The 57303-nt window shown below is 69.4% G+C and carries 51 protein-coding genes and 2 pseudogenes (2 of these 53 cut by a window edge); 20 read left to right on the top strand and 33 right to left on the bottom strand.

The features are described from left to right. Both ACGFU7_RS18060 and ACGFU7_RS18055 read left to right on the top strand, forming a co-directional pair. A protein-coding gene (locus tag ACGFU7_RS18060; protein WP_393696906.1) for a nitrous oxide reductase family maturation protein NosD crosses the window boundary here: on the top strand, positions 1–257 show its 3' portion. 835 nt of this gene lie to the left of the window's left edge; 257 of the gene's 1092 nt are visible here — the last part of the coding sequence; its start codon lies off the left edge, out of view; it ends in the stop codon at positions 255–257. A gap of 35 nt (positions 258–292) precedes the next feature. Further along, a complete protein-coding gene (locus ACGFU7_RS18055; protein WP_393696904.1) occupies positions 293–1375 on the top strand; it encodes a methyltransferase in 1083 nt (360 codons plus the stop codon). A 96-nt stretch (positions 1376–1471) separates the two neighbouring features. Here the strand turns inward: ACGFU7_RS18055 and ACGFU7_RS18050 are convergent, their stop codons facing one another. From ACGFU7_RS18050 to ACGFU7_RS18020, 7 genes are all read right to left on the bottom strand, one after another. Continuing rightward, on the bottom strand, positions 1472–1804 hold the full coding sequence (locus ACGFU7_RS18050; RefSeq protein WP_393696902.1) for a TcmI family type II polyketide cyclase: 333 nt from the start codon (positions 1802–1804) through the stop codon (positions 1472–1474). Between the two features lie 75 nt (positions 1805–1879). After that, positions 1880–2359 carry an SRPBCC family protein gene (locus ACGFU7_RS18045; RefSeq protein ID WP_393696900.1) on the bottom strand — a complete coding sequence of 160 codons (480 nt, stop codon included), beginning with the start codon at positions 2357–2359 and terminating at the stop codon, positions 1880–1882. A gap of 1 nt (position 2360) precedes the next feature. Then, positions 2361–2618, bottom strand: a complete 258-nt coding sequence (locus ACGFU7_RS18040; RefSeq protein ID WP_393696899.1) for an acyl carrier protein — start codon at positions 2616–2618, stop codon at positions 2361–2363. Between the two features lie 16 nt (positions 2619–2634). Next, positions 2635–3885, bottom strand: a complete 1251-nt coding sequence (locus ACGFU7_RS18035) for a ketosynthase chain-length factor (protein ID WP_393696897.1) — start codon at positions 3883–3885, stop codon at positions 2635–2637. After that, complete coding sequence (locus ACGFU7_RS18030; RefSeq protein ID WP_393696895.1) at positions 3882–5150, bottom strand: beta-ketoacyl-[acyl-carrier-protein] synthase family protein; 1269 nt, start codon at positions 5148–5150, stop codon at positions 3882–3884. The genes ACGFU7_RS18035 and ACGFU7_RS18030 overlap by 4 nt, the downstream gene beginning before the upstream one ends. Beyond that, positions 5147–5581: a cupin domain-containing protein gene (locus ACGFU7_RS18025; RefSeq protein ID WP_393696894.1), complete on the bottom strand. Its 435-nt coding sequence runs from the start codon at positions 5579–5581 to the stop codon at positions 5147–5149. The genes ACGFU7_RS18030 and ACGFU7_RS18025 overlap by 4 nt, the downstream gene beginning before the upstream one ends. Positions 5582–5657: 76 nt before the next feature. Beyond that, entirely contained in the window at positions 5658–6779 is a 1122-nt protein-coding gene (locus tag ACGFU7_RS18020; protein WP_393696892.1) for a SchA/CurD-like domain-containing protein, read from the bottom strand. Between the two features lie 267 nt (positions 6780–7046). Between ACGFU7_RS18020 and ACGFU7_RS18015 the strand changes: the two genes are divergently transcribed. Continuing rightward, complete coding sequence (locus ACGFU7_RS18015; RefSeq protein ID WP_393696890.1) at positions 7047–8675, top strand: FAD-dependent oxidoreductase; 1629 nt, start codon at positions 7047–7049, stop codon at positions 8673–8675. Positions 8676–8702: 27 nt separating this feature from the next. Here the strand turns inward: ACGFU7_RS18015 and ACGFU7_RS18010 are convergent, their stop codons facing one another. Next, entirely contained in the window at positions 8703–10226 is a 1524-nt protein-coding gene (locus ACGFU7_RS18010; protein ID WP_393696888.1) for an alpha/beta fold hydrolase, read from the bottom strand. Between the two features lie 215 nt (positions 10227–10441). Here ACGFU7_RS18010 and paaK point away from each other — a divergent pair, with 215 nt between their 5' ends. Beyond that, on the top strand, positions 10442–11731 hold the full coding sequence (gene paaK, locus ACGFU7_RS18005; RefSeq protein ID WP_393696886.1) for a phenylacetate--CoA ligase PaaK: 1290 nt from the start codon (positions 10442–10444) through the stop codon (positions 11729–11731). Positions 11732–11952: 221 nt separating this feature from the next. Here paaK and ACGFU7_RS18000 read toward each other — a convergent pair whose 3' ends face one another. Continuing rightward, positions 11953–13452, bottom strand: a complete 1500-nt coding sequence (locus ACGFU7_RS18000) for an acyl-CoA synthetase (protein WP_393696884.1) — start codon at positions 13450–13452, stop codon at positions 11953–11955. Between the two features lie 150 nt (positions 13453–13602). Here ACGFU7_RS18000 and ACGFU7_RS17995 point away from each other — a divergent pair, with 150 nt between their 5' ends. Then, positions 13603–16017, top strand: a complete 2415-nt coding sequence (locus ACGFU7_RS17995; protein WP_393696882.1) for a penicillin acylase family protein — start codon at positions 13603–13605, stop codon at positions 16015–16017. A 40-nt stretch (positions 16018–16057) separates the two neighbouring features. On the opposite strand, the gene ACGFU7_RS17990 is transcribed toward ACGFU7_RS17995, so the two are convergent. Continuing rightward, positions 16058–17443, bottom strand: coding sequence for an MFS transporter (locus ACGFU7_RS17990; RefSeq protein ID WP_393696880.1), 1386 nt, complete (start codon positions 17441–17443; stop codon positions 16058–16060). Between ACGFU7_RS17990 and ACGFU7_RS17985 the strand changes: the two genes are divergently transcribed. Then, positions 17373–18215: a hypothetical protein gene (locus tag ACGFU7_RS17985; RefSeq protein WP_393696879.1), complete on the top strand. Its 843-nt coding sequence runs from the start codon at positions 17373–17375 to the stop codon at positions 18213–18215. The genes ACGFU7_RS17990 and ACGFU7_RS17985 overlap by 71 nt on opposite strands. A 48-nt stretch (positions 18216–18263) precedes the next feature. On the opposite strand, the gene ACGFU7_RS17980 is transcribed toward ACGFU7_RS17985, so the two are convergent. From ACGFU7_RS17980 to ACGFU7_RS17910, 15 genes are all read right to left on the bottom strand, one after another. After that, on the bottom strand, positions 18264–19274 hold the full coding sequence (locus ACGFU7_RS17980; RefSeq protein WP_393696877.1) for a hypothetical protein: 1011 nt from the start codon (positions 19272–19274) through the stop codon (positions 18264–18266). A 31-nt stretch (positions 19275–19305) separates the two neighbouring features. After that, positions 19306–19812, bottom strand: a complete 507-nt coding sequence (locus ACGFU7_RS17975) for an MOSC domain-containing protein (protein WP_393696875.1) — start codon at positions 19810–19812, stop codon at positions 19306–19308. A 33-nt stretch (positions 19813–19845) separates the two neighbouring features. Continuing rightward, complete coding sequence (locus ACGFU7_RS17970; RefSeq protein WP_393696873.1) at positions 19846–20109, bottom strand: acyl carrier protein; 264 nt, start codon at positions 20107–20109, stop codon at positions 19846–19848. Then, complete coding sequence (locus tag ACGFU7_RS17965) at positions 20085–21104, bottom strand: NAD(P)H-dependent flavin oxidoreductase (RefSeq protein WP_393696871.1); 1020 nt, start codon at positions 21102–21104, stop codon at positions 20085–20087. Before ACGFU7_RS17965 ends, ACGFU7_RS17970 begins: the two co-directional genes overlap by 25 nt. After that, positions 21101–21964, bottom strand: coding sequence for an aminoacyl--tRNA ligase-related protein (locus ACGFU7_RS17960; protein WP_393696869.1), 864 nt, complete (start codon positions 21962–21964; stop codon positions 21101–21103). Before ACGFU7_RS17960 ends, ACGFU7_RS17965 begins: the two co-directional genes overlap by 4 nt. Further along, positions 21951–22835 (bottom strand): diiron oxygenase, encoded by an 885-nt coding sequence (locus ACGFU7_RS17955; protein WP_393696867.1) that lies wholly within the window; start codon positions 22833–22835, stop codon positions 21951–21953. Before ACGFU7_RS17955 ends, ACGFU7_RS17960 begins: the two co-directional genes overlap by 14 nt. Before the next feature lie 17 nt (positions 22836–22852). After that, the gene (locus ACGFU7_RS17950) at positions 22853–23767 is read right to left on the bottom strand and encodes an inositol monophosphatase family protein (RefSeq protein ID WP_393696865.1); all 915 of its coding nucleotides are present in this window, start codon (positions 23765–23767) and stop codon (positions 22853–22855) included. Next, entirely contained in the window at positions 23764–25032 is a 1269-nt protein-coding gene (locus ACGFU7_RS17945) for an aspartate aminotransferase family protein (RefSeq protein ID WP_393696863.1), read from the bottom strand. The genes ACGFU7_RS17950 and ACGFU7_RS17945 overlap by 4 nt, the downstream gene beginning before the upstream one ends. 133 nt (positions 25033–25165) lie before the next feature. Next, positions 25166–25663 (bottom strand): hypothetical protein, encoded by a 498-nt coding sequence (locus ACGFU7_RS17940; protein ID WP_393696861.1) that lies wholly within the window; start codon positions 25661–25663, stop codon positions 25166–25168. 624 nt (positions 25664–26287) lie between these two features. Then, entirely contained in the window at positions 26288–27283 is a 996-nt protein-coding gene (locus ACGFU7_RS17935) for a phosphotransferase family protein (protein WP_393696859.1), read from the bottom strand. A 30-nt stretch (positions 27284–27313) separates the two neighbouring features. Then, a complete protein-coding gene (locus ACGFU7_RS17930) occupies positions 27314–28297 on the bottom strand; it encodes an ROK family protein (RefSeq protein WP_393696858.1) in 984 nt (327 codons plus the stop codon). Next, on the bottom strand, positions 28294–29367 hold the full coding sequence (locus ACGFU7_RS17925; protein WP_393696856.1) for a zinc-binding dehydrogenase: 1074 nt from the start codon (positions 29365–29367) through the stop codon (positions 28294–28296). The genes ACGFU7_RS17930 and ACGFU7_RS17925 overlap by 4 nt, the downstream gene beginning before the upstream one ends. Positions 29368–29643: 276 nt before the next feature. After that, entirely contained in the window at positions 29644–29889 is a 246-nt protein-coding gene (locus ACGFU7_RS17920) for a hypothetical protein (RefSeq protein WP_393696854.1), read from the bottom strand. A 334-nt stretch (positions 29890–30223) separates the two neighbouring features. After that, positions 30224–31774, bottom strand: a complete 1551-nt coding sequence (locus ACGFU7_RS17915; protein ID WP_393696852.1) for an acyl-CoA synthetase — start codon at positions 31772–31774, stop codon at positions 30224–30226. Further along, positions 31771–32880: an NAD(P)H-dependent flavin oxidoreductase gene (locus ACGFU7_RS17910; protein WP_393696850.1), complete on the bottom strand. Its 1110-nt coding sequence runs from the start codon at positions 32878–32880 to the stop codon at positions 31771–31773. The genes ACGFU7_RS17915 and ACGFU7_RS17910 overlap by 4 nt, the downstream gene beginning before the upstream one ends. A gap of 182 nt (positions 32881–33062) precedes the next feature. Between ACGFU7_RS17910 and ACGFU7_RS17905 the strand changes: the two genes are divergently transcribed. After that, entirely contained in the window at positions 33063–34913 is a 1851-nt protein-coding gene (locus ACGFU7_RS17905) for a serine hydrolase (RefSeq protein ID WP_393696848.1), read from the top strand. A gap of 124 nt (positions 34914–35037) precedes the next feature. On the opposite strand, the gene ACGFU7_RS17900 is transcribed toward ACGFU7_RS17905, so the two are convergent. Then, entirely contained in the window at positions 35038–35658 is a 621-nt protein-coding gene (locus ACGFU7_RS17900; protein WP_393696846.1) for a LysE/ArgO family amino acid transporter, read from the bottom strand. A 229-nt stretch (positions 35659–35887) separates the two neighbouring features. Between ACGFU7_RS17900 and ACGFU7_RS17895 the strand changes: the two genes are divergently transcribed. The 3 genes and pseudogenes from ACGFU7_RS17895 (at position 35888) to ACGFU7_RS17885 (ending at position 38232) form a co-directional block, all read left to right on the top strand. After that, positions 35888–36763 (top strand): phosphotransferase, encoded by an 876-nt coding sequence (locus ACGFU7_RS17895; RefSeq protein WP_393696844.1) that lies wholly within the window; start codon positions 35888–35890, stop codon positions 36761–36763. A gap of 249 nt (positions 36764–37012) precedes the next feature. Then, positions 37013–37240: pseudogene (locus tag ACGFU7_RS17890) on the top strand (MFS transporter); the annotation flags it as partial. Positions 37241–37320: 80 nt separating this feature from the next. Further along, on the top strand, positions 37321–38232 hold the full coding sequence (locus tag ACGFU7_RS17885; protein ID WP_393696843.1) for an MFS transporter: 912 nt from the start codon (positions 37321–37323) through the stop codon (positions 38230–38232). Positions 38233–38276: 44 nt separating this feature from the next. Here the strand turns inward: ACGFU7_RS17885 and ACGFU7_RS17880 are convergent, their stop codons facing one another. The 5 genes from ACGFU7_RS17880 to ACGFU7_RS17860 form a co-directional block, all read right to left on the bottom strand. After that, the gene (locus ACGFU7_RS17880; protein WP_393696841.1) at positions 38277–39176 is read right to left on the bottom strand and encodes a MurR/RpiR family transcriptional regulator; all 900 of its coding nucleotides are present in this window, start codon (positions 39174–39176) and stop codon (positions 38277–38279) included. Between the two features lie 63 nt (positions 39177–39239). Beyond that, positions 39240–40454 (bottom strand): M20/M25/M40 family metallo-hydrolase, encoded by a 1215-nt coding sequence (locus ACGFU7_RS17875; RefSeq protein ID WP_393696839.1) that lies wholly within the window; start codon positions 40452–40454, stop codon positions 39240–39242. Further along, positions 40454–41206 carry an amino acid ABC transporter ATP-binding protein gene (locus tag ACGFU7_RS17870; protein WP_393696837.1) on the bottom strand — a complete coding sequence of 251 codons (753 nt, stop codon included), beginning with the start codon at positions 41204–41206 and terminating at the stop codon, positions 40454–40456. Before ACGFU7_RS17870 ends, ACGFU7_RS17875 begins: the two co-directional genes overlap by 1 nt. A 14-nt stretch (positions 41207–41220) precedes the next feature. Beyond that, positions 41221–42207 (bottom strand): amino acid ABC transporter permease, encoded by a 987-nt coding sequence (locus tag ACGFU7_RS17865; RefSeq protein WP_393696835.1) that lies wholly within the window; start codon positions 42205–42207, stop codon positions 41221–41223. A 1-nt stretch (position 42208) separates the two neighbouring features. Further along, positions 42209–43120, bottom strand: a complete 912-nt coding sequence (locus ACGFU7_RS17860; protein ID WP_393696833.1) for an ABC transporter substrate-binding protein — start codon at positions 43118–43120, stop codon at positions 42209–42211. Positions 43121–44015: 895 nt separating this feature from the next. Here ACGFU7_RS17860 and ACGFU7_RS17855 point away from each other — a divergent pair. Then, a pseudogene (locus ACGFU7_RS17855) lies at positions 44016–45364 on the top strand (endo-1,4-beta-xylanase). 79 nt (positions 45365–45443) lie between these two features. Here ACGFU7_RS17855 and ACGFU7_RS17850 read toward each other — a convergent pair. Then, the gene (locus ACGFU7_RS17850) at positions 45444–45644 is read right to left on the bottom strand and encodes a hypothetical protein (protein WP_393696831.1); all 201 of its coding nucleotides are present in this window, start codon (positions 45642–45644) and stop codon (positions 45444–45446) included. Between the two features lie 68 nt (positions 45645–45712). Then, the gene (locus ACGFU7_RS17845) at positions 45713–46822 is read right to left on the bottom strand and encodes a LacI family DNA-binding transcriptional regulator (RefSeq protein ID WP_393696829.1); all 1110 of its coding nucleotides are present in this window, start codon (positions 46820–46822) and stop codon (positions 45713–45715) included. A 226-nt stretch (positions 46823–47048) separates the two neighbouring features. Here ACGFU7_RS17845 and ACGFU7_RS17840 point away from each other — a divergent pair, with 226 nt between their 5' ends. The 9 genes in view from ACGFU7_RS17840 to ACGFU7_RS17800 are tightly spaced (at most 45 nt apart) and all read left to right on the top strand, a layout consistent with a single transcriptional unit that may run on beyond the window. Beyond that, entirely contained in the window at positions 47049–48317 is a 1269-nt protein-coding gene (locus ACGFU7_RS17840; protein WP_393696827.1) for an ABC transporter substrate-binding protein, read from the top strand. Positions 48318–48329: 12 nt separating this feature from the next. Beyond that, positions 48330–49298: a carbohydrate ABC transporter permease gene (locus ACGFU7_RS17835; protein ID WP_393696825.1), complete on the top strand. Its 969-nt coding sequence runs from the start codon at positions 48330–48332 to the stop codon at positions 49296–49298. Continuing rightward, entirely contained in the window at positions 49285–50208 is a 924-nt protein-coding gene (locus tag ACGFU7_RS17830) for a carbohydrate ABC transporter permease (protein WP_393696823.1), read from the top strand. The genes ACGFU7_RS17835 and ACGFU7_RS17830 overlap by 14 nt, the downstream gene beginning before the upstream one ends. Before the next feature lie 45 nt (positions 50209–50253). Further along, on the top strand, positions 50254–51018 hold the full coding sequence (locus tag ACGFU7_RS17825; protein ID WP_393696821.1) for an SDR family NAD(P)-dependent oxidoreductase: 765 nt from the start codon (positions 50254–50256) through the stop codon (positions 51016–51018). Continuing rightward, positions 51006–52796 (top strand): heparinase II/III family protein, encoded by a 1791-nt coding sequence (locus ACGFU7_RS17820; RefSeq protein WP_393696819.1) that lies wholly within the window; start codon positions 51006–51008, stop codon positions 52794–52796. The genes ACGFU7_RS17825 and ACGFU7_RS17820 overlap by 13 nt, the downstream gene beginning before the upstream one ends. Before the next feature lie 3 nt (positions 52797–52799). Then, positions 52800–54785 carry a hypothetical protein gene (locus tag ACGFU7_RS17815; protein ID WP_393696817.1) on the top strand — a complete coding sequence of 662 codons (1986 nt, stop codon included), beginning with the start codon at positions 52800–52802 and terminating at the stop codon, positions 54783–54785. 2 nt (positions 54786–54787) lie between these two features. Beyond that, positions 54788–55390: a DUF624 domain-containing protein gene (locus ACGFU7_RS17810; protein WP_393696815.1), complete on the top strand. Its 603-nt coding sequence runs from the start codon at positions 54788–54790 to the stop codon at positions 55388–55390. Further along, entirely contained in the window at positions 55387–56466 is a 1080-nt protein-coding gene (locus tag ACGFU7_RS17805) for a DUF1565 domain-containing protein (protein WP_393696813.1), read from the top strand. The genes ACGFU7_RS17810 and ACGFU7_RS17805 overlap by 4 nt, the downstream gene beginning before the upstream one ends. Beyond that, a protein-coding gene (locus ACGFU7_RS17800) for an SGNH/GDSL hydrolase family protein (protein WP_393696811.1) crosses the window boundary here: on the top strand, positions 56463–57303 show its 5' portion. It continues 311 nt past the right edge of the window; the window shows 841 of its 1152 coding nt (coding positions 1–841); its start codon is at positions 56463–56465; its stop codon lies beyond the right edge, outside the window. The genes ACGFU7_RS17805 and ACGFU7_RS17800 overlap by 4 nt, the downstream gene beginning before the upstream one ends.

Genomic DNA, 57303 nt, shown 5'->3' with positions numbered 1-57303 from the left:
CCGGCATCGTGCTCACCGGCGCCGCGGACACCCAGGTGCGCTCGAACACGATCAGCAACAACGTGGGCGCCACGCCGCTCTCCGGCGGCGTCGTGCTGTTCAAGAGCTTCGTGGGCACGAAGAACACCGGCCACACCATCAGCGGCAACGTCGTGCTCGGCAACAAGCCTGCCGACCTGGCCAATGGGGACACCGGTAAGGGCAACACCTTCGTCGCCAACGTGTGCACGAAGTCCACACCGACCGGGATGTGCTGATCGGTGCACCCCCGCACGAGGAGAAGCGAAACAGCATGACCACTGTGAGTCCCACCCCCACTCCCACACCGACTCCCGTACACGCCGCCCTCCCGCACCCCGTCACGCCCCCTCAGCCGGCCATGCAGCTGCGCGAGATCGTCTTCGGGGCGGCCCGCGCAGCCGCCGTGCGCGCCGCGGCCCAGCTGGGCGTCGCCGACGCGCTGGGCGAGACACCCGCGACCGCACAGGAGCTCGCGGCGCTGGTGAAGGCCGAGCCGGTGCCCCTGCGCCGGCTGCTGCGCGCCCTGTCCTGCTACGGGATCTTCACCGAGACCCCGGACGGGTACTTCGCCCACACCGAGATGTCCCGCCTGCTGCGCGAGGACGACCCGAACAGCCTGCGCTACATCTCCCTGTGGTGCACCGAGCCCTGGACCTGGGAGGTCTGGCCGCACCTCGACGACGCGGTGCGTACCGGCAAGAGCGTCTTCGCGGACGTGCACGGCAAGGGGTTCTTCGACTACCTCCACCAGGACGCCCACGAGTCGGCCCAGATCTTCAACCGGGCCATGACCACCTCCAGCATGCAGTCCGCGCTGGATGTCGCCGAACTCCTCGACCTCACCGGGGTGTCCGCCGTCGCCGACATCGGCGGCGGCCAGGGGCACGTACTGGCGAGCCTGCTGGAGAAGCACCCGTCGCTCCGCGGCACCCTGATGGACCTGCCGGGTGTGGTGGCGCGGGCCGACGCCCGGCTGCGGGACGAGGGGCCGCTCGTCGACCGGACTCGTATCGTGGCCGGGGACTGCCGCGAGGCCATCCCCGTCGAGGCCGATCTCTACATCATCAAGAACATCCTGGAATGGGACGACGACAGCACACGCAGAACGTTGCGCAATGTTGTCGCGGCGGCCCGCCCGGGAGCCAGGGTCGTCGTCATCGAGAACCTCGTCGACGACACCCCGTCGATGCGGTTCACCACCGCGATGGACCTGCTGCTCCTCCTCAACGTCGGCGGTGCGAAGCACACCAGGGAAAGCCTGGTCAGCCGCATCTCGGATGCCGGGCTGCTGATCGGCAAGGTCGTCCCGGTCAACCCCTACCTCCACGCGTTCGAATGCGTGGTCCCTGACTGATTCCCCATCGCGGGAACTCCCCCGGGAACTCCCCCGGGGGCAACGGAAATCGCCCCGGGTCCGGCCAGTCGGCCGGACCCGGGGCGATCGTTCGCCTCAAGCGGTGGTGCCGCGCTCCCACCGGTAGAACTCGTGAGCCATGGCGTCCTTGGGGCTGCGCCAGGTCTTCGGGTCGTACGCGCTCACATAGGCGGTGAGCTTGTCGCTGATGTCCTTGAACGCCGGGTGCTCCGTCACCTTGGCAATCTCGGGGCCCGGCGGGCGCTCCGATTCGATCAGGTGCAGATAGACGTCGCCGAACTGGAAGAGCTTGCGCCTGGTGACGCCGACGAGGTGCGGCAGTTCGCTGCTGTCGGAGGCGGCGAACAGCTCGGCGATGTCCGGCGCCGAACCCGGCGCCATCCGGGCGACGATCAGAGCGTGGTGCATCGTGGGATGCCTTTCTGGTTCCCGGCCCGCCACCCGGCCGGGCGGCCGGGTGGCGGGCCGTGGGTGGACGGCGGGTCAGCCGGCGGTGACCGAGGCGGTACGACGCTCGCGGGCGCGCTGCTCGATCTTGTCCCGGATGAGCTCCATCTGGACCTTGGAGTTGCGGTTGATGTTGTCGGTCATCCACGCGTCGTCGACGGGTGCGTCGGGCCGCATCGCAAAGTCCTGGGCCCAGTGCAGTTTCGTACCGCCGGGGACCTCCGAGTACTCCCAGCGGATGTTCATGTGCTGGAACGGGCCCGGCTCGACACGGCGGGCGCGGACCGTGCGTCCGGCGCGGTCGACGGTCCGCTCGGATACCCAGCTCCAGACCTTGTCGTTCTCGTCGGGGTGCATGGTCAGGCGGAACGTCGTGCTGTCGCCGTCCCGTTCGATGACTTCGACCGCGGCGTACTCGCTGAACAGCCGCGGCCAGTTCTCCAGATCGTTCGTCACTTCCCAGACGAGGTCCAGGGGGGCGGCGATGGTGATCTCGTTCTCGGTGTGTCCGGACACTTCAGGCTCCAGTCATGAGGGTGTGGTTGACGAGGTCGAGGAACTCCTGGGGGGTCTTGCAGCGGTCGGCGTCGGCCGGCAGCGCCCTGCCGTGCCGGTTCTCCAGCACGCCGACGATGCCGAGAAGGCCGAGCGAGTCGAGGCCGAACTCGTCGAAGGCGGACCCGGGGCGCTTCTCCATGTCCAGCGGGTCGACGGTGAGCCCGGCGCCCTTCTTCATCAGGACGGCGAGTTCCGTGTAGGTCAGTCGATCGGTCATGAGGATTTCTCCTTACTCACGCTTGGATGTCGGTGGGGCGCCGCAGCACCATCGCCGCGTTCGAGCCCATGAGCCCGCGGCTGAGCACGAGCGCCGTCCGCAGTTCCGCGGGGCGCGCCTGGCCGGTGACCACGTCGAGGTCGTAGCACACGTCGTAGACGTTCGGGGTGGGCGGTATCAGCGCGTTCTCCATGGAGAGCACGGCGGCGGCCGCATCCAGCACCGGCGCACCGCAGTAGGCGCGTCCGATGCCGGTCTTGGGCGCCGTCACCGGTACCTGCCGGCCGTGCGCGCCGAGTGCGTCCGCGATCGCGAGCGCCTCGGCGCGGTCGGCCGCCGGTACGCCGAGGGCGTCCGCGAAGACGACGTCGATCTCGTCCGGCGCGCAGTCGGCCTCCCGCAGGGCGCCGATGATCGCCTGGGCGAGGCCCTCCCGGGACTCCTCCCACCGGGACGCTCCGGTGAACGTGGCGGCGTGCCCGGCGACTTCGGCCCGGACATGGGCCCCGCGCCGACGGGCCGACTGCTCCTCCTCGACCACCAGCATGGCGCCGCCCTCGGCCGGTACGAAGCCGCAGGCGTCGGAGGTGAACGGCCGGTAGGCGCGGGCGGGGTCGTCGCTGGTGCTCAGGTCCGCGTACCCGAGCTGGCAGACGACCGAGTAGGGCGCCAGCGGTGCCTCGGCCGCGCCCACCACCACCGCTTCGGTGCCGCGGCGGATCGAACGGGCGGCATGCGCCAGCGCGTCCAGACCGCCCGCCTCGTCGCTGGCCACGACCGCGCACGGCCCCTTGAAGCCGCCGCGGATCGAGATCTGGCCGGTGCTGGCGGCGTAGAACCAGGCGATGGACTGGTACGGGCCCACATAGGTGGATCCCTGTCCCCACAGCCGTTGGAGTTCACGCTGGCCGAATTCGCCGCCGCCGGACCCGGCAGCGGTCACCACGCCGACGTCGAAGGGCGAATTCTCGTAGTCGGCGCGGCCCAGCCGGGCGTCGTCCAGCGCGATGTCCGCGGCTGCCATCGCGAAGTGCGTGAACCGGTCGGTCTGGACGACGAAGCGCTCTTCGATCAGCTCGGCCGCCTCGAAGCCCCGCACCTCGCCCGCGACCCGCAGCGGAAGCTGCTCGCACCCCTCGCGGGTGACCCGGTCGAGGACACTGATCCCTTCGTGCGTCCTCTTCCAGAAGGCCTCGGTGTTGGTGCCGTTGGGGGCGACGACACCGATGCCCGTGACGACGGTGCGCCGGGCTTTTCGGGTTCTCATGGTGTCCTCCCACCTGTTCGCGTCAGGGCCACCGCGGACTGGAAGCCGCCGAACCCGCTGCCGACCGAGAGAACGCTGCGCAGCTTCCGGGGCCGTGCGGTGCGCGGCACGTAGTCGAGGTCGCACTCCGGGTCCGGGCTCTCGTAGTTCGCCGTCGGCGGCACCGTCTGGTGGACCAGGGCGAGTACGCAGGCGGCGATCTCTATGGCCCCGATCGCCCCCAGCGAGTGACCGACCATGGATTTGATCGAGCTCATCGGTACGTCATAGGCGTGCGCACCCAGTGCCCGCTTCACGGCGGCCGTCTCGTGCCGGTCGTTCTGCTTGGTGCCCGAGCCGTGTGCGTTGACGTAGTCGATCTGCGAGCCGTCTATGCGGGCGTGGCCGAGCGCGCGGTTGATCGCCTCGGCCATCTCCAGACCTTCGGGGGTCAGCCCGGTCATGTGGTAGGCGTTGCCGAAGGTGGCGTAGCCCGCGATCTCGCAGTACACGGTCGCGCCGCGGGCCCGGGCGTGCTCCAGTTCCTCCAGCACGAGCACCGCTCCGCCCTCGCCCATGACGAAGCCGTCGCGGCGGGAGTCGAACGGCCGGGAGGCGTGCTCGGGATCGTCGTTGTTCGCCGAGGTGGCCTTGATCGCGTCGAAGCACGCCACCGTGATCGGGGTGATCGGTGAGTCGGACGCCCCGGCAATGCAGACGTCGACGCGGCCCTCCTCGATGGAGTGGAAGGCGTACCCGATCGCGTCGAGACCGGAGGTGCAGCCCGTGGAGACGGTCTGCACCGGGCCGTGCGCACCGACCTGTTCGGCCACCGCCGAAGCGAGGGAGCTGGGTGAGAAGGCCCGCTCCAGATGCGGACCGGCCGGCCGGTGGTCGACATCCCAGCGGGCACCGCTGCCGCTGACGGCGACGTAGTCGTGCTCCAGTCGGGTGGTGCCGCCGACCGCGGTGCCCAACGACACACCCATGCGCCAGGGGTCCACCTTCTCCGGGTCGAGCCCCGCGTCACCGAGGGCCTCCCTGGCGGCCACCATCGCAAACTGGACGTACCGGTCGGACCTGGCGACCTGATCCGCGTCCAGCCCGTGCGCCGCCGGGTCGAAGTCGCACTCGGCGGCGATACGGGAACGGAAGCCGGCCGGGTCGAAGAGCGTGATGCCCCGGGTCGCGGTGCGTCCGTTCGCGAGGAGGTCCCAGAAGGCCGGTGCGCCGATGCCGCCGGGGGCCACGACGCCGACACCGGTGACCCCCACGCGGCGGGTCATGAGGCGGCCTCCGTTCGTTCCGGCGGCGCGACGCGCTCGGCGGACTCCGTGTGCTCTGTGTCGACGTGGCCGAGTTCCGGGCGCGGGGCGAGCGGGCCGAGGTGGAAGACCATGCGGGCCTCGACGTCGCCCACGTTTCGGAATCGGTGGCGTACGTGGGGAGGGATCAGCAGGCCCTGGTCGGGCTGCATCCGGTGCGGTTCGCCGTCCAGATCCACCTCCAGGAGACCGTTCACGACGTACACGAACTCCTCGGAGTACGGGTGGTAGTGCTCGCCGATGCGGTCGCCGGGCTGAACGATGGCCAGCCCCATGAAGCCGCTGGTGGCTCCCACCGCCGTCGGCGTGAGCATGGCGCGAAGGTCGCCTCCGCGCCTGCGGTTGGGCTGCGTCTCGCTGAGGTCCACGATGCGTGGCCGGTGCATGGTCATGACTGCTTTCCTCCTGGCGCATTGCGCGTTGTATTGACGGGTTGAGCGAGAACCCCCCAGGGTGCGGATGCGCGGTTCAGGACTCCATGGCACACCGATCTGTGACCAGGGTCATCTCGGACTCCGTGAGGAAGTGCGAGATCCCCTGCTCGGTCGTGGGCACGGCGTTCGCGCCGCCGTCGAGGAGACGTCCGAGCCTGGCCACCTTGCCGGGGCCGTCGATGCCGACCACCTGGGCCGGCTGCGCGTCGATCGGTCCGACCGCTTCGAGGAGGCGGACGACGACGTCGTCGCGCTGGAAGATGGTGCTGCTGTCGATGATGCTCGCCGGGTCGTCGGCCGCCTCCTCGTCGTGGCCGGCGAGCAGCCGGGCGAGTGCCATGCCGCAGCCCTCCTTGGCCTGGTAGAAGAGCGCGTGCCGGCGGATGTCCTCGGCCTTGTGCCGGCCCGCGGTCACGTGGTGGACGGTCGGGAGCGCCGCTCGGGTGAAGAACATCCGGGCGGAGTCCGGGTCGCTGAGGTCCCGGTCCTGCTCCAGATACGGGTTGATGGCCTCTTCGACGGCCCTGACCTCGGGCTGCCGGGAGACGTGCCGCAGGGCCGCGAGAAGGTCGCCCTCGACCTCGACGGCCCGCACGACACGGTTTCCGTGCATGAAGAGCGAAGTGCGGCGCAGTCGGGTTACTTCGTCGACACGAGCCTTCGGGGAATCGTAATCGGCCAGGATCTTCGCCACGATGTCCTCTGTGCCCGGCTTGACGGTGAAGGTGAGCGCGTGGCGCACCACTCCGTCGCCCAGCCGGGGTGACGCCTGCAGCCGGCCCTTGGCCGCCTCGGGCGCCAGCTCGAATGCCTTGCCGGTCTCCCGCAGGACACTGAAGCGCAGCGAACGGGTGTCACGTACGCAGCTGTGCAGCGGCTGGACCGTCGCGACGTGCTCCTCGCTGTTCACCCAGGCGAGGAACGGCGGTGCGCTCTCCCATTCGCTGGTGATCAGCCACTGGGAGGGGTTCTCGATGGACTGGCACAGCTGGTCGCTGATGTGCCCGGGGACGGATGCCACCTGATTGCGCAGGTGCTCATACGCCTCCAGGAACTGCTTCTGGGCCCCGTCGTAGAGGTCCAGCAGCAGTACGACACGCAGCCTGGAACCGTCGAAGGCGGACTGGGAGATCCGTTCCGAGAGGGTGGTGGTCATCTTTCGATCTCCTTCGAGACGGTGTCGTGGCCGGGCCGGATGCCATGCCGTCAACCGTCGGTTGGCGAGTGGATTCGGAGCGGGGACTCTCCCGGCGGATGTGATCGGTCCGCCCCCGTGACCGCGGGCATCGTCTCCGTGACCGATCGTGAAACGCTGGTCCGGGTGGCGCGAGATTTATGAACCGTTCAGGTGAGCGGCCGTCCGAACCGCTCCGACGAGGGCATTGAACAATGCAACCGAACGGCGTCCGAGCTGGAGCAACTGATGAACGAGAACGTCGACATTCGCGTACCGGTCCTCATCGTGGGCGGCTCCCTGGTGGGCCTGTCCGCCTCACTTTTCCTCGGCCGGCTCGGCATTGAGCATCTGCTGGTCGAGAAGCACCGATCCACCTCGACACATCCTCGCGGACGCGGCAACAACGTGCGCACGATGGAGGTGTTCCGCGCGGCGGGCGCCGAGCCGGGCATCCGGGAGGCGGCCTCGGTCCTCGCCGACAATCACGGCATCCTGCAAGCCGGCTCGCTCACCGGGGACGACCAGGAGTGGCTGTTCAAGCAGATCGACCCGGGTGGCGGTATCGCCCGCTTCAGCCCGACCGGCTGGTGCCTGTGCAGCCAGAACGATCTGGAACCCGTGCTGGTGAAGCTGGCCCGCGAGCAGGGCGGTGATCTGCGGTTCTCCACCGAAATGCAGAGCTTCGACCAGGACGGGTCGGGGGTGGACGCGGCGCTCAAGAACCGGGAGACCGGAGAGCACATCAGTGTGCGCGCGGACTACCTCATCGCGGCCGACGGGCCACGCAGCCCCATCCGTGAGCAGCTGCGCATCGACCGGACGGGGCCCGGTGATCTCTTCCACAACGTCAGCATCACCTTCCGCTCCCGGCAGCTCGCCGATGTACTGGGCGACCGGCGCTTCATCGTCTGCTACCTGACCAACCCCGCAGCGGACGGGGCCCTGTTGCCGGTGGACAACAAGAAGGAGTGGGTTTTCCACGCGCCGTGGCAGCCCCAACTTGGCGAAACCCTGGAGGACTTCACCGACGAGCGGTGCGCCGAGCACATCCGTACGGCGGTCGGCGCTCCGGACATCGACATCGAGATCACCGGCAAGGCCCCGTGGCACGCCGCGGAGCGGGTCGCGGAGCGGTACGCGTCGGGCAGGGTCTTCCTCGCCGGGGACTCGGCCCATGAGATGTCCCCCACCGGGGCGTTCGGCTCCAACACCGGTATTCAGGACGCGCACAACCTGGCCTGGAAGCTCGCCGCCGTACTGAAGGGCGAGGCGGGCCCGGGTCTGCTGGGCACCTACGAGGCGGAGCGACTGCCGGTGGCGCAGGCGACGAGCGCGCGGGCCTCGGCGCGCTCCAGCGAGCACAGCCACCCCGGATACGCGGCGGCGCCGGGCGTGGGCGGCGGGAAGCAGGGCGGCATGCTCACCGTAGCGCTGGGCTACCGCTATCTCCGCGGCGCCGTGCTGGGTGCTGATCCACAGCAGCCGGTGGTACCGCAGGGAATGCAGCTGAACGGTCAACCCGGCAGCCGTGCACCGCATCTGTGGGTCCGTCAGGCCGGTGATCGCAAGTCCACTCTGGATCTGTACGAGCACACCCTCGTGCTGCTCACCGACGGTGAGGACCGGGTGTGGCGGCGGGCGGCGGCGCGGGTCGCCGACCGGCTTTCGGTACGACTCCAGGCGTACGGCATCGGCCCGGGCGCCGATCTGGAACCGGAGAACGGGGCCGACTGGGCCGAGATCCACGGCACGACGCCCGAAGGCGCTGTGCTGGTGCGTCCCGACGGCTTCGTGGCCTGGCGGTCGACGGGTTCCGTGGCCGACGCCGAGGCCACCCTCCTGGAGGCCCTGACCTCCCTGCTGCACCGGTCCTGACGCAGCCGTCGGGCGCCCGGGGAATGCTCAGACCAGACCGAACGACCGCAGCTCCGCGAGGAATTCGTCCGGCCGCTCGGTGTGGACGAGGTGTCCGGCCTCGATGGTGACGAAGCGGCCGCGGGGTATCCGCCCCGCCATCCAGACCAGCCTTTCCTGGGCGATCTGGCTGGCGGGGCCGCCGCCGATGACGAGGGTCGGGGCGGTGATCTCGCCGAGGCGTTCCCGCCCGGCCGGGTCCGGTTCGTTCAGCTGGGCGTTGATCGACGGCACCACCGGCCAGTCGAAGACCAGCTCCTCGTCGGGCCGTTCGACGGGGCCGCGCGGCGGGTCGAGCGGGAACGGCGGCGGGACCTCCTCCAGGACGAGCCGGCCGATCAGTCCGGGTTCCTGCTCGGCGAGCAGATAGGCGGCAGCGGCACCCATGGAGTGTCCGACCACGGTGGCGCCCGCGAGGTTGCGGGCCTCCAGGAAGGCGTGCAGATCGTCCCGGAACAGCTCGAAGGAGTAGCGGCCGGGCCAGTCGCTCAGGCCATGGCCGCGGAAGTCGAATGCGTACACCCGGTGTTCGGCCGCGAGGCGTTCGGCGATCTCGGTCCAGGTCCTGCTGTCGCCGCCGCGACCGTGGACGAGCACGACGGGCGGCGCCGACGGATCCCCCCACACCCGGTAGGCGAGCCGTGTGCCACCGGCCTGCACGCTGAGCACTTCCGGGTCGAGGAAGGCGTTGACCGTACGGACGAAGGCGCCCGGGTCGTCCAGCCAGGGGAAGTGCGCGGCGCCGCGCTGCACGACGAACTCGGCGTTCGGGAAGAGCGCGACCAGTTCGGCGGCGCGGTCGGGTGTCGGCCCCCCGTCGTACTCCCCCGCGAGCACGAGGACCGGAGCGGTCACGTCCGCCAGCGCGGCGGCGGTGGCGGCAGGGTCGAAGACGCCGTCCTGGTAATAGACCTGCGCCGCCTCGGAGTTGGTCTGCCCGGGCGCGGTGGCGGCATGGGCCCGGGCGAGGGCGTCCCATCGACCGTAGGTGAACGGCTCGACGGCGGACCAGACTTCACCCGCGCCGCGCCCCGACCAGATGTCCTCCAGGGCGGCCCGCCCGGCCGCGTACCACGGTTCGTCGCGGCGCAGTTCACAGGCGTCGCGCCAGTCCTGGTCGGTGGCTTCGATGCCGACGGCCCGGGTACCGGGTGTGATGAGCGTGAGCGTACGCAGACGCTGCGGGTGCCGGGCGGCGTAGAGCGCGGCCAGATTGGCGGACCCGGAGTGGGCAAGCAGGTCGATGCGTTCCTGGCCGAGGTGTTCGCGCAGCGCCTCGACATCGTCGACCAGCCGGTCGCAGCGGTACGTCGACGGGTTGTCCGGCACCGCGGAGTCCCCCGTACCGCGCAGATCGAGTACCACGAGCTGCCGGTGGGCCGAGAGTCCGCCGAGGTCACCCAGGTATGCGCCGGCCCGCATCGGTCCACCGGGCAGGCAGATGAGCGGTGCGCCCGTTCCCAGGAGGCGGTAGGCGAGTTCGGTCCCGTCGTATGCGTGGAAGATCGGCATGTACGCCATCCAAACAGGGCCGGCCGGACGACGCAGCCGTGTTCGGTGTGAGCGTATCCGCGAGAGGCGGCGCAGGCGCAGCGGGCCGACAGCGGTGAAAGGGCGCCGCGGATGAGCTGTGTCGCCCCTCTTGCCATGGGGCGGAACATCCTGAATTACTGCTACCGAAAGATCGACCGAATGATCGGTCGTCTGCACGGAAGAGGGAGATCCGGATGACGGCTCTGCTGGACGCGGCGGAAAAACTGGGCCGGGACGAGCTGGAGGCACTCCAGCTGGAGCGGTTGCGGGCCACGCTGCACCACGCGTACGAGAACGTCGCCCACTACCGGGCCGCGTTCGACAAGGCCGGGCTGCACCCGGACGACTGCCGTACGCTCGCCGATCTCGCCCGCTTCCCGTTCACGGTCAAGGCGGACCTGCGGGACAACTACCCCTTCGGCATGTTCGCCGTCCCCGAGGACCGCGTGCGCAGGATCCATGCGTCCAGCGGGACGACAGGCCGGCCGACCGTCGTCGGTTACACCCAGCGGGACCTGGACACCTGGGCGGACGTGGTCGCCCGCTCGATCCGGGCCGCCGGCGGCCGTCCCGGGCACAAGGTCCATGTGGCGTACGGATACGGGCTGTTCACCGGCGGTCTGGGAGCGCACTACGGGGCGGAACGGCTCGGCTGCACGGTCATCCCCGCCTCCGGTGGCATGACAGCCCGCCAGGTCCAGCTGATCCAGGACTTCCGGCCCGAGATCATCATGGTGACGCCGTCGTACATGCTGACCCTCCTCGACGAGTTCGAGCGGCAGGGTGTCGATCCGCGGACGACCTCCCTGAAGGTCGGGATCTTCGGCGCCGAGCCGTGGACGGAGGAGATGCGGCGCGAGATCGAGGAGCGGTTCGCGATCGACGCGGTCGACATCTACGGTCTTTCGGAGGTGATGGGGCCCGGTGTCGCGCAGGAGTGCGTGGAGACCAAGGACGGGCTGCACATCTGGGAGGACCACTTCTATCCGGAGGTCGTCGATCCGCTCACCGGTGAGGTGCTGCCCGAGGGCGAGGAGGGCGAGCTGGTCTTCACCTCGCTCACCAAGGAGGCCATGCCGGTGATCCGCTACCGGACCAGGGACCTGACCCGGCTGCTGCCCGGCACGGCGCGGGTGTTCCGGCGGATGGAGAAGGTGACCGGGCGCAGCGACGATCTGGTGATCCTGCGCGGGGTGAATCTCTTCCCGACCCAGATCGAGGAGATCGTGCTGCGTACACCGGGGGTGGCGCCGCACTTCCAGCTGCGGCTGACGCGCGAGGGCCGCCTCGACGCACTGACCGTACGGGCGGAGGCACGTGCGGAGGCCACACCGGAGCAGCGGATGGCCGCCGCGGAGTCGATCACGGCAGCTGTCAAGGACGGGATCGGGGTGTCGGTCGGGGTGGAGATCGTGGATCCCGAGACGCTGGAGAGGTCGGTCGGCAAGTTCAAGCGGATCCTGGACGAGCGCGGGGGGCGTTAGACCTCCTCTTCCGGATCATGCCGGGCCCGCGGGGCCGTTCGCTCCGGTCGTGTGCTTCCCGGGGGCCGGACCGCCGCGTCGCCGATCCCTTTCGGCCCGGTGCGGGGCCGGGCAGCCGCGCGGGCGGGCATGACTCCGGACCAGGTCCCGAAGTCGCCCGGCGCGCCCGGGCGCCCTGCAGGGCCCCGGACGCCTCCCCACAGGACTCTCGCCAAGTCCCCCTACGCGAACCGGTCGCGCAGCTCCCGCTTGAGGATCTTGCCGCTCGCGTTGCGCGGCAGTTCCTCCACGAAGAGGACCTTCTTCGGGGCCTTGAAATGGGCGAGCCGCTCGCGGGCGTGGTCGATGAGTTCGGTCTGTGTCGCTTCGCCGCGCAGGACGACCACGGCGGTGACGGCCTCGATCCAGCGCTCGTCGGGCAGCCCGACGACCGCGGCTTCGGCGACGGCGGGGTGGGTGTAGAGGGCGTCCTCGACCTGGCGGGAGGCGACGAGGACACCGCCGGAGTTGATGACGTCCTTCACCCGGTCGACGACGGTGAGGAAGCCCTCCGCGTCGCGCACGGCAAGGTCTCCGGAACGGAACCAGCCGTCGCGGAAGGCTTCCGCGGTCTCCTCCGGCTTGTCCCAGTAGCCCTCGCACAACTGGGGCGAGCGGTAGACCACTTCACCCGCCGTGCCGTCGGCAACCTCCTTGCCGTCCTCGTCGACGACTCTGGCCTCGACGAAGAGGACGGGCCTGCCGCAGGAGTCCATCCGGCCCTCGTGCTCGTCCGGTCCGAGGACGGCGGCGAGCGGGCCGATCTCGCTCTGTCCGAAGCAGTTGTAGAAGGCGAGCGCGGGCAGCCGGTCGCGGAGCCGTTCCAGTACGGGTACGGGCATGATCGACGCGCCGTAGTACGCCTTGCGCAGCCCGCCGAGTTCGCGGGTGGTGAAGCCGGGGTGCTGGGAGATGCCTATCCAGACGGTCGGCGGCGCGAAGACGCTGTCGGCCTGCCCCGTCTCGACGAGGTCGAAGATCCGGTTCACATCGGGTGCGTCGAGGATGATGTTCTGCGCGCCGACCGCGAGGTAGGGCAGCAGGAACACATGCATCTGCGCGGAGTGGTAGAGCGGCAATGAGTGGACCGGCCGGTCGGTGGCGCGCAGATCGAGCGCCGTGATCGCGCTGACGTACTCGTGGACGAGCGCGCCGTGGGTCATCATCGCGCCCTTGGGGAGTGCGGTGGTGCCCGAGGTGTAGAGCAGTTGGACGAGGTCTCCCTCAGCCGGTTCGCGCTCCGGGGAGAACGGGCGCGGGGTGGCGGTGGCGTCGAGGAGGGAGTCAGGCGCGTCGCGCAGCGCGCGTACGGAGAACGCGGCCGGGATCCGGTCGGCGAGGTCCGGGTCGGTGAGGACGAGGGCGCTGCCGGACTGTTCGAGGATGTACGTGAGCTCGTCGCCGGTGAGGTTCTGGTTGACCGGCACATGGACCAGGCCCGCGCGGGCACAGGCGAGGTAGCCGATCAGATATGCGTCGGAGTTGTGCGCGTAACAGGCGACCCGGTCGCCGGGGTGCAGCCCGTGCTCGCCGGTGAGGACCGCCGCCGCGGTACTGATGGCCGTGTCGAGTTCCGCGTAGGTCCATGACCTCTTGGCGTACCGCAGGGCGGTGCTCGCGGGGGTGCGCCGGGCGCTGCGGGCCACGACGCCGTCGACTGTGCTGCTCCGTACACCTGTCATGGCGTGATCCTGTGCGGCCGGAACCCGGGGGTCAAGGGGTCGGATACCGGTCGGGATGTTGACAGGGGTGCGGGGGTGCTGGCTGAGTGGCGCGTGGCGACTCGAACCCTCGGGTAACCGCCTTTCGCATCCGCATAGTTGGGAGGACCGTTGCCTCTCCGTAACCGTCTCAGACTCCTTGCGATATCCGGTCTCGCGCTGTTCACCGTATCGGCGTCGCTGCCGCCCGCCACGGCCGACGGCTCGCGCACACACCGTCCGTCGGGCGGCGGGCTGTCCGCCGTGATCCGGTACACCGAGTACGGCATACCGCACATCGTGGCGAAGGACTACGCGAACCTGGGCTTCGGCAATGGCTGGGCACAGGCCGCCGACCAGGTGTGCACGCTCGCCGACGGCTTCGTGACCCTGCGCGGCGAGCGGTCCAGGTACTTCGGTCCGGACGCGGCTCCGGACGGCTCGCTGTCCTCTGCGACGAAGAACCTCTCCAGCGATCTCTACTTCCGCGGGGTCCGCGGGAGTCACACGGTGGAGAAGCTGCTGAAGGTGCCTGCACCGGCCGGTCAGAGCCGCGACGTCAAGGAGTTGGAGCGCGGTTGGGCGGCCGGGTACAACGCGTGGCTGGCGCAGAACCGGATCACCGATCCAGCCTGCCGGGGCGCGGACTGGGTGCGGCCCGTGACGACGCTGGATGTCGCGGTACGCGGCTTCGCGCTCTCCGTACTCGGCGGTCAGGGGCGCGGCATCGACGGCATCACGGCCGCTCAGCCACCCACGGGCACTTCGCAGACGCCCGGTGCCCCGTCACCGGGCGATGCGGCGGACGCGGCGCAGCGGCTGCTGTCGACGCAGAACGCGGACATGGGTTCCAACGCGGTCGCGTTCAGCGGCAGTACGACGGCGAACGGGCGGGGCCTGCTGCTCGGCAATCCGCACTACCCGTGGCAGGGCGGTCGGCGGTTCTGGCAGTCGCAGCAGACGATCCCCGGTGAGCTGAATGTGTCGGGCGGTTCGCTGCTCGGCTCATCGACAGTGTCGATCGGGCACAACGCGAACATCGCGTGGAGCCACACCGTGGCCACCGGTGTCACGCTCAACCTCCATCAGCTCACCCTCGATCCGGCCGATCCGACGGCGTACCTGGTGGACGGCAGGTCCGAGCGGATGACGAAGCGCACGGTGTCGGTCGCGGTGAAGGACGGCGGCACCGTGACCCGCACCCAGTGGTGGACCCGCTATGGTCCGGTCGTCACCTCGCTCGGCGGCGGACTGCCGCTGCCGTGGACCACGACGACCGCGTACGCGCTCAATGATCCGAACGCCACGAATCTGCGCTCCTCCGACACCGGTCTCGGTTTCAGCAGGGCGCGCAGCACCGCGGACATCCAGGCCGCGTTGCACCGTACCCAGGGGCTGCCGTGGGTGAACACCATCGCCGCCGATTCGTCCGGGCATTCCTTCTTCTCACAGTCACAGGTGCTGCCGAGGATCACGGACGATCTCGCGGCACGGTGCTCCACCCCTCTGGGCAGGGCGACCTATCCGTCCTCCGGGCTCGCGGTGCTGGACGGTTCGAGGAGCGACTGCGCGCTGGGGTCGGACCCCGATGCCGTACAGCCGGGCATCTTCGGGCCGAGCCGGATGCCCACCGTCAAGGACGCCCCGTACGTGGAGAACTCCAACGACAGCGCCTGGCTGACCAATGCGGCGGCACCACTGACCGGCTACGAACGGGTCTTCGGCACGATCGCCGCTCCCCGCTCGATGCGGACCCGGGGCGCGATCGAGGATGTGTCGGCGATGGCGGCGAAGGGCCGGCTGACCGTGGCCGATCTGCAGGATCAGCAGTTCGCGAACCGCGCCCCGGCCGGTGATCTGAGCGCCGCCGACCTGGCGGGTGCGTGTGCGGCGCTGCCCGGTGGCAGCGCGGTCGGCAGCGACGGCAAGGCGGTCGATGTGTCGGCGGCGTGCGACGTGCTGCGGCGCTGGGACCGGAAGGCCGACACCGGCAGCCGGGGCGCGCTGCTCTTCGACCGGTTCTGGCGCAGGGCGACGGCGGTCCCGCCGGCCGAGCTGTGGAAGGTCCCCTTCTCCCCCGCCGATCCGGTCGGTACGCCGAACACACTGAACACCTCGGCGCCCGGCGTCACCAAGGCACTCGCCGACACGGTGACCGAACTGCGGGCGGCCGGGATCGCCCTGGACGCACCGCTGGGCCGATACCAGACGGTCGTACGCAACGGGAAGCGCATCCCGCTCGGCGGCGGTACGGAGTCCCTCGGCATCTGGAACAAGACCGAGCCGGTGTGGGACGCGGCAGCCGGCGCCTATACGGACGTGTCGGCCGGGTCCAGCTACATCCAGGCGGTCGGCTGGAACGGGTCCAAGTGTCCGGTGGCACGCACCCTGCTCACGTACTCCCAGTCCTCCAACCCGAATTCGCCGCACTACAGCGACCAGACCGAGCTGTTCTCGGGTGAGCGGTGGGTGACGACCCGATTCTGTGAGAAGGACATTCTGCGGTCGCCCGCGCTGCGGGTGGTGCGGGTGCACGAACGCCGGTAGGTCCGTGAGGTGCGATCGGCCCTGGTCCGCCCGTGGGCGGTCAGGGCCGGTCGCGGGCGCGGGTGGCGAGCAGGGTGGCCAGGATGCAGGGCGCGAGCAGCAGCGCGAAGGCGGCGCCGTAGCCGACGGCGTGGGTCGAGCCGGCGCCCAGGCAGGCGTTGAACAGGGCGCAGGAGACGCCGAGAACCGTTATCTGGCCGAGGTTCTGGTTGGTCTGCATCGCGCTGCTGGCATGGCCCTGTCGGCCGGACGGGGCGTGGGAGAGCGACAGCACGGTGAGCGCAGGGGCGAGCAGGCCCATGCCGACGGCCGCGACGACCATCGCCGATGCGGCAAGGGGTGCGGGCATCGCGGGAAGCGTCCCTACGGCGGCGATCGCGACCGCCGCCGCCAGCAACAGCGCACCGGCCACGACCAGGCGGTGGCGGGGGCAGCGCTCCATCAGGCGGCTCTGCACCCAGGAGGAGGCGGCCCAGGCCACGGCGGCCCCCGTGAAGGCCAGGCCTGTCACCACGGGGGCCACGTCCCGGTCGGTGACCAGCATCAGCGGCACGAGTGCCTCCAGCGTGAAGAACACCCCTGAACTCAGCCCGCGCAGCAGCACCGTGGCCGGCAGGCCGCGCGCGGCACTCCAGGTGCCCGGCGGCAGCAGCCGGGGCGCGAACACCACCAGCAGGGCGAGCCCTCCCACCGCGAACAGCAGGTGGCGTATGTCCCAGCCCGAGGCGCCGTACTGCCCGAGCGCCGCACCCACGCTCACCGCTGTCGCGACCAGCAGTGCAGGGCGCGGCGGCCTGTCTTCCGAGGGCGCGGGCGCTGCCGACCGGGAACGGCCGCGCAGTACGGCCACCACGGCCAGCGCCGGCAGCAGGGTGAGAGCGGCCAGGCCGAAGAAGACCGCGCGCCAGGACCACCATTCGGCGACCAGCCCGGCCAGCGGAGGGCCGACCAGCGCCGGAATGATCCAGCAGGCACTCATCAAGGCCAGAGCGCGCGGCCGCAGGCGGTCGGGGTACGCCTGGCCGATGGCCGTATTGATCGACACCGCGACCATCCCGCCCGCCAGCCCGTCCAGGAAGCGCCCGGCCGCCAGTTGCCAGATCGAGGTGCTGGCGGCCGAGACGAGCAGGGTGGCCACCGCCAGCACCATGCCCGCCGCCAGCGGACGTTGTGCCCCGGCACGGTCCGCCCAATGACCGCCCAGTACCCCGCCCAGCAGACTCGCCGCCACGAAGCATCCCGCCACCAGCGGAAAGAGCGACACCCCGTCCAGGTCCCGCGCGGCCGTCGGCAGCGTGGGTACCACGGCCAGCGCGGCGAGCCCGGTCAGAAACATCACCGCGGCAAAACTGGAGGTGGCGGCCGCGTACGTTCTGGAGAACAGTCCCCCGGCGGTTTCGGATTGCGCCGGCGGACGATCGGTCATCGTTGCCAACTCGCCGGGGACGGCGACGGCCGGTTCCGTGGATATCGCAGGCGAGCCACTCGATGAGCACTTGGGGGCATCAGTCACGAGCGCACAAGGTATGTGGAGCGCGCGACGGCATGCCACTCGTTATTTCGGGCTGTCGCGCGAGCCGGGCACGGACCAATGGTGTGTCAGGGCCTGCGAAGCTTCTCCGATGGTCGAAAAGAGCGGTGTTGCGCATGGAGATTGCGTCCGCGAGGGGAAGTACGCGCGCATCGAACGGGAGAGGCGGTTCCTGCCGGCAGAACCGCCGAGTGCATCGTCCGCCGTCGCCGTCCGGTTGATCACCGACCGGTACCTGGTGGGCACGCGTCTGCGGCTGAGGCGCACTGAGCAACCGGACACCGGTGCTTGTGAGTTCAAGCTCACCCAGAAGGTGCCTGCCGAGCGGAAGGGAGCCGTTCAGGGCCTGATCACGAACACGTATCTGTCTCCGGACGAATATCGACTGCCGGCTTCTCTGCCGGCCGCGGTGCTCGTCAAGAATCGCCTGAGCGTTCCTCCTTTCAGTATCGACGTATTCGGGCCTCCGCTGCGCGGCTTGGTTCTGGCAGAGGCCGAGTTCACCAGTGATGAGGAGGCGGAAGCCTTCGTGCCTCCTCAGGAGTACGTCGCAGAGGTCACCGACGACGCCCGCTTCACCGGCGGCCGGCTGGTCCGGGCCTCTCGGAGCGAGGTTCTGGCATGGCTTGCCGAGTACGGAATCCGTCCGGGCTCCTCAACCGCATGAGCATCGCGCGCGTGCAGCGTTGTCCGCGGTTCGGAACGGACTCGCAGGCTACGCAGAGACGTAAGGCCCGGCGGAGCCCAGGAGGCGGAGGCTGTCGAGGGGGCGGTCCTGGTGCGTGACCAACGTGGTCAGGGTGTCGGCCCACAGGGCGACGAGCAGGTCGAGGCGGGGCTGTCTCACCAGGTTTCGTGGTGCCGTGGCGCGCAGCCGGTATCGCCCTTCGGCGCCGCTCAGCGAGCAGTGGACCGCGTCTGCGACCAGGTAGGTCCACGACCGGAGGAGCCAGCCGTCCGGCACCGCGGGCGGGCCCGAGTAGTCGAACACGAACGCCGGGCTGGGCGGCGTGGGGCGGTCGTGCGGGTGGCGGTGCTCCTGGTGCCGGTGGGCCAGGGCCTCCGCCCCCGTGACGGACGGGCCGAGGTCGAGCGAGTCGGCGACGAGACACGGCCGTGACCAGGCCGTGGTGCTGCCCGCTCCGGCGCTGCTGTTGTCGGTCAGAACAGCGAGGCCGGCGCTCGGGCGCAGGCCCGGGGCACGGAGCATGACATGGAGGGCGAGGTGGGCGGCTGTGGCGGGTGAGCGGATGACCGCGTGCTCGCAGAGCTCGGGCGGGAGACGGTACGCAGCCGACACCGCGGGCTCAGGGGACGGTATGCAGGGAATCAGGGCGTTTGCGCCGTCCGCCCCGGCAGGAGGCGTGGGTGAGGCATGCCGGGGGCGGTGCTGTGGGCCGCCCGGCAGCCTTCGGGCGATGTCGGCCGACAGGCGAGTGATGGCGGCCGGGCCGGCCGTGTCGACGCTGCCCACGATGCGCAGTTCCGGGCCGTCCCAGGACACGCTGAGCTCGGCCCGCAGGCCGCCCGCCGTCAGCCCCCAGTCTCCGGAGGCGGTGCGGTGCCACTCGGCTGTTGTCGGCGTGCCGAGGGGTGCGGGTGGGGTGTGCACGGCTCCCAGAGCTTCTCGGACGGCGTCGCGCAGGTCGGCGGGGCCCGCGGCGGGTATGTGTACCCGGGCCTCCAGGGAACGGGCGTTTCCCGGAGGTGTGCCGGTGTCGGTCATGGGCGGTGCTCCTCGGTGTGGGCCGGTCGTCTCATCGGTGCCGGACAGTGATGTCGCTGCCATGGCCCACCGGATCCCCGACGCGGATCGGGCCGCCGTGGACGATTTCGGCGCGCAGACCGCCTCGGTGGAGGAGACCGCGCACCAGGCCGGAACGGGTCAGCTGTTCGAGACGGACACAGGGTTCGCTCAGCCGAAGCCCACGGAGCGTTGCCCCGCCGGCTTGGAATTCGGTTCCCACCAGCGGGTTGAGCCGTATGCCCTGGCATACGACGTTGCGCCTGCACTGCGCGGGGGACAGCTCGATGCCGGTGTCCTGGGCAAGGGCCTCCAGAGCTTCGAGCTCGATCAGGGTGACGTCGCAGACCCCGGAGCCACGGCCGGTACCCCGCTGTCCGGGACGCGGCCCGGCCCCTGCCCAGTAGTTGCGGTCGCCCTCCAGGCCGCGTCCCGCGACGGCGCGGGCCAGCGGGACAAGAAACGTGGGGGCGCCGGCGGCCGGAGCCAGATGCATGGAGACAACCCGTCCGTGCTCCATGATGTTCGACCTCCTTCTGAGAAACCTGACGTACTACGAGGTGTGCTTCGGCACGCTCGGAGCCGACGGCGACAGGAAGTTGTCGTGAATCGCCTGAAGCGAGCGGAAGCAGTCCACGTCCAGTTCTTCCAAGGGGAGCTCGCGGCCGACGAGGTCCTCCAGCAGCAGGATGAACTCCATGAAACCGAGGGAGTCGACGAGCCGGTTCTCGACCAGGTCGAGATCGGCCGGAATCTCCCCGGCCTCCGGGTTCCTGGCCCTCAGCCAGTCGGTCACCGGTTTGAGCGCGTCTTCCATGGCCCACCTTCCGTGGATGTGTCGCGGGCCTGGCCGGCCGCCTCATGGGCGCGGCGGAACTGTTCGACGAGGACGGCGGCCGGGTGCTGCCCGGCGACCCTGGAACAGGACCGGCCGCAGTACATGGCCATCTCCTCGACACGGCCCACCGTTGCGGCCACCGGGACGGCCGCGCTGTAGCGGGGGACGGGCCACCGGCTGCCCCCCGCCCCGGTCGTCGCGATGAAAGTCGCAGGGTGTCGGGGCGCCTTCCCCGTCAGGGAGTTCCGCAGTACGCGGTGCGGCCGGGCGGGCCAGCCGATGTCGAATCGCGTGGTGACGACGGTGTCGTCCGCCGACGCGTTGACCACACGCTGTTTGTAGTACGGATGGGCGGCGGACTCCACCGTGGGGATGAAGAGAGTTCCGGCCATGGCCCCGTCCGCGCCCTGTGCAAGGACCCGCACCAGATCGGTACCGTTCGCGACGCCGCCCGCCACCGCCAGCACGGCTTCGGGGTACCGGGCGCGTGCCTCATGCAGCAAGCGTGCCGTGGGCAGTTCACCGAGAAGGTGCCCGCCTGCCTCGGTGCCCTGGAGGACAAGGACACCCGCCCCCAGCCGGAGGGCCGCGTCCGCGTCGTGGAGCGTGCCGACCTGGATCACCAGCACGCGGCCCGACCGTACGACGTCGTGTGCCGCGTCGGCGTCCGGCAGTCCGAAGCTGGTGACGAAGGCGTGTCCGGGCAGCTGGTCCAGGGCAGCGCGGAGCTGGGCCCGGCAAAAGGCAGGGCCGGTCACCTCGGGGATGACGTTCACCCCGAAGGGGCGGGAGGTCGAGGCGGCGACGGCGCGCACCAGTTCCCGTACCCGTTCCGGAGGTTCCTTGTAGAGCGCCAGGGCTCCTCCGGCCCCGGCCCGGGAGACCGCGGCGCACAATTCGGGCCCCGCGATGCCTCCCATGCCCGCCTGAAGCAGCGGGAGGTCGAGGCCGAGGGCGGACCGAAGCCGGTTCATTCCCCCTCGCCGGCCTTGCGTACGGCCGCGGCCGCGGCGCGGAGGTCGCCCTCGAAGCGTTCGTTCAGTACATGCACCCAGCGTTCCAGCCCGAGTGCGACACAGCCAGTGAACGCGGGCTTCTGTGCGTAAGCGATGGAGCAGCGTTCCCCGAAGAAGTTCCGGTGGTTGTTCATCGAGGCCACGGCGGTGCCGTCGGTGTGCACGTATTCGTCCTTGACCGGCGCGAGCAGCTGCATGACGGTGCGTGCGCCCTCCTTCTCGAAGAAGGGATCGGTCGCCGGCTGCCGGGAGAGGGAGAGGCCGAGGCCGGCGGCGAAGGCGGCGAGCCGCACATGGTGGGTTTCGAGGTGGTCGCGGACCTGCCCGGCGGAGCCGATGCAGATGATCTCCCGCATGGTGAAGCCCCAGAGCCTGCGCAGTCCGTCGTAGTGGTCTTCGTGACGGAAGCACCGGGCGACCGTACTCACCCGCAGGGGGGTTTCCGTCGTGGTTCCGGAGAAGTGCAGAAAGCAGCCGTAGCAGGCGGCGGAGGGCAACAGGTGGCCGGCGTCCGCGAGGTCCCGCGCGGGCACGGGACCGTCGGTGACTCCGCGGCTGTGGGCGTCGAGGCGGTCGGGCCGGATGCGGGACACGGGGCTGCCCAGGTGCGGGAAGTTGCGGAAGTAGTCGAGGGTGCGGAGGTCGTCGGCGTTGAGCAGGGGCGGGAACGTCATCCGCGTGGCTCCCGCCCGGGTCCCCCAGTCCGTGAACACATCGTCCAGGGCGTGCAGCAGTACGGTCGCGGGCTCCCCGAAGGAGGCGAGTCCGTCGCGCACGGTCCAGGGGCCGGTGCGGGCTGCGGAGTCAGTACCCGGCATCGAGTACTCCGATCCGAGTGAGGAAGTCCGTGGTCTTGCGCAGCACCCGGGCGTGGGCGGCCTGCCGGGCGGGGTGGGCGAGCAGTCGCTGTCGGAGCGCGTAACCGTCCGGGATTCCCGCGTCGCGGTAGACGGCGGGGTTGTAGAACGACTCCATGCTCGTGGTGATGTAGCGGCCGACGTAGCCGCTGGTCTCGCGTCGGGTCCGTTCATCGATGCCGGCCGCCACGAGCCGGTCCCACAGCAGCTGCACCAGGCGTCGCCCGAAGGCGATGTGGCGGGATTCGTCCTGGTGGTGGAGGCGGTTGATGTGGCGGATGGTCGTGTGCAGCCGTTCGTCGGCCGCGAGTCGCACGTTGTAGTGGTCGACCATCTGCTCGAAGACCAGAATGCGGACGAACACCAGGAAGTTCTCGATCGCCGCGTCCCGTGGAGTCTCGGGCAGTTTCAGCTTCTTGTCGGGGTAGATCTTGTCGGCGTACTTGAGGCAGAACGTGGCGAAGAACCACATGTGGTCGTTCTCCTCGCCAATGAAGTGGTGGAAGAACTCCGAGGGGGTCTCGAAGCCGGGCGTGTGGATCCGCCGCATGACCTCGATCAGCAGCTCCCTGATGCCGTGCACGTTCAGGCTGTAGAAGTGGACGCTCTCCCAGCGGCTCAGGGCGTGCAGCTGCTCGGGAGTCAGGGTCTCCATCGTTTCGGTGCCGTGGACCGTAAGCAGTTCCGGGGACATCCAGAAGTCGTCGGTGGGAATCGCCTTGGGCCAGTCGAAGGTCGTGTACGGGTTGTAGTAGTCCGCCGTCGCTTTGTCGGAGAGCCGTTCCAGAAGCGAACGGAACTCTGCGGTGTCGTCGGGAGCGGGTGGGCGCACGTCGTGTTCCTGCCGGGTCAGGCCCTCCACCGGATCCCCTCCAGCAGTGCCTTGTGGAGTTCGGGGTTGGAGGCGGCCACACAGGAGCGCTGGTTGTCGACACTCAGGTCGGTCAGCGCGGTGTTCCCGAGCGGCTTGCCGTAGCCGTCGGTGATGACGGCGCCGGCCTTCTCGGCGAGGAAGACCGCCGCCGCGATGTCGTAGGGGAACAGGTGGAGCACACGTCCGTTGCCGGCCCGCTCGAATTCGGGAAGGAGCCCGGGGTCGTCGCGCAGCAGCCGGTTGCCGATGTCGACGTAGGCGTCGAGCTGACCGGTGAGCAGCCGGGAGATGGAGTACGTGGCGCTGTTGAAGACGAACACGCCGCCGGTGTTCGCTGAGCGGTCGATGAGGTGGCCGTAGGCGTCGGTCATCAGCCGCGCGGGATGGCCGTTGAATTCGAGGGACCAGAACATCCGGGAGAGGTCGGTGGTCGTGGTCAGGGACGGTACGGGGCGGTCGTAGCCGTGGGCGGTCACCGCATCCGCGCCGCGCTCCCCGTAGAGGTAGGCCCCTGTCCTCATCTCCATGAGCAGTGCGTGTTCCACATCCGCGATGCGGGGGTGGTCGGACATCCGGGCCACGGCCACGGAAACGGTGGCCGATTCGAGTCCGGCGACGGCGGGCCTGGTGCCGTCGATGGGGTCGACGACGAGCAGGTACTCGGGTGCGGCGCCGTGGAATTGCAGTCCCCGGTCCTCGGAGTAGACGGCGACCGGTACGCCGCCGTCGACGACGTGCTTCCAGACGGCGGCCTCCGCCACGTCGTCGAGTCCGAACTGTGCGTCGCCACCGGGTGAATGGCCTCGTACGAGCCGGCTGTCGAGCTGGTTCTGCGCGGCCAGTACCTCGTCGCGCACCGATGAGGCGAGCTGTACGACGTAGTCCTTCATGCTGTCTCCGTGGTGAAGAGTGCGTCGAGCCGGTCGCAGAGCAGGTCGGCTTCGGCTCGGGTGATGATGAGCGGCGGCCGGATCTTGATGACGTTGCCTCGGCCGTAGCGTGAGGTCCGCAGGATCAGGCCGTGTTCCATCCCGCGCCGCGCCAGTGCCTGTGCGCGGTCGCTGTGGGGGCGGCCGTCCTCGTCACCGATTTCGATGCCGATCATCAGACCGAGGCCGCGCACGTCCACGATGGACGGGTGAACCGCGGCGAGCCCCCGCAACCGGTCCATGATGTGGGCACCCACCTCTCGTACGTTCGCCAGGAAGCCGGGGCGGCCGATGACGTCGAGGGTCGTCGCTGCGGCTGCCGCCGCCAGGATGTTGCCGCCGTAGGTGAACGAGTGGTGGTCGCTGCCGAGCCCGGACATCCGTTCGTCGGCGATGATGGCGGCGACCTGTGCGCCGGAGCCGCCGAGCCCCTTGCCGGTGGTCAGGATGTCGGGTCGCACGCCGTAGTGCTCGGCGGCGAACATCCGGCCGACCCGGCCGATGCCCGTCTGTATCTCGTCGAAGATCAGCGCGATGCCCCGCTCGTCGCAGAGGGTGCGCAGTGCGGCGAGATACCCGTCGGGCGGCACGATGTTCCCACCGCTGCCCGAGATCGGTTCCACGACGACACAGGCGACGCTGCCGGAACTGGCGTAGTCGAGGAAGTCGTTGACCCGCTCGACACAGAGCAGTCCACAGCTGTCGGGGGTCTGCCGGTAGAAGCAGCGCAGGCAGTAAGGGTCGGGGACCTGGATCACGCCGGGCATCAGGTGCGGGAAGGGTGCCTTGCGAAAGGACTCACCCGACATGGTGGTCGTCATCATGGTCTGGCCGTGATGACTGCGGAAGAGGGTGATGACATCGCGCCGCCCGGTGCTGATCTGGGCCATCTTGACCGCGCCCTCGTTGGCGGTGGACCCGCCCGAGACTTTGAGGTGCACCTTGGTGAGGTTCTCGGGGGTGACCTCGACCAGGCGTCGCACCAGGTCGTTGACCGGCTTGGTCTGAAAGGTCGACGTCGCGTGCACCAGCCGTTCGACCTGGTCGCGCATCGCCTTGACCACTTCGGGGTGGCTGTAGCCGAGGCTGAGATTGAAGGTGCCGGACGCACAGTCGATGTATTGATTCCCGTCCGAGTCGTACAGATAGATCCCTTCGCCGTGATCCATCAGGTAGTCGCTGACCGGGTAGTAGATCAAATTTTGGGCGTGCGTCAAGTCGACCATGTGTCTCCTGCTGCTCACGACGTGGAATTTCGACGTGCCCGGCAAGGGCCCTTTGGCGGGGGCCGTTCCACCGCACAAAACGACCCCCGCGAATCATGGTTTCCCGCGTGGCGGGAATCCCGGTGCTGGAATTTCAGATGTCCAGCACGAAGGTGAAAGCGGCATCCCAGCCGTCCGCGGTCCGGCGGACATCCATCAGACACTCCGGCCGGAAATACTTGTCCAGGTGATTGCGCCGTTCGTCCGGGAAGTACAGCATCGTGGTCAGCACCTCACCGCCCGGGGGCTGCACCTTGACGTGCACGTGGCGCGTGCGGCCCGGGTACACGGCGGGCAGCACCGTCTCCAGCCGCCAGTTCCCGTCGCTGTCGGCGAACAGGTGACCCCGGAGCCGGAACCCCTCCTCGTCGTAGACTCCCTCGTCCCCGACCTGCCAGAAGTCGAGGAGCGCGCCGCCGACGGGCTTGCCTTCGGGGGTGACGATGCTGCCGTGGAGCAGCAGAGGCGTGCCGCCCTCCACATCGCCCCTGAAGTCGGGCTTGTGCGGGGTGGCGGGCTTGTAGAAGGGCCCCTCCTTCTGCTCCGGAGTGGGCGGGGTTCCGTTGCACCTGACCGTTGGCGTCAGCGTCAACTTCCCGTCACCGGCTTCCGAAATCCCTTCCCCGGAAGTGGGATGCAAGACGTTTTCCGGCCTCGTGTTCTCCACTGCGAAATTCTCCCTTGTTCAAGGATCTTTCGACTCACGGAAGCATAACGGCCCGACTTTGCACTGACCAGAAAGTATCAGCCTGTTAAGGAGTGCTTATTGGCCAAGAACATCGGAAGTCCGCCTTTTGATCTTCACATTCCTGACCGCGAAATTACCGAAGGCATCGGAGTAAGGCTTTTTCACCGTACGGAAAGTGACGGTGTGGCAGAGGGCTATGAGGGGTGGGACGGAAGAGACGGACGGGCACGCGCAATGAGCCGTACGTGAAGGGAATCGGGCGGAGAATGACGGCTGGGCTCGACGCCTTCGAGGTCTCCGTGACTCCTGCCCCGGATCGTGGGATCCGGGGCAGCGGACGGCGGAGCCTCGTGCGTCTGCTTCCGGTGCCCCCGCCGCGCCAGGCGGCGGTGCGCGAGCTCCGGTGCTGTGGCCGGGGCGGAACGGCCAAGAACCGCAGAACTCGGCCGGTCCGGGCCGGCATTCCCACGCATGGGGCTTGCGTCCGCGTCCACGGGCGGACTACGGCTCCGCGAAGGCCCGTGGAGCTCAGCCGATACGGTCCGTCGCCGGCCCCGGTTCGTCCGACAGGTGGCGGAGCAACACCGTCCGTGCCCCGGCGAAGCAGTCGGCGTCGGGCGGCGCGGTGAGGATGTCCGCCAGGGTGAACAGGTCCAAGGTCCGGCTGAGTTCGCGCCAGTCACTCGGCAGAAGCCCACCCGCGTCCCTGTAGCCGGACACGAACCCGTCCGCAAAAGAGGGCGGATACAGATGTGCGAAGCGCAGCATATTGCCGATGTCGTAGAGGGGCGAGCCACTGAACGCCTGTTCCCAGTCCAGCACGGCCGCCACGTCCCACCGGCCGCTCTCCCGTGAGACCAGCACGTTCTTGGGGTTGAAATCGCAGTGGACCAGTCGGCTGTGGCCGCTCACGTCGGCGACCCGGTGCCCGGTCCGCGCGGCGAGTCCCCGCAACGCGTCGGCCTCGCCGGGCGTCAGGGTGTTGCCGGTGGTGGCCAGGCATCGCTCGACGAAACCGGGCAGGTCGGCGACCTTGTCACCCGCCTCGGCCGGCACGAGGGTGGCGTCGTGGAAGGGGCCCGGCCGGGGCAGCCGTACCGCTGCGATCCGGGCCAGGACTCCGCCCACCGCGCCGCCGAGCTCGGCCACCTCGGCTGTGGTCGGCTCCCCGGCGAGCGCCTGGCCGAGCGGAATGCCGTCGGAGAACCGATAGACCAGCGTGGGCCTGCCCGTAGCCTTCCCGTACGGATCGGACGCGACGACGTCGACCACCGGAACGGTGGGCGCCGCCCGCTCCAGCACGGCCGTCTCCACGGCGCAGGTGTTGCGGTGCATCCGGGTGGCGCTGGAGCGGTAGCGACGGAGAACGTACCGCTCTCCCTGTCGTGTCGTGACCAGATGCATGTCGTTGGTGAACCCGCCGCGCAACGGGCTCACCTCCGACAGACTCAGGCCGGGGAGCGCTCGTTCCATCAGCCACGCGCGGGTCGCGGTGTCGAGGCCGGCAGGGTCACCGATCATCATGACGGCGAGCCTTCCCGTTCGCGGCTCCGCTCACGCGGGCTCTGCCGCCGGCGGCGGTACGTCGGCGCCCGAGCCGTCCGCGGACGGTCGCGCCGTCCCCTCGCGGGCCTCGCCCCGTGCCTCCTCGGCGGCCCGCTCGGCCAGCACCAGGCCTCCCGCCGGTCCGGCGAGCCGGCCGAGGGCGGCAGGGACCACGAAGTCGTCGGCGGCGTGCTCCGGCAAGCCCGGATATCCGGCCAGTGACCGGGCAAGTTCCGCCCGCAGCAGGGGGAAGAGGCCGGGCAGTACGGCCATCCCGCCCCCGATCACGATGCGTTCGGGCGCGGTGGTGTAGATGATGTCGCGCAGCCCGGAGGCGAGGTAGACCGCCTCCATTTGCAAGGCGCGTCCAAGCACTTCACCACTCAGCTCCTGGGCCGGTCGCCCCCAGCGGGCGGCAACGGCCTCGCCGCCCGCCATGCCTTCCCAGCAGTCCGCGTGGAAGGGGCAGGATCCCGGGAAGTCGTCCCCCGGTATCCGGGGGACGCTGAGATGCCCCATCTCCGTGTGGACCAGGCCGTTGATGACGCGTCCGCCGATCACCGCGCCGCCGCCGATGCCGGTGCCGACCGTCAGGTACACATAGGTGTCCCGGCCCCGCGCGGCGCCCCAGCGGCCCTCGCCGAGCGCCGCACCGTTGACATCGGTGTCGATGGCCACCGGCACGCCGAGCGCCGCCGCGACCGTTCCCGCGACGTCCACTCCGGACCATCCGGGCTTCGGCGTCGCGGCAAGACGCCCGTAGCCGGGATGCGAGCGGCGCAGTTCGAGGGGGCCGAACGACGCGATGCCCACGGCATCCAACGGCCCCTTCACCGCGGCCTCCTCGAAGAAGGCGACTGCTCTGGCCAGCGTCGGTTCCGGTTCTCCTGTGGGAAAGCGGATCTCGTCCTCGATCCGGTCGGGCGCCGATCCGACCAGACAGACGAACTTCGTTCCGCCGGACTCGATCGAACCCAGCCGCGGCCCGTTCACGCGCCCACCGGCCAGCCGTCCGCGCCGGCCGGGCCCGCGTCGGAGCGGATGACAACCTTCATGGCGTCATACCGACTGCCCGTCCTGTCGCGACCGACCCCGCCCAGCGCGCCGAGCGCGTCCTCGTACGCCTCCAGTGGGAACTCGTGCGTCACCAGGCGTTCAAGTCCCAGACCGCCCGCCAGGTCGACGGCCACGGGGAAGGTGTCCCCCCGGAAGTCACCGGCTCCGATCAGCCGGATCCCGCGGTTGGTCAGCTGGAGCGGCCGCAGCGGCACGCTGTAGCTGTCGTCGAAGCCCATGAGGACGACCCGGCCGCCGTCGTCCACCAGGCGCAGGGCATCTTCCAGACCGCCCCCTGTGGTGTCGAACACAACGCCGGGCCGATCGCCTCCCGATGCCTTCACAAGGGCCTCGGCCGCGTCCGTCCGGGACACGTCCACAACATGCTCGAACAAGTCGCGTGCTGCGGAAAGCCGGTAACCGTCCGTCTCGGCCACGATGACGCACCGCGCGGTCCGGGCGGCGACCAGGGCGACAAGCATGCCGATCGGTCCCGCGCCCAGGACTGCCACGGTGTCGTCGACCGTCAGCTCGGCCGCCTGGACGTTGTTGAGGACACAGGCGAGCGGTTCGATGAGTACCGCGCTGCGGAAGGGCATCCCGTCGGGAACGCGCCGTACGAACCGCTCCGGCAGCACCACACCGTCGGCGTATGTCCCGTCACGGTCCACGCCGACCTCCGTCCCCGCCTTGTTCCGGCAGAAGTTCGTCGCCCCGCGCACGCACGGCGCACACCAGCCGCAGTACAGCGTCGGGTTGACCACCACTCGGTCCCCCACGGCGAGCGACCGCACCCCGGCACCCACCTCCTGGACCAGACCGACCGACTCATGGCCGAGCACCACACCCGGCCTGGCCGGGAAGCGACCGAGCAGAATCTTGCGGTCGGTTCCGCAGATCCCGGTGCCGACGATCTTCACCACCACGTCGTCGTCCGCGCCGACGCATGGCGCCGGACGGTCTTGAAGCTCGACGGAACCGGGGCCCAGGTAGACAAGTGCGCGCACAGGTACCTCCCTATCGGTGTGCGGCAGCGAGTGCTGCCGGCGCCGTGCAAGGCGAAGCTGTGTTCGGCCATCGACGTTAGCGCAGGGACACCTGCTGGGAAACGGCGCTTCTGAGCCGTTGGGCGCACCGCCTCGACCCTGTCGGGACGTCGCCGCTTCGTTCCCGTTCCCGCCGTGGACCTGGTCGATGACGATCCGTCAGAGCTCGACGCCGGAGGTGAGCTCCCGGGTGGCGCCCCGCGGGCTCGCTCCACCGCGCTCTCCCCCGGACAAGGCTCACAGGACCGTGGCCGGGACGGACGCCGTGTCCAAGGCGAATGCGCTGCCCACCGCGGTGGTCAGGGCCCTGGCGTGGCGCGGGACGAACGACGGGGCGCGAGTGGTCGCGGACTCCGGGTTCTGCGCGTTGTAATACACCGTCAGGAACTCGTCCTCGGCCACGGTGAGGCGCGCCCGGCGCTCCTCGAAGCTGACGGTGCGCCCGTCGGCCGTACGGAACTCCAGGGGGGTGGGTGTGGCCAACCCGGTGCGCCCTTTGAGTCCTGGGCCTCCTCGGTACGCAGGCCCCTGCACCGGGCCTCGGCGGTGAGGCCGTCCGCCCAGGCGGCCCGCAGCCGCGGACCCTGGAGCTACCGGTCCATAACCCCTCCGCAGAACACGGCTGCGCCCACGGCGACTACGAGATACACGACGGCAATGACCACGGCTCCCCCGGAGTGATCTCGGTCCCGTCGGACGCCCATACCGTTCGACAGCCGAATGTCTCCATGGGCCGTCATGATCCCGCGGACAAAGTCCAAGGGCTGCCCGCTGCCTCGGCCGACCGTGAGCGTTCGACGGACTTCGGACCGTGGTTTCACAGTGCCCTCTGGTGCCCTTCCCAGTACGGGTCGCGCAGCCGCCTCTTGTACAGCTTGCCGTTGGGATCGCGGGGCATCTCCTCGATGAAGTCGATGCTCCTGGGGCGCTTGTACCCGGCCAGATGATGTTCGCAGTGGCGCAGGATCTCGGCGGCCAGCGCGTCCCCCGCCTCGCGTGTCCCGGCCGGTTCGACGACCGCCTTGACCTCCTCGCCCCAGTCGGGGTGCGGAATGCCGAAGACGGCCACGTCGGCGACCGCGGGGTGACTGAGGAGGGCGCCCTCGATCTCGGCGGGGTAGATGTTCACACCACCGGAGATGATCATGTCGATCTTGCGGTCGCGGAGGAAGAGGTAGCCGTCCTCGTCGAGAATGCCGAGGTCACCGACGGTGAAGAAGTCGCCGATGCGGTTCTTCCTCGTCTTGGTCTCGTCCTTGTGGTAGCTGAAGCCGCCGGTGTTCATCTTCATGTAGACGGTGCCGAGCTCGCCGGGCGGCAGGCGGTTGCCGTCGTCGTCGAAGACGGCGAGTTCGCTGATCGGCCAGGCCCTGCCGACCGTGCCCGGTTTCTTCAGCCAGTCCTCGGCGGTGGCGAAGGCGCCGCCGCCCTCGCTGGCCGCGTAGTACTCCTCGACGCACCGCCCCCACCAGTCGATCATGGCGCGTTTGACGTGGTCCGGGCAGGGAGCTGCGCCGTGGATGGCGTGGCGCATGGCAGTGACGTCGTACCGCCGCTTCACCTCGTCGGGGAGGGCGAGGAGGCGGTGGAACTGGGTCGGGACCATGTGCGTGTGGGTGCAGCGATGGGTGTCGATGAGGCGCAGCATTTCCTCGGGCGTCCACTTGTCCATCAGGACCAGCGGATGCCCGATGTGCAGGGACGCGCCGGCGAACTGGAGGACGGCTGTGTGGTACAGCGGCGAACAGACCAGATGGACGTTGTCGTCGAAGGGTTTGATGCCGAAGATGCCGAGGAATCCGCCGAGGTGGCTCTCCTCGGGAAGCTTGCCGGAGAGCGGGCGGCGGATGCCGCGGGGGCGGCCGGTGGTGCCCGAGGTGTAGTTCATGACCCAGCCGAGGGTGCGGGCCTCGGGGGGTGCGTCGGACTGTCCTTCGAGCAGTTCGGCGTACGGGCGGAAGCCGTCGACCGTACCCACGGCATAGCGGTGGCCGGCCGGGAGCTTCGCCTCGTCCGCGGCCGCGGTCGCCGCCTGGGCGAACCGCTCGTGCGCGATGAGCACCTTGGCGCCGGAGTCGGAGACGATCCAGGCGATCTCGGGGCCGACGAAGTGGTGGTTGACGGGTACGAGATAGAAACCCGCCTGGGAGGCGGCGAGGTAGGCGGTGAAGAACTCGACACCGTTGGGCAGAACGACCGCGAAGGCATCGCCCCGTCGGAGCCCGGCCGCGCGCAGTCCGTGGACCAGGCGGTTGGCTGCGGCGTGCAGCCGGCCCGCCGTCCAGCTCTCGCCGTCGGGTGCGATCAGGACCGTACGGCCGGGATCGGCGGCGGCCTGGGCCCAGAAGCCGTTGGGCGGCAGGTTCATGAGGCGCTCCGTCCGGCGATGTGGTTGATCCGGTCCACGGCGCGCTCGAAGCCGCGGGTCAGATCGTCGAATACGGCCTGCACGCTGCGTTCGCTGTTCATCCTGCCGACGATCTGGCCGACGGGGGTGCCGAGCAGCGCGCCGGTCTCGTACTTCTGGATACGGGAGACGGCTTCGGCGACCAGCAGCCCCTGGAGCGGCATGGGCAGGGTGCCGGGGCCCGACGGGTCGTCCCAGGCGTCGGTCCATTCGGTACGGAGCTGGCGCGCGGGTTTTCCGGTGAGCGCGCGGGAGCGGACGGTGTCGCCGGAGCCCGCGGCAAGGAGTTTGCGGGTCAGCGCGCGGGAGTGGAGGTCGGCCTCTTCCGTCGTCAGCCAGAGGGAGCCGAGCCAGACGCCCTGGGCTCCGAGGGCGAGTCCGGCGGCGATCTGCTCTCCGCTGCCGATTCCGCCCGCGGCGAGGACGGGGAGCGGTCCCACGGCGTCGACCACGTCCGGGACCAGGACCATGGAGGCGATCTCACCTGTGTGGCCGCCCGCCTCGTACCCCTGGGCGACCACGATGTCGATGCCCGCGTCCGCGTGGTGGCGGGCGTGCTTGGCACTTCCGGCGAGCGCGGCGACGAGCACGTCCTGGTCGTGCGCGCGTCGGACGACGTCGGCGGGCGGCGACCCGAGAGCGTTGGCGAGAAGTTTGATGGGGTATTCGAAGGCGACGTCAAGCTGGTTGCGGGCGACTTCCTCCATCCATCCGGTGATGCGCCAGCCGGACGCCTCGCCCTCGGCGAGTTCCGGTACGCCGTGCTTGGCCAGGGTGTCCTGGACGAACTGGCGGTGTCCGGCCGGGATCATCGCCTCGACGTCGGCCTCGGTCACCCCCTCCACCTTCTTCGCGGGCATGACGACGTCGAGACCGTACGGCTTGCCGTCGGTGTGCTCCTGCATCCAGTCCAGGTCACGTGCGAGGTCGTCGGGGGCGGTGTAGCGGACCGCGCCGAGTACGCCGAATCCGCCGGCCCGGGTGATGGCCGCGGCCACCGCGGGGAACGGCGTGAAGCCGAAGATGGCGTGCTCGACTCCCAGTTTCTTGCTCAGCTCCGTCTCCATGGGGCGCAGGATGCCGCAGCCGGACAGCCGAGGGAAGAGATTTTCTGATGCAGTGTCAGATTCTTTGTGACGCCGGGGACCTCCGCGACAGCAGTGGTGACAGTAATCTCTGCGGCGGCAGGAAGTTTCATCGTCGGACGAAATTTCGAAAGTTACTTTCGCGCAGCAGGAAGGGGTTCCGGATGACCGAGGACGCGGCCGGCAGAGGGATCAGCCGACGCAGGCTGGGCGGTGGGATGCTGGCCCTGGGCGGAGCACTCGCCCTGGCGCCGATTCCGTTCGCGGAACGGGCGTCGGCCATGGAGTCTGGGGCGGGGTCGTCGGGTATGCACGCAGGGATCGGGACGAGCGCGGCATCCGGGCAGGCCCGGCCGACGCTGCGGCGCGGATCCGCCGCCCGTGCCGGGTTGCTGCAGGGGCCGTTGGACCAATTGGTTGTCGATGCGGAGAAGTTCCTCTCGAACTCCCCCAAACACCCTTGGTATGCCGGTGCGGTGCTGCTTGCCGGGCGGGGTGGCACGGTGGCGCTGCACCACCCGATCGGCAAGGCCGTGCGCTACGCCGCGTACGACGAGGAGACCGACACGGGGGTGGAGTTCCCGCCCGACCAGCAGATCGCGATGGCCGAGGACACGGTCTTCGACCTGGCTTCGGTGTCGAAGCTGTTCACCTCGCTCCTGGCCGTGCAGCAGATCGAGCGCGGAACGCTGGAGCTGGAGGCGAAAGTTGCCTCGTATCTGCCCGATTTCGCCGGTGGCGGCAAGCAGGACATCACGATCCGTCAGCTGCTCACGCATACGTCGGGCTTCCGTGCCTGGATTCCGCTGTACACAGCGCCGACGCGGGAGGGGAAGCTGGAGCTGCTCTGGAATGAGGTCCCGGCCAATCCGCCCGGCACGGTGTACCTCTACTCCGACCTCAATCTGATCTCGCTGCAACTGGTCCTGGAGAAGATCACCGGCCGCACGGAGGATGTCCTGCTCCGTGAACAGATCACTGCTCCGCTCGGTATGCACCGCACTCGGTACAACCCGCCGGCCTCCTGGAAGCCGAAGATCGCCGCAACCGAGGATGCCCGGCTCCCCTGGTCCGGCCTCGACCGCGGGCTGGTCTGGGGCGAGGTGCACGACGAGAACGCGTACAGCCTGGACGGCGTGGCGGGCCACGCCGGAGTCTTCTCCTGCGCCTGGGACCTCGCGATCCTCGCCCGTACGCTGCTCAACGGCGGGGTCTACGGCCGCGCGAGGATCCTCTCCGCGGAATCGGTGGACCTGCTGTTCACGGACTTCAACACCGCGTTCCCCGGCGATGCGCACGGACTCGGCTTCGAGCTCTACCAGCACTGGTACATGGGGGCGATGGCAACCCCTCGTACCGCGGGCCACACCGGTTTCACCGGTACCAGTCTGGTCCTGGACCCCACGACCGACTCGTTCCTGATCGTCCTCGGCAACTCGGTGCACCCGGTGCGCAGCTGGCGCTCCGGCAGCGCGCCGCGTGTCGCCACCGCCAACCAGATGGCGCGCGCCGTCGCGGTCCGTCCCGCCCGGGGACATACGGCGTGGTTCTCCGGACTGGCGAGCGCCACCAGCGCCACGCTCACGCTGCCCGCGCTGCGTCTCGCGTCGTCGCGGGCCCGGCTGAGCTCGGCCCTCTGGTGGGACACCGAGCCCGGGTCCGATTTCCTCTTCCTGGAGGCGTCGGCGGACGCCGGGGCGACCTGGCAGGCGGTGCCGTTCACCACCGTACCGATGGCCGGTCAGCACCCCCCGGAGCCCGAACCGCATCCGACGGGCTCGGTCTCCGGCTGGTCCGGCCGGGTCTGGCACCGTCTCGACGCGGACCTCGCCACATGGCGCGGCAAGGAAGTGCGGCTGCGGTGGCGGTACGCCACGGATCAGCTGTACGTCGGGCGCGGGGTGTACGTGGACGCCGTCCGGGTCGAGGACGGCAACCGGACGGTCTTCGACGAGAGCCGGTCCGGTGACGCCGCGGGCATCGAGGCGCTGGGATGGACGGCTTCGGCGGACTGAGACGGGCCGCGGCGGGCTGCGGTGGCTCAAGAACTGGCCACGGCGGGCTGCGGTGGATTCCGGCGGGATGTCGAGCCATTGGCCGGCCGTGCCGGGGAAGGGCCGTCCCCCTTCTCCGGCACGGTCACAGCAGCTGGACGGCGAGTGCTGTGATGAGGACGCTGGAGACCAGGGCGGTGACGAGCTGCCCGCGACTGCTCGTCACCACCCGGCCGAGCAGTGCTCCCCCACCGGCGAGCAGCAGCTGCCAACTGGCCGACGCCACAAAGGCGGCGAGTACGAACACCACCCGCTCCAGGCGGTCGGCGTCGGCTGTCGTACGGCTGCCGAGCACCAGCGCCGCGAAGTAGATGACAGTGGCGGGGTTCATCATCGTCATCCCGAGCAGCATCAGGTAGGACCGTGCCGGACCGACAGGGTCCGTCCCGATCCGGGCCGCTGTCCGCCGCCCTCGGTATCGCGCGATCGCCGTCGTAGCGCCACGGACCGCCAGCGCGATCAGCACCAGCGCCGACGCCCATCGCAGAGGCACCATGACCGGCGCGAGGACATGAGTGAGCGAGGAACCCCCCACCACCGCGACGACCGCATAGAGACCGTCGGCGGTTGCGACACCCAGGGCCGCACAGACTCCCGTCCTCAGAGACGTCCGGGCGGTGAGGCCCACCAAGTAGGTCCCGACCGCCCCCACCGGTATGGCAATGCCGTACCCGGCCAGAAGTCCCGCGACCAGGACGGCGATCATGCGCGTGCGGGATTCGGTCTCCGCAGTCGGCCGGGCTGCTGCTGACCGCGCACCGAACGGGCGGCGGAGGTCGGCGGCAGCGGGGCGGTGATCGATTCCATGGGCAGATGGTGGGACCGGCGCGGCATCGTGGGCAAGGCATTTTTGTGACGTCGGACCGTCCGGGGACGGCGGAGCGGCGTCGGCACCCCCCTCCACGGGGCGGGTTCCCGCGACGGAGAATGCTCCGATGACCACATCTCCGCAGAACTGGACGCGCGCCGAGCGGCTTGATGCCGACCGGCTGACAGAGGCCCTGTACGCCGAGACAGGTATCCGGCTGGTGGTGGAGGGGCCCTGTCCGGGAGGGCAGGTCGGTGCCGCGTACGTGCGCTGGCCCGACGGTCACCGGTCCGTGCTCAAGTGGCGACAGCTTACGCGGCTCAAGGATCTGCGGGCTGGACCGTTGACGGTGTGCGAAGTGCTGCACGCGCACGGGTATCCCTGCCCGTCGACGGAGTTGGCGGTCCAGGTGGACAACGCGGTCGTTCTGGTCCAGGAGTGCATGCCGGGCGCGCCGATGGAATGTCTGGACCACCACGGGCTGGATCAGGCACTCGCCCTCAACGAGTCGCAGGCGGGGCTGCTGGCGGCACGTACGGATGTCCCGTTGATGAACCTGTATCTGCTCGACGACGGCCCCGGCTACTGCCTTCACGAGCCGCTGCGTCGGCACAGCCGGCGCAGCGGTGCCCTGGAGCACCGGGTCAAGTCGGTCGGGGCCGATCACCCACGCCAACTGCCCGGGGACGACGTCGTGCACCAGGACTTTCACCACGGCAACCTGCTCGCCCTCGACGGTTCGGTCACCGGCGTCATCGACTGGGACGGCGCCGGACGGGGCGACCGCCGTTTCGACCTGGTCACCCTGCGCTTCGGGCTGCATGCCGACGCACAGCCCCCGGGCGTCACCTGCCGCCTCAACGACATTCTGGACGGCCTGCCCGACGATGTCCTGCGCCCCTCCTGGGCGCATATGAGTCTGCGCATGGTCGACTGGGCCATCAGGCACTTCGCTCCGGGCGACGTCGAGCACTGGCTCGACCTGGCCGAGCAACGCATGTGACGGCGGCGGGCATGTGCGACCCGGTGTATCTCATGGCCGGTGCGCGAGCCGTGGTGCCCGGTCGCGACGGGCCCGGGATCCGGTGGAGGACCGCGGCACGGCCGTACGAAGGCGCGGGGCTGGTCCTGGGCGACCTCGGGGGTGTGTACCTGTTCGAGTGCCCCACCTGCCCGGGGGGACCGTACACGCACCGCTTCGACTGCTCCTGAGAGCAGGGTAGGGTGCCCGCCGGGCGACCTCAGGAGGAACATGAAAGCCACAGTTGAAATTCCTACAACTCCCTTGAAACCACTGCGAGTTGTCGCTTTCCGGCGATTCGTTCTCGCCAATCTCGTCTCGGCGACCGGGTCCGCTATGGCTCCCCTCGCGCTCGCCTATGCGGTGATCGGACAGGGCGGCGGAGCCGGGTCGCTCGGCGTCGTGCTGGCCACGAACTCCGTACCGACGATCGTCTTCACCGTCGCGGGCGGCGTCCTCGCGGATCGTCTGTCGCGCAGCCGGATTCTGTTTCTGGGCAACCTCCTGTCCGCGGCCGCGAGGGGGTGCTCGCCGTGCTGGTGGCCACGCATCATGCGACGACCGCTTCGATCGCCGCGTGCGGCTTCGCGTCGGGGGTCGCCGTGGCCTTCACCGCACCGGCCGCGATCGGCGTGGTGGGGCAGCTCGTCGCGGCGGAGCACCTGCAGCAGGCCAATGCGCTGGTCCGGCTTCCGAACAATGCCGTCAAGGTGCTCGGCCCCGTCGTCGGAGGTCTGATCGTCGCGGTCGGCGGCCCGGCGTGGGCCCTGTCGTGGGATGCGCTCACCTTCCTGATCGCAGCGCTCCTGCTGCTCGGCCTGCGGCTGAGCACACCGGTCACGACGGGCAGTGCTCTGGCCGACCTGCGGGCGGGCTGGTCCGGCTTCCGCTCCCGCACCTGGCTGTGGACGTACACCGCCGCCGGAACGGTCGTGGTCGCCGCATGGCTCGCCGGCTTTCAGCTCCTCGGCCCGGTCATCGCCGCCGAGCACTACTCGGGGGCGCGTTTCTGGGGGCTCGTCCAGGGCACGTTCGCATTCGGGCTGCTGGCGGGGACGGTGGTGTGCCTGCGTTGGAAGCCCCACCGCCTGCTGGCCGTTGCCGTCATCACCGGCTCCGGGCTCTGCCTGCCACCGGCGGCATTGGGAATGGGCCTGGACCTGCCCTGGGTGCTGCTCAGTGCCGTGCTCGCGGGCGTCGGGCTGGATGTCGCCATCGTGGCGTGGACCACCGCGCTCCAACAGCACGTGCCCCAGGAGGAGCTGGGCCGCATGAGCTCGTTCAACGGTGTCGGGGAGCGTATCGCCATCCCGCTCGGCTACCTCGTCACCGCGCTCGCCGCACATGCCTGGGCCGATCGGACCGTGCTCCTGGTCTGTGCCGGTGCCATCGTGGCCGCCACGGTCCTCAACCTCTGTGTACGGGACGTGTACCGCGTCAATCGCGTCTGAGCGTGCAGGCGTGCACTCGACAGCGCACCCGATACGCCACCGTCTCAGACCGGCCCGGAGTCGTCCGGCTGGATGCCTGCCCGGCGGGACACGTCCTCGCTGTGCTCCAGGTGGCTGCGCCCCTCCTCGCCGAGCTGCCTGAGCACCCCGGCGAGCACCGTCTCGACGGTGGCCAGCGTCGGGACCATGCTGTCGTACGGCGAAGGCGCGGCGACATGACTGGGCAGGACGACATCGGCGAGGTTGGTCACCGGCGAGAGCCAGGCGTCGGTGAACAGGACGATCTTGCTTCCGCACTGCGCGGCCATCTCGGCGATGACGATCTTGTCCGGTTCGTAGCGCCGGTAATCGAAAACCACGAGGACGTCCTGCCTGCCGAGACCCGCCAGGACGGCGGTGCGCTCCACGTCACGGTCCGGCAGGATGACCACGTCGCTGCGCAGTTGCATGAGGTGCAGCCCCAGATACTGCGCCAGCAGATGCGTGAACCGGCCGCCGGCCAGGATGATGCGACGCTTGGGGTGGCAGAGCAGGGAGATCGCCGCCTGCACGTCGTGGGGCGGCAGTTCCCGCAGCGTACGGGCGACCTCGGAGCTGAAGACGTCCTGTCCGCCCTCGGGGTGCGCGGTGTCCCGCCCCTCCTCGTCCTGTGCACCGGGTGGCGTGGTGCCATATCCCCGCGTGCTGTACAGCTGCAGAGGTGAGGCGCTGCGTTCCTCCAGTTCCCCCCGCAGCGCCGCCTGGAAGTCGGGGAACCCCTTGTATCCGAGCCGGTTGACGAAACGGATCACCGTGGGCGCGCTCACCGCGGCGCGTTCGGCGAGTGTGGCCACCGTCTCGAAACCGGCCGACGGGTAGCCGGCGAGAAGCACCCGGGCCACCTTGCGTTCGGCGGGGCTGAGGTCACCGAACCGTTGCCGGATCTCTTCGGCGAGTGAGGACATGGGCCGGGCCACCTTTCCAAAGGGGTTCAGATTACGCGGATCGGCGTGCTCCGGGTATCCGGGTCAGCTGTCGTCGGTGGAGCCGAGAGCCGTGATCAGTGCCGCCAGCAGGGCGATCCTGGGCGGGACCGTGGTCACGTCCAGCCACTCCTCCGGGCTGTGGTCACCGCCGCCGACCGGGCCGAGGCCGTCGAGCGTCGGCACCCCGGCTCCGGCGATGGTGTTGGCGTCGCCGACGCCACCGGTGGCAGCGGCTCCCAGGTCGAGGCCGAGCTCGGCCCCGGCTTCCCGGGCTCGGGCGAACACGGTGCGGGCCGCCGGGGTGTCCTCCATCGCCGGGCATGCTTCCGTCTGCCGCACGGTGGCAGTGGTGCCCGGTACGGTCAGCTGGGCGGCGGCGGCCTCGATGGCCTGCCGGGCGCGCTGGATGCCCGATCCGGTCGAGGAGCGTACTTCCACATGCAACTCGGCCTCGGGGCAGACGATGTTGATACGGCTGCCGGCCCGGATCATCCCCACATTGACCGTGACGTCGCCCCAGCGTCCGTTCATCTGCTGGCAGGCGATGAGCAGCTGCGCGGCGGCGAGCGCGGCGTTCGCTCCGCGTTCCGGTTCGATGCCGGCGTGGGCGGCCCGTCCCGTGACGGTGATCAGGAAGTCCGCGACCCCCTTGCGGGCGATGACGAGGTCGCCGTTCTCCCGGGCGCACTCCAGGCCCAGCCCGAAGTCGACGGCGGCGGCGAGCTCCGCGGTCACCCGGCGGCTGGCAGGGGAGCCGATCTCCTCGTCGGGGGTGGCGAGGAAGACGAGCTCCGCGAAGTCCGTCATCCCCCGGCGCAGCAGGAGTTCCGCGGCGGTGAGGCCGGCCAGCAGGCCGCCCTTGTCGTCGCTGACTCCGGGGCCGTGGGCGAGCGGGCCGGTACGGGTGAAGGGGCGCTGCGCCGCCGTCCCGTCGTCGAAGACGGTGTCCATGTGTCCGGCGAGAAGGATGCGCCGTCCGCCCTGTTCGACGGGAAGCCGGCCGCGCAGCCGCCCCACCACCAGGTCACCGAAGTGCGTGTCGTGGCCCGGGGCCGTGACGGGCGACCGGTCCACCTCGAACCCCAGACCGGTCAGGCGCCGCACGGTCCATGTCGCGATGCGATTGACCCCTTCAGGGCTGTACGAGCCCGAGTCGATGGACACCAGATGTTCCAGGTCTGCCAGGTAGCGGGGCTGGAGGGCGAGGGCGTCGGGGAGCAGCTGGGCCGCCGTGCCCCGCTGCCGTACCTCGGGCATCACAGGACCTTCGACAGGAAGGTACGGGTGCGTTCCTGCTGGGGATCGCCGAGTACCTGCCGGGGGTCACCGGCCTCGACCACGACACCGCCGTCCATGAAGACGGCCGTGTCCGCGACCTCCCGGGCGAATCCGATCTCGTGTGTGACGACGACCATCGTCATCCCTTCCGCGGCCAACTGCCGCATCACGTCGAGTACTTCCCCGACCAGTTCCGGGTCCAGAGCCGACGTGGGTTCGTCGAAGAGCATCAGTTCGGGCTTCATCGCGAGGGCTCTGGCGATCGCGACGCGCTGCTGCTGGCCGCCGGACAGCTGGGCCGGATGGCGCTCGGCACGGTCGGCGAGGCCGACCCGGTCCAGCAGCCGCAGGGCGTCGGCGCGTGCCTCGGCCCTGGTGACACCCGCGACCTTCACGGGCGCCTCCATGACGTTCTCCAGCGCTGTCATGTGCGGGAAGAGATTGAACCGCTGGAACACCATCCCGATGTCGCGGCGGGCGCGGGCGATCTCGCGTTCCTTCAGCTCGTACAGCCGGTTGCCCTGCTGCCGGTAGCCGACCGGGGCGCCGTCGACGGACAGGCTGCCTCCGTCGATCTTCTCCAGATGGTTGATGCAGCGCAGGAACGTGGACTTCCCCGAGCCGGAAGGGCCCAGCAGGCAGCAGACGCGGCCGCGTTCGACAGTCAGGTCGATGCCCCGGAGCACGGAGACCTTCCCGAAGTGTTTGCGCACGCCCTCGGCGTGCACCATCGGCGTTTCCACTCTCATCCCTTCGTGTCGGTCGATGCGGCGGGGCCGGGGCGGGAGATCCGGAGTGCGGCGCCCGTGACGAGGCGTTGCAGCGGACCGGTGGCAGGGGCGGCGGGGGCCGCGCCACGGCCGTAGCGGCGCTCCAGCCAGGACTGCGGCAGACCCAGCGCCGTGACGAGGATCAGGTACCAGATGCTGGCGACCACGAGCATGGGGATGACCTGGTAGTTCTGGGCGTACACGTCCTGGATGTTGGACATCAGGTCGTGGGCGGAGATCACCGAGACCAGAGCGGTCATCTTGAGCATGTTGATCGTCTCGTTCCCCAGCGGAGGGATGATGACCCGCATGGCCTGGGGCAGCACGATGCGCCGGGTGGTCAGTGCCGGTCGCATGCCGAGCGAGTGGGCAGCCTCCGTCTGTCCCGCGTCGACGGACTGGATTCCCGCGCGGACGATCTCACTCGTGTACGCCGCCTCGTTCAGCCCCAGTGCCAGGAGTGCGGCGACTGCGGGGGTGAGCACCGTGTTGGTGTCCATGTCCAGGAAGGTGATGTGGGTGAACGGGATGCCGATCAGGATGTGTTTGTAGAGGGCGCCGGCGTATCCCCAGAAAATGATCTGGACCAGTAGCGGGGTGCCGCGGAAGACCCAGACGAACGCATTGGCCAGGGCGCGGAGTACGGGGTTGGACGACAGACGCATCACGGCCACGAGAACGCCCAGTCCGAGGCCGACGGCCATGGCTGCCGCGGTGAGCCACAGGGTGGTGGCCAGGCCGTTGAAGACGAGGTCGGCGAAGACGTAGTGCCCGACGATGTCCCAGTGCAGGTTCTTGTTCCCGGCGAGGGAGCCGCTCAGGCCGACGAGGGCGGTGACGGCTGCCGCGGCGGCCAGCCATCGGCCCCAGTGGCGGACCGGTACGACGGTGAGGCTCTCCCCGGCAGGCAGTGCGGGGGCCTGGGCGCGGCGGACGGCCCCGGCGGGTGTGAGGGCGGCCATGTCAGGACACCGCCGCGTTCTTGGTGGCCTGCTTCACCGCGATGGAGGCGGCGCCGTACTTGTCGCAGATCTTGCCGAGCGTGCCGTCGTCGATGAGGGCCTGTACGGCCTTCTGGATCGCGTCGGTCAGTCCCGGGAGCCGCTTACTGACGCCGATGCCGTTGGGGGTTGCCTCGTAGCCGCCGCCTGCGGCGGGGTCCTCGACCACCTCGAAGGCGCGGCCGCCGTCGGCGGTCTTCGCCGTCCAGCCGGCGGCGGGCTTCGTCACCAGATCAGCGGCTACCTTCCGTGAGCGCAGGGCGAGTTGGGCGTCGGAATCCTTCGGGAACGTCTGGATGGAGATGGCCCCCTTGCCTGCGTCGGCGCACGCGGCCTGATGTGCCTTCAGCACCTCCAGCTGGTGGGTGGCCGCCTCGGCACCGACCTTCTTGTCGCAGAGATCGTCGAGCCCGGCGATCCGGTCCGGGTTTCCCTTGGCGACGAGGATTCCCGAGCCCGATACGGAGTAGTCGACAAAGTCCAGGACCTGCTGACGCTCCTTGGTATCGGTCATCGCCGACATGACCACGTCGAACTTGCCGGCCTGGATGGCGGGCACCATGCCCTCGAACTTCTGGGCGGTGAAGGCGAATCGCACCCCCAGCTTGGCTCCGAGCGCCTGGCCGAGGTCATAGTCGAGACCGGTGAGCTCGGGCTCTCCCTCGGTCTTGAACATGACGAATGGTGCATACGGCACGTCGGTGGCCACCCGGACCGTGCCGCTGGACCTGATGGCCGCGGGCAGGGAGGCGTGGAGTGTCGCATCGCGGGTGACGTGTGTACCCGCGACGGTGACATCGGCGGCGGGAGCGGCAGCACCACCGGCGGCGCCATCGCTCCCGCATGCGGACAGCGCCGTGGACGATGCGATCAACAGTGCAGTGGCCGCTACTGCGCGGCGGACTGGGCGAGTGTGCAACACGGACCCCTCTCGCGGAACTGCCGTGCGGTTGGTTCACCGCCGACCGGATGCCCGCACGTTACATGCCGGGATCGATTTCGCCATACTGTAACGCCTGTAACATATCGATAACGGTCGAACCCGGTGACCATGCGAGCCTCCATCTATGGATTCCCCAGCCGCCATCACGGCCCTTACGTCGCAGCCCTCGCCCCAACGTCGTTTCAGAACGCCGACTGTCACGCGGATATGTAACGCGCCGAATCCACGCCTGGGCCGCCTCACGCTCCGCCGTGGCAGATGACGCCAGAGGGCTCGCGTGCCGTCACATGCACGAGTTTCGAAATATTTCGACATCCCTGCGAGCAGCCTTCGATGAAAAACCGGGCCACTTCGGGACTCCAATGGGGAACATGCCAGGTCAGCGGCACCCCGAGCTGCATGATTGCGACCCTCATGACCAAATTCGACCATGCCATCTGGACTTGTTTCGTACACTTTTCGTAATACTCGGATGCCATTGCGTGCATCCATCCATGCCTGGAGCGCACATCAACCTGGCCAGAGATCATATTTGCAGGTCAAAGCAGTAGAGGAAGTAAACCAGGGAGGTTTTCGTCTTCGAAATATTTCGGAAATGTGGCGTTGACGTTGCCCGTCGGCGCGCGCATACTCTCCCTCGCTCCCCTGCTTCACCGGTCAACTCACCGTCGCAGAAACGCCGTTCTTCGGCGTGCCCTGTCGCGTGTGCACAACCCCGCGAACGGTCCATCCCCAGTCCGGACGGCTTGCTCCGCTCCGTCCGGCAACCGGAAGATGAGGTTGGAAAGTGATCGTCAATTCCTCGCACGGCTCAGTACGCCCGTAGCTGGGCAACCGGGTCCGAAGGGCGCTCGTCCTCACCACGGCAGGTGTGCTGGGCGCCGCCGGCGTCCTCTCGCCGGCCGGTACGGCGAACGCCGCGAGCACGCTCGGCGCATCGGCGGCGGCAAAGGGACGGTACTTCGGCACGGCGGTCGCGGCCAACCACCTCGGCGAGGCGCAGTACGCCTCCACTCTGGACACCGAGTTCAAGGCGGTGACACCGGAGAACGAGATGAGTGGGACGCTGTCGAGTCCACCCGTAACTCGTTCAACTTCGGCTCCGCCGACCAGATCGTCAGCCACGCCGAGGGCAAGGGCATGAAGGTCCGCGGCCACACACTGGTGTGGTATTCGCAGCTGCCCGGCTGGGTCGGCGGGCTCGGCACCGACGATCTGCGCTCGGCGATGAACAACCACATCACCCAGGTCATGACGCACTACAAGGGCAAGATCTACGCCTGGGACGTGGTCAACGAGGCGTTCCAGGACGGCAGCAGCGGGGCACGGCGCAGCTCACCGTTCCAGGACAAGCTCGGCAACGGCTACATCGAGGAGGCGTTCCGTACCGCGCGCGCCGCCGACCCCGGCGCCAAGCTCTGCTACAACGACTACAACACCGACGGTCAGAACGCGAAGAGCAACGCGGTCTACGACATGGTGAAGGACTTCAAGCAGCGCGGCGTGCCGATCGACTGCGTGGGCTTCCAGTCGCACTTCAACAGTGCCTCCCCCGTCCCCGGCGACTACCGGGCCAATCTGCAGCGCTTCGCCGACCTGGGTGTCGATGTGCAGATCACCGAGCTGGACATCGAGAGTTCCGGCTCGGCCCAGGCCACCGGCTACGGCAAGGTCGTGAATGCCTGTCTGGCTGTGTCGCGCTGCGTCGGCATCACCGTCTGGGGCATCACCGACAAGTACTCGTGGCGCAGCAGCGGTACCCCGCTGCTGTTCGACAACAACTACAGCAAGAAGCCGGCGTACGACGCGGTGCTGTCCGCACTCGGCGGCTCCAGCGGTGGCGGCACCGGCGGTGGCGGCACCGGCGGCGCGACCTGCACAGCGACCTACGCCAAGACGGACACCTGGAGCGACCGCTTCAACGGGCAGGTGACGGTGAAGGCCGGGAGCTCCGCGATCAGCAGCTGGTCGGTGCCGGTGGCCGTGGCCTCGCCGCAGTCGGTCTCCACGACCTGGAACGGAAGCCCCACCTGGGACAGCAGCGGCAATGTGATGACGATGAAGCCGAACGGCAACGGCAGCCTGGCCGCCGGGGCGTCGACGAGCTTCGGGTTCACCGTCATGACGAACGGCAACACATCGGCGCCCACGATCGATGCCTGCACCGCCTCCTGACCATCCGGCACCCGACGCAGACATGAGGGCGCGGTGATCCCTGATCGCCGCGCTCTTGCGTGTCGCAGCGACGGGCGGGTCAGTAGGAGTGGTCGGCGGTGACGTCGGCGGAGAGGTGGAGAGTCCGTTCCGCTGTGGTTGCGCGCAGAGTGAGAAGAGTCTGGGTGAGGGCGTCGACGGTGACGAGGTGGGCGATCCGGCTGGCTGTGGTTTCCAGTCCGAAGACGAGATCCTGCCGCCACAGAGTGGCGACTCCCGGTACGCGATACGGCCCCGTCACGCCTCACCGGCGCTGCCGCACTCCGGCGCGGCAAACGCAGGCGTCGGCCGGGGCCTGGGCGTTGCCCCTTACGCCGACCGGCCCGTCACCGGCTGCCCCGCCCCACTCGGCCCCGGGATCACGGCGGCCACGCCGGTCGGGGCCGGGGCCGTCGACTCCCGTACGACCAGCCTGGGCCGGATGAGCAGCGACCGTCCCGCCGCAGGTGCCGAGTCGATCCGCGCCCGCAGCTGCTGGAACGTCTCCGCGGCCATCTCCGGCAGCGGCTGGCGAACCGTCGTGAGCGGGGGCTCGAAGAGGTCGGCGAGGAGAATGTCGTCGAAGCCGACCACGGAGACGTCCTGTCCCGCGCTGTACCCGGCGTCCTTGGCGCCCCGGCAGATCCCGATCGCGCACATGTCGTTGATGGCAACGAACGCGGTGGGCGGGCGCGGTCCGCCGAGGAGTTCCCTGGCCGCGTTCCGTCCCAGTTCGGCGGCGTCCTTGTCACCGAACTCGGTGGTGTCGGCGCCGGGCCAGACGATCGCGTCGGCCGGGTCGAGACCGGCCGACTCCAGCGCGGCCCGGAAGCCGCGCAGCCGCTCACGGCGGTTGACGCTGTTGACCGAGCCGGAGACGAACGCCAGTCGGCGGTGGCCGAGTTCGATCAGATGACGGGTGGCGAGCTCGGCACCCATCGCGTTGTCAACACTGATGGAGGCCAGCGACGGCGGGTCGCCCGCCTGCGCGGTGCGGTCGAAGGCGACCATCTTCAGTCCGCGGCTGAGCAGCGGTGTCACATGGTCGAGCGAGGGAAGCGACGAGCAGAGCACCACTCCGCTGACCCCGTCCGCGAGCAGCTCCTCGCCGTACTTGAGCTCGCGGGCCGGATCGCGCTCACTGTTGCAGAGCAGGACGTGATAGCCCTCGGCGAGCGCGATGGCCTCCAGCTCACGGGCGAGCGCCCCCCAGAAGGGGTTGGCGACGGACGGCACGATGAGTCCGATGACCTTGATGCGGCCCGTGCGCAGCATCCGGGCCGCCCGGTTGGGCCGGTAGCTGAGCTGCTCGATCACCTGCTCCACGCGGGCCAGCGTGGCCGCCTGCATACGGTCCGTACGCCCGTTGAGGACGTTGGAGACCGTGCTCGCGGAGACCCCCGCGGCCTCCGCGACCTGATGGATCGTTACCCCGCTCATGCCACCTCCGGTTCGGAACGCGTCTGACCTTAGCAGTGTATCGATTTACTGGACTCGGTTCACCGGTACACCCGTTAACATCCCTGAAAATTCATGTGCATCAGCTGTTGACGTCTCTCTCGGGGCGTTCCTAGCATCAGTGCATCGATTTACCAGCGCTTCTCAGCCATGGCTGGGTTGCCATCGCTGGATCGATCCACTGCCTCCACCTCAAAAGGGGTGTCCCATGGAACTCAAACGACGGTCGCTGCTTGCTGCCATCGGCGCCGGCACCGCTGCCGCCGCCCTCAGCGGGTGCGGCACCGGCACTTCGACAGCCGGCTCCGCCAACGGCCCCGCCGAAGGTGAGATCACGCTGCTCACCCCGATCTACGAAGGCGCCGACGGCAAGACGCTGTTGGAGAAGGAGATACTCGGCGGGTTCCGGAAGAAGTACCCGGATGTCAAGGTGAACGTGGACTACACCACGTACGAACAGCTCAACGAGAAGATCACGACGGGGCTCGCGGGCGGTCTGCTGCCCGACGTGCTGATGATGGGCGTGGGCTGGATCCCGCCGTTCGCCGCGAAGAAGGCGATCGCCGAACTGCCGGAGAAGTTCGCCACCGCGCACGACTACGAGAAGCGGGTGCTGGAGCCGTCCCGGTACGACGGCAAGCTGTACGCGCTGCCGGTCGTCCTCGACACCCGCATCGTCGTCTACCGCAAGGACCACTTCGCCGAGGCCGGCATCAAGAAGACCCCGGCGAACTGGGCCGAACTGCGCGCCGTGGCCAAGCAGCTGACCAAGGACGGCCGGATCGGTTTCGACCCGTTCTCCATCCATCTGCGCCAGTGCTGGGAGACCTTCCTCTTCGCCAACGGCGGCCAGCTGTTCAGCGCGGACGGCAAGAAGGTGCTGTTCACCGACGCCCGCGGGGTCGAGGCGCTGCAGTTCTTCAAGGACCTGATCAAGGACGGCTCCGCCGTCTACGCCAAGAAGACGGACCTCGGGGCCCCGACCAACGTACAGACCGGCAAGGCGTCGATGATGATGACGTCCAGTGCGCTGTGGAGGCAGGTCGGGGAACAGAATCCGGAACTCCTCAAGGACGACAAGCTCGGGGCGTTCATCCTCGCCAACCGCAAGCCCGCGATGCTCCAGGGCGGCACCCTCGTCACCCAGTCCGCCAGTTCCAAGCACCCGGCAGCGGCCCGTGCCCTCGTCGAGTACCTCGCGACGCCCGAGTCGATCCTCGGTGCGGCCAAGCAGCGAGGTTCGGTTCCCGGGCTGAAGGATCTCAGCGACTCCAGCTATGTGAAGGAGAACAAGTTCGTCGATCTCTCCCTGCAGAGCATGGGCGACGCGTGTTCGGAGGGCGGCACCGCTGCCTGGATGGAGATCCGCGAAAAGATCAAGCCCACGCTGGAACCCGCGATCGTGGGCAACCAGTCCGCGAAGGACGCCATCGCGGAACTCGGCCGGCTCGCCGAGGCCGCCATCGGCCGGATGTAAGGACCCGTCACTGTGGGAGCGACATCCGTATTGAAGGCGCGGCCCGCGCGGCCCCCTTCCCCGACCGGGCACACGGTCGCGAAGAAGCGCACAGGCCGGGCACCCACCGGCCCGGGGCGCCGCAGGCAACGCGCCGGCATGCTGATGGTGGCACCCGCGCTGCTGCATGCCTCGCTCTGGATCGGCCTGCCGGTCGTCATGTCCGTGGTTCTGGCCTTCACGAAGTACGACGTGCTGACGGCGCCGCAGTTCGTGGGCCTGGACAACTTCCGGGACATGATGGGCGACGCGGTGTTCCGCAAATCCATCGTCAACACCGTCATCTACACCTTCTTCACTGTGCCGTTCGGCATGATGCTGGGGCTGCTCGTAGCCCTGGCGCTGCACACCGGGCTGAGGGCGCGGGGCATCTTCCGTACCGCGGTCTTCATTCCCCAGGTGACGGCGACCGTCGCGATCGCCCTGGTCTGGCTGTGGATCTACAACCCGGGCAACGGGCTGCTGAACACACTTCTGTCGTTCCTCGGGATCCAAGGCCCGGCCTGGCTGTCGTCGACATCGTGGGCGATGCCTTCGGTGATCCTGGTCGGCATCTGGCAGGGCATCGGCATGAAGATGCTCATCTACTTGGCCGCGCTTCAGTCCCTGCCGAAAGAGCTGTACGAGGCGGCTTCGGTGGACGGTGCGTCCAAGGTGCGGCAGTTCTTCTCGATCACCCTGCCGCTGCTGAAGCCCGCGACGTTCTTCGTGCTCATCACGTCGATGATCAGCGCGTTCCAGTCGTTCGACCAGATCTACATCCTGACCGACGGCGGCCCGGCCAACAGCACCACGATGATGACGTTCGAGATCTACAAGTCCGCCTTCCGGGAGTTCCGCATCGGCTACGCCTGTGCGCAGTCACTGGTGCTGTTCGTGCTGCTGATGGGCTTCACCCTGGTCAACCGGCGGATCATGGGAGGCACCCGTGGCCACAACTGAGCTGCACAGGCCCGGGGCCGTGGAGAAGGCCCGGCCACAGATGAAGGGCAAGCCGCTCTCCGTCGGCCGGATCGCGCTCTATCTGACGCTCACCGTCGTCTCGCTGCTGATGGTGGTGCCGTTCGTCTGGATGGTGCTCACCTCACTCAAGACGCCGGTCGAGATCGCCTCACAGGACGCCGGACTGCTTCCGGAACACTGGGCGTTCGGGAACTATGTCGACGCGCTGAAGGCGGCACCGTTCGCGACATACGCACGCAACAGCTTCATCATCGCGTTCAGCCACACCCTCATCAATGTGGTGGTGGCGTCGATGGCCGGGTACTCGCTGGCGCGGATCAAATTCCGGGGCAGCGAGGTCATCTTCTACGCCTTCATCGCCGCGCTGATGATTCCGACGTACACCAAGGTGCTGCCGGAGTTCCTGATCGTCCGCTTCATGCCGCTGGCCGGCGGGAACGACATCTTCGGCCAGGGCGGCAGCGGCTGGCTGGACTCCTGGTGGGCGCTGATCGTTCCCGGCGCCGTCACCCCCTTCGCGGTCTTCCTCTTCCGTCAGTTCTATCTGGACCTTCCGGTGGAGCTGGAGGAGGCGGCCAGGCTCGACGGTCTGGGCGAGTTCCGGATCTACGCCCGGATCATGACGCCGCAGGTCAAGCCCGCGCTCACCACGGTGGCGCTGCTGACCTTCGAGTCGTCGTGGAACAACTTCCTCTGGCCGCTGCTGGTCACCCGTACCGACAGCCTGCGGGTGATCCAGGTCGGACTCTCCGTCTTCAAGACGGAGAACGGCCCCCAGTGGCACTTCCTGATGGCCGGCACCACGCTGGCCACCCTTCCCATGGTCGTTCTCTTCCTCATCGGCCAGCGCTATTTCGTGCAGGGATTCGCAACTGCCGGTCTCAAGTGACCGGTTCCGGTCCCGAGCGGCCGGCTATCGAAAGGTTTTCACTTCATGTCTGCTGATCTCAACGGCTCCCGCGCACTGGTGACAGGGGCGGGCCACGGAATCGGCCGCGCCATCGCCGTCGCTCTTGCCGAGGCCGGCGCCGATGTCGCCGTCCATTACCACTCCTCCGCCGACGAGGCCGCAAAGACGGTCTCGGCGATCGAGGCGCTGGGCCGCAGGGCGAAGGCGTTCAAGGCCGATGTCACTGTGACGGCCGATGTGGACCGGCTCGTCGAGGAGGCGGCCGGCTTCCTCGGCGGCCTGGACGTGCTGGTCTGCAACGCGGGCCATCTGATCGGCCGGGCCACGATCGCCGAGATGTCCGACGACCACTTCGAGCAGGTCATCTCCACCAATCTGACGTCGACGTTCCGCACCGTGCGGGCCGCGCTGCCCCATCTGACACAGTCGTCGGCCGGGCGCATCATCACCATGTCCTCGCTGGCCGCGCACAACGGCGGCGGCCCCGGTTCGGTCGCCTACGCGGCGGCCAAGGCCGGTGTCCGCGGCTTCACCAAGGGCCTGGCCAAGGAGCTCGGCGGTAGCGGCATCACGGTCAACACAGTGGCGCCCGGCTTCATCAAGGGCACTGCCTTCCACGACACGTTCACCGCGCCCGAGGCTCAGCAGGCGATGGAGGCGGGCATCCCGGTCGGCCGGGCCGGCACCCCGGAGGATGTCGCCGCCGCGGTCGTGCATCTGGCGTCGCCGTCGTCCGGCTTCCTCACCGCCACCACGGTGGACATCGACGGTGGCGTGTGGCCGCGTTGAGGCGCATCGCCCGGGAGCGGGGCGGCTGGTGGCACGCGTACGTCTGCCCGGCGCACGGTGTGGAGCTCGACCACGGTGACCTGCTCGCCGGGGTCTTCCCGGCGGGCGGTGCGCGCTGCGCGTACGGCTGCCGGGTGGACGACGAGGCGGTGCGCGGTGCCTGGCTGGTGCTGTCGCACCAGGCGTGGGCGCGGCACCTTCGGGTGCTCGCCCACCGGGGCGAGCGTGCTCAGGCGGTGGAGCGGCTCGTCGAGTACGCGGGTCTGTACGCGTCGCTTGCCACCGAGCAGCACGGCGAGGCACAGACCTGGATGCTGCGCGGCCGGCTTTTCCACCAGGCGCTGACCGACGCCATCTGGGCGGTCAGCATCGGGCACACCGTGATCACGCTCGCCGAGGAGTCCACGGAACATCTGGCGGCGGTACTGACGCTCCTCGACGACCTGGAGCGGGCGGCGCTGGACGCCAGGGATGTGCTGACCGGCCAGGGCCATCTCGCCTCCAACTACACCGCGTGGCTCAACGCCGCAGGTGTGGCGGCGAGTCGGGGCGCCGCCGCGGCCCGTGGCCAGGAGTGGGACGGCGCCAAGCTGTGGCTGGAGGGCGAGCACGGGCTGTATGCGCACCTGAGGGTCGCGGTCGCCGATGACGGCTGGGAGTGGGAGGGCAGCACCTACTACCACGGGTTCGTGCTGCGGGCCGCGCTGCTGGCGCTGCGGGGCACCGACCCCGCGGCCGTTCCGTCCGATGTGGTGGACGTACTGGCCGGGATGACGGACGTACTGGCCACGATCGCCACGCCGGGCGGCATTCTGCCCGCGCTGCACGACGGCCCGTATCTGCGCGGTCCGCTCGCGCTGGAGTGGCTCGAACTTGCCGCATTGGCACAGCAGTTTGTTCCCTCGCCCGCCCTCGATGCGGTGGCCGGGCGGGCCCGCGAGGAGCTCGGCGCGCACGACGACGGGCTCGACCGCGAGCTGGGCGGCTGGTTCGCGGGGCCACCGCTGCCGGAGCGTCCGGCGCCGGCGCCGGTCACGGTGTTCGCGACGGCCGGATACGCGGTGCTCCACCACGCGGGTGTCCATGCGCTGCTGGACTTCGGTCCGCACGGCGGCTCGCACGGGCATCGCGACAAGCTGTCGTTGTATCTGTACGGGGACACCACCCCGTGGCAGCCCGACCCCGGTCAAGTGCCTTACGCTCACGCCGAGTTCCGTGATCTGTATACATCGACCCAGGCGCACCCCGCCTTCCGGGTGGATGGCGCCGAACAGGCCGAGTGTGTGGGGAAGTTGCTCGGCTCGGACGGTTCGTCCGTCACCGCCGAGGTGACCACGGCGTACGAAGGTGTGCGTGCGGTGCGGCGGGTCGCGCTCGGCGACAGCTATCTGGTCGATCTGCTGACCGTGAGTGCCGAGGACGAGCGGCGGCTCATCGCGCAGCTGCGTCCCGGTGTCGCACTGGACATACAGCTCCAGGCCGCGGGTCCGGTGCGCACCACGTGGTACGGCGACGAGACCCTGCACGGCTGGCACACCCACACGCCCGGCGCGGCCGTGCGTCCGGTCACCCGGCCGGGCCCCGGTCCGGCCGACGATCCGCAGCGCATGCGTACCCGGGTCGACTTCACCGCGAAGTCGGACCGGATCACCTTCGCCTCGGTGTATCAGGCGGCATCGGCGGGCCCTGCCGTCACCGGCGTACAGCTGGACGGTGACGGGCTGCTGACGGTCGCGCTGGCCGACGGCAGCACCGCACGGTTCCGGACGGAGGACTGACCCTTGTTGCTCTCGGCGACCCCGCCGCCCGGCCCACGGCTGGCGCAGGAGGTGCGACTGTACGAGGAGGCCGCCCGCCACCGCGGGCTGACCCCGCCGCGTACCCACCCCCTCGCAAGCATCACCTGGCTGGGCCCGGCCGCCTCCAACCCTGCGCTGGCCTACCGGGTCGGCGGCGACCCTGCCCATCTGGCGGAGAGCCGGCGCTGGATCGAGGCCGCGGTGCGGCTGCCGCACTGGGGCAAGGCCCATATGCCGGACCACGATCTGGACGCCGGCTGGCTGCTGCACCATCTGTCTCTGGCGTACCGGTGGATAGGCGACGATCTGCCCGACGGGGTACGGGCGCTGCTGCGGTACAAGCTGCTGCTCCAGGGACGGCGGATGTATGAGTTCGCGGTCGCGAGCGAGGGCGGCTGGTGGTCGTCGTCGTACTGGCAGAACCACAACTGGATCTGTTACGCGGGTCTGGCGACGGCCGGTTATGTGCTGGGCAAGGAGGAGTGGACCGAGCGTGCCAAGGACAATCTCGGCACGGTCCTCGACCTGATGCCCGAGGACGGTTCGCACGCCGAGGGGGTCGTCTACTGGCGCTACGGCGTGCCCTTCCTCGCCATCCATCTGGATCTTCTCCAGGAGGCGGAGGGCATCGACTGGTGGGGGCGGGGCGGTTTCCTCTCCCGCACCTTCCGCTACCGGCTGCACCAGATGGCCCCCGGCTTCGCGTTCAACGTCGACCACGGCGACTGCCACGACCGGCGCAGCGGGCACAGTGCCGGTCTGTACTACCGTCTCGCGGCCCAGTACGGCATCCCGGAAGCGCAGTGGATGGGCGATCTCGCCTCGGGTGAACTGCTCTGGCAGGAGGCCGCGGAGAGCGGGGTGCGGCCGGGAATCCTTCCGGAGGCCTACCTCGAATACCTCTGGTACGACCCGTCCGTGGCCGGCGCCCGTCCCACCGAGACCAGGGCCTTCTTCCCGGATCTCGGTCTGCTCGCGGCCCGTACCGGATGGGACGACGACGCCACGCTCGTCTCGTTCAAGGCGAGCCCCGGCGGTGGCCACAAGGCGTGGGAGACGTCGGCGAAGTACCGGGCCGAGCGCGGCTGGGAGACCCTCAACCAGGGGCACCACCACCCCGATTCCGGCTCGTTCGTGCTGGTCTCGCAGGGTGCGTTCCTCGCGGTCGACGAGGGCTACAGCAACCGCAAGCGGGCCGCGCACCACAACCTGCTGCTGGTGGACGGACAGGGGTACGCGGACGAGGACCGGTACCACGTCTACAAGGACATCCCTTACGAGCGGCAGGCCCGGCAGCGTGATGTGCTCGTCGCCCCCGACTGCGGCTGGGCGCATTCCACGGCGGAGATCGCCGCGATGTACGACCCCGGGCTGGGGGTGCGGCGGCTGGACCGGACGCTGGTGTTCACCCCGTCGGGGCGGCTCGTACTGCTGGACCTCGCCGAGGCGGACACGGAGCGGGAGTGGACGTTCCTGCTCCAGACCGACCGGCCGACCGAGCCGCAGCCGGACGGCAGTCGGCTGATCCGGTCCGGGGCGGCCTCGGCGCTGGTGCGGCAGTTCGCGCCGCTCGACGCTCCGATCGTCTCCGAGGCCACCGAGGTCGAGGCCAATCCGACATCCAGCACGCCGGAGCTGCGCCTCACCCGCACGCTGCACACGCTGCGTGCGACGACCGCGCGGTCATCGAACGGTCTCTTCCTCACCGCGATCACCCCAGGCACCGCGTCCGTCTCCGCCGAGCGGGTCGTGTGCGTGGAGGGCGAGGGCGTCACCTTCGGCGAGGAGACCGTGCTCCTCTCCCCCGTCGCCCGTCGCATCCGTACCGCCACCGTCGCGGCCGATGCCGCGGCGGTGCTGCTCGGCGGCGACGGCTGCGCCCCATATGTAGTGGCGGCCACCCGGCTGGAACTGGACGGCCGCGTGCTGCTCGAAGTCCCGGAGCCGTACACAGGAAAGGTCGGCTGATCATGCAGGCAACCCTCTCGTCCGGCTGGCCGACGCTGCTGCGGCGGCTGGAGTTCGTGGCCTACCCGGCCGCTGCCGGGGCCGCGTTCGCCGTGCTGTCGCTCGGTGTCGTGACGTGGCTGCCCGCGCTCGCCGCAATGGGGCACGCCCTGCAGCGGTGGCGGGCGGAGGGTGACAGTCATTGCTTCACCAACGCGTTCAGCGCTTTCCCGCAGTACTGGAGGGCCCTGTGGCGCCACTCCCTGGCATCCACAGCGGCGGGGATCGTCCTGACCGCCAACATCGTCCATCTGCTGAGCCGTTCGGAGCCGTGGACGTTCGTGCTGCTCGCCGCGCAGGTGGGCATCGCGGCTGCGCTGGTCATTCATCATGTGGCGCTCGCGGCCGAGGCGGGCCGGTCGCCGCACGGGACGGTCCGCACCTGGTCGCGCGGTGCGCTGGTCCTCGGCTTCGGGTCCGCGGCCCGTGGCACCGCACTGCTCGGCGCGGTGATCTCCGCCGCGCTGCTCTCCCTCGTCGTACCGCTGGGCCCCCTGCTCCTCGGCCCCAGCATCCCCGTACTACTCGCTCTGTCCTTCGCAGACCCCAGGAGGCACACCCCATGAGCCATGTACTACGCACCACTCTCGTCGCCGCGCTTGCCGCCGGCGCCCCGCTCGCCTTCCCGCCGCCGTCCGTGGCCGCCGAAGCCGCCACCGCGTACTACGTATCGCCGTCCGGAAGCGACTCCAACGCCGGTACGTCGGCGAGCGCCCCGCTCGCCACGATCCAGAAGGCTGTCGACCTGGCGCCGACGGGCTCGGTGGTGAACCTCGCCGCCGGTACGTACAAGCAGGATGTCGTGACCAAGCGCGCCGGCGTCACCATCACCGGCCCGTCGAACGCCGTCGTGAAGGGGGCGGGTGACGCCCGGATCATTCAGGTGCAGCACGACTCGACGACGCTCAGCGGTTTCACCGTGGACGGGCTGCACGGATCGTCCACCGATGTATCGGGGTACCGCCTCAAGCTCATCTATGTCATGAGCACGACTGCGGGCAATGGTGTGGGTGGCCTGCGCATCACCGGGATGACTCTGAAGAACGCCGCCGACGAATGCCTGCGGGTGCGCTATCTGGTGACCGGCGCCGACATCTCCGGCAACACGATCACCAACTGCGGGGTCAACGACTTCAAGTTCGGTGGCGGCGGCAAGAACGGCGAGGGTATCTATCTCGGTACGGCCCCCGAGCAGCAAGGGGCGAACGGCGCCCCGGACGCGGCCCCCGACATCAGCAAGGACAACCGCATCCACCACAACACCATCGCCACCCAGGGCAATGAGTGCGTCGACGTGAAGGAGAACTCGACCAACAACTACGTCGAGTACAACGACTGCAGCGGCCAGAAGGACGCCGGCTCCGGTGGGCTGGACGCGCGCGGCAGCGGCAACATCTTCCGCTACAACACCATTCACGACAACGTCGGCGCGGGCATCCGGCTCGGCGGCGACACCGCGACCGACGGCATCAACACGAGCATCTACGGCAACACCATCACCGGGAACGCGGGCGGCGGCATCAAGTTCATGCGCACCCCGCAGGGTCCGGTGTGCACCAACACGATGAGCGGCAACACCGGTGGCGACGCGGTCGGCACCTACGGCAGCGAGTACACGCCGACCGGTGCGTGCCCCCAGTGAACGGGCGAGGACCCGCGAGACGTGGGGTACTGACGGCGGCGGCCGGTCTGGCGGCGGTCGCCGCGACGGCGCCGGGCGCGCAGGCCGCCGAGGCCGCGAGCAGTGGCGTGGGCCGGTCGCGCTGGACGGCTTCCTGGGCGACCGCGCAGACCGCGCCGACCGCCGCCGACGCGGTGGCGAGCGCAGGGCTGACCGACGGCACGTTCACGGCCACCGTACGGCTGTCGGCGGGCGGAACGGTCCGGCTGCGCTACGGGCACGCCTTCGGCACGGTCCCGGTCCTGATCGGCCCGGTGACGGCGGGCGGCCGGCCGGTGACGTTCGGCGGGCGACGGCAGGCGTGGATCGCCGCGGGCGCCTCGCTGACCAGTGACCCGGTCGCCGGTCTGCGTGCCGGCGAGGCGGCGCGGCTGACCGTGGAGACCCGGCTCCCCGGGCCCACCGGGCCGCTGTCCTTCCACCGCAACACCCATGCCTCGCACACCGTCGACGGCGTGCGCACCACATCGGTGTTCCTGCTGACGGGTGTCGAGGTGACGGGTGCGCACGGGCCGGTGATCGCGGTGCTCGGCGATTCCATAGCGGAGGGCGTCGGCACACCGGACGACGCCGATCTGCGCTGGCCCGACCAGCTGGCCAGGCGCCTTCCCGGTTCGGCCGTCGCCAATCTCGGCATCAGCGGCAACCGGGTGCTGCTGGACGACGCCCGGTTCGGGCCGGGCGGACAGGCACGCTTCGACCGCGATGTGCTGTCCCTTCCGGGGCTGCGGACCGTACTCGTCCATCTCGGCGTCAACGACCTCCAGCAGCCGCCGAGTCAGACCGATCCGGCGCGCG

It is taken from the genome of Streptomyces sp. NPDC048473, from assembly GCF_043200155.1.
Lineage (GTDB): Bacteria > Actinomycetota > Actinomycetes > Streptomycetales > Streptomycetaceae > Streptomyces.
Note: the sequence above shows the minus strand (reverse complement) of the source record. Positions and strands in the feature narration are given on the sequence as shown.

Coding starts and splice junctions, on each gene's coding strand:
- ACGFU7_RS18055 (WP_393696904.1), top strand. CDS start 293: ATGACCACTGTGAGTCCCACCCCCACTCCCACACCGACTCCCGTACAC.
- ACGFU7_RS18050 (WP_393696902.1), bottom strand. CDS start 1,804: ATGCACCACGCTCTGATCGTCGCCCGGATGGCGCCGGGTTCGGCGCCG.
- ACGFU7_RS18040 (WP_393696899.1), bottom strand. CDS start 2,618: ATGACCGATCGACTGACCTACACGGAACTCGCCGTCCTGATGAAGAAG.
- ACGFU7_RS18035 (WP_393696897.1), bottom strand. CDS start 3,885: ATGAGAACCCGAAAAGCCCGGCGCACCGTCGTCACGGGCATCGGTGTC.
- ACGFU7_RS18030 (WP_393696895.1), bottom strand. CDS start 5,150: ATGACCCGCCGCGTGGGGGTCACCGGTGTCGGCGTCGTGGCCCCCGGC.
- ACGFU7_RS18025 (WP_393696894.1), bottom strand. CDS start 5,581: ATGACCATGCACCGGCCACGCATCGTGGACCTCAGCGAGACGCAGCCC.
- ACGFU7_RS18020 (WP_393696892.1), bottom strand. CDS start 6,779: ATGACCACCACCCTCTCGGAACGGATCTCCCAGTCCGCCTTCGACGGT.
- ACGFU7_RS18015 (WP_393696890.1), top strand. CDS start 7,047: ATGAACGAGAACGTCGACATTCGCGTACCGGTCCTCATCGTGGGCGGC.
- ACGFU7_RS18010 (WP_393696888.1), bottom strand. CDS start 10,226: ATGCCGATCTTCCACGCATACGACGGGACCGAACTCGCCTACCGCCTC.
- paaK (WP_393696886.1), top strand. CDS start 10,442: ATGACGGCTCTGCTGGACGCGGCGGAAAAACTGGGCCGGGACGAGCTG.
- ACGFU7_RS18000 (WP_393696884.1), bottom strand. CDS start 13,452: ATGACAGGTGTACGGAGCAGCACAGTCGACGGCGTCGTGGCCCGCAGC.
- ACGFU7_RS17990 (WP_393696880.1), bottom strand. CDS start 17,443: ATGACCGATCGTCCGCCGGCGCAATCCGAAACCGCCGGGGGACTGTTC.
- ACGFU7_RS17980 (WP_393696877.1), bottom strand. CDS start 19,274: ATGACCGACACCGGCACACCTCCGGGAAACGCCCGTTCCCTGGAGGCC.
- ACGFU7_RS17975 (WP_393696875.1), bottom strand. CDS start 19,812: ATGGAGCACGGACGGGTTGTCTCCATGCATCTGGCTCCGGCCGCCGGC.
- ACGFU7_RS17970 (WP_393696873.1), bottom strand. CDS start 20,109: ATGGAAGACGCGCTCAAACCGGTGACCGACTGGCTGAGGGCCAGGAAC.
- ACGFU7_RS17965 (WP_393696871.1), bottom strand. CDS start 21,104: ATGAACCGGCTTCGGTCCGCCCTCGGCCTCGACCTCCCGCTGCTTCAG.
- ACGFU7_RS17960 (WP_393696869.1), bottom strand. CDS start 21,964: ATGCCGGGTACTGACTCCGCAGCCCGCACCGGCCCCTGGACCGTGCGC.
- ACGFU7_RS17950 (WP_393696865.1), bottom strand. CDS start 23,767: ATGAAGGACTACGTCGTACAGCTCGCCTCATCGGTGCGCGACGAGGTA.
- ACGFU7_RS17945 (WP_393696863.1), bottom strand. CDS start 25,032: ATGGTCGACTTGACGCACGCCCAAAATTTGATCTACTACCCGGTCAGC.
- ACGFU7_RS17935 (WP_393696859.1), bottom strand. CDS start 27,283: ATGATGATCGGTGACCCTGCCGGCCTCGACACCGCGACCCGCGCGTGG.
- ACGFU7_RS17915 (WP_393696852.1), bottom strand. CDS start 31,774: ATGAACCTGCCGCCCAACGGCTTCTGGGCCCAGGCCGCCGCCGATCCC.
- ACGFU7_RS17910 (WP_393696850.1), bottom strand. CDS start 32,880: ATGGAGACGGAGCTGAGCAAGAAACTGGGAGTCGAGCACGCCATCTTC.
- ACGFU7_RS17905 (WP_393696848.1), top strand. CDS start 33,063: ATGACCGAGGACGCGGCCGGCAGAGGGATCAGCCGACGCAGGCTGGGC.
- ACGFU7_RS17900 (WP_393696846.1), bottom strand. CDS start 35,658: ATGATCGCCGTCCTGGTCGCGGGACTTCTGGCCGGGTACGGCATTGCC.
- ACGFU7_RS17895 (WP_393696844.1), top strand. CDS start 35,888: ATGACCACATCTCCGCAGAACTGGACGCGCGCCGAGCGGCTTGATGCC.
- ACGFU7_RS17880 (WP_393696841.1), bottom strand. CDS start 39,176: ATGTCCTCACTCGCCGAAGAGATCCGGCAACGGTTCGGTGACCTCAGC.
- ACGFU7_RS17875 (WP_393696839.1), bottom strand. CDS start 40,454: ATGCCCGAGGTACGGCAGCGGGGCACGGCGGCCCAGCTGCTCCCCGAC.
- ACGFU7_RS17870 (WP_393696837.1), bottom strand. CDS start 41,206: ATGGTGCACGCCGAGGGCGTGCGCAAACACTTCGGGAAGGTCTCCGTG.
- ACGFU7_RS17865 (WP_393696835.1), bottom strand. CDS start 42,207: ATGGCCGCCCTCACACCCGCCGGGGCCGTCCGCCGCGCCCAGGCCCCC.
- ACGFU7_RS17845 (WP_393696829.1), bottom strand. CDS start 46,822: ATGAGCGGGGTAACGATCCATCAGGTCGCGGAGGCCGCGGGGGTCTCC.
- ACGFU7_RS17840 (WP_393696827.1), top strand. CDS start 47,049: ATGGAACTCAAACGACGGTCGCTGCTTGCTGCCATCGGCGCCGGCACC.
- ACGFU7_RS17825 (WP_393696821.1), top strand. CDS start 50,254: ATGTCTGCTGATCTCAACGGCTCCCGCGCACTGGTGACAGGGGCGGGC.
- ACGFU7_RS17810 (WP_393696815.1), top strand. CDS start 54,788: ATGCAGGCAACCCTCTCGTCCGGCTGGCCGACGCTGCTGCGGCGGCTG.
- ACGFU7_RS17805 (WP_393696813.1), top strand. CDS start 55,387: ATGAGCCATGTACTACGCACCACTCTCGTCGCCGCGCTTGCCGCCGGC.